The sequence below is a fragment of the Lacisediminihabitans sp. genome, assembly GCF_043726815.1.
Taxonomy (GTDB): Bacteria; Actinomycetota; Actinomycetes; order Actinomycetales; family Microbacteriaceae; genus Lacisediminihabitans.
In genome coordinates, this window is record NZ_JAYSJZ010000070.1 from 1 (window position 1) to 57,671 (window position 57,671).

At 68.5% G+C, this 57,671-nt stretch carries 46 protein-coding genes (1 of these 46 running past the window's edge); 35 read left to right on the forward strand and 11 right to left on the reverse strand.

The annotated features are described in order from the left end of the window. The 5 genes from atpD to ACHZD8_RS10000 form a co-directional block, all read left to right on the forward strand. A partial coding sequence (atpD, locus tag ACHZD8_RS09980; RefSeq protein ID WP_394770209.1) for a F0F1 ATP synthase subunit beta occupies positions 1 to 858 on the forward strand: 858 nt, incomplete at its 5' end. Between the two features lie 2 nt (positions 859 to 860). Then, positions 861 to 1,127, forward strand: coding sequence for a F0F1 ATP synthase subunit epsilon (locus ACHZD8_RS09985; protein WP_147784893.1), 267 nt, complete (start codon positions 861 to 863; stop codon positions 1,125 to 1,127). Positions 1,128 to 1,140: 13 nt separating this feature from the next. Further along, entirely contained in the window at positions 1,141 to 1,662 is a 522-nt protein-coding gene (locus ACHZD8_RS09990) for an AAA family ATPase (RefSeq protein ID WP_394770211.1), read from the forward strand. Continuing rightward, the gene (locus ACHZD8_RS09995) at positions 1,662 to 2,411 is read left to right on the forward strand and encodes a YaaA family protein (protein ID WP_394770213.1); all 750 of its coding nucleotides are present in this window, start codon (positions 1,662 to 1,664) and stop codon (positions 2,409 to 2,411) included. Before ACHZD8_RS09990 ends, ACHZD8_RS09995 begins: the two co-directional genes overlap by 1 nt. A 54-nt stretch (positions 2,412 to 2,465) precedes the next feature. Further along, positions 2,466 to 2,921 (forward strand): DUF5684 domain-containing protein, encoded by a 456-nt coding sequence (locus ACHZD8_RS10000; RefSeq protein ID WP_394770214.1) that lies wholly within the window; start codon positions 2,466 to 2,468, stop codon positions 2,919 to 2,921. 12 nt (positions 2,922 to 2,933) lie between these two features. Here ACHZD8_RS10000 and ACHZD8_RS10005 read toward each other — a convergent pair whose 3' ends face one another. Beyond that, complete coding sequence (locus ACHZD8_RS10005; protein ID WP_394770376.1) at positions 2,934 to 3,527, reverse strand: DNA-3-methyladenine glycosylase I; 594 nt, start codon at positions 3,525 to 3,527, stop codon at positions 2,934 to 2,936. A 47-nt stretch (positions 3,528 to 3,574) separates the two neighbouring features. Next, on the reverse strand, positions 3,575 to 4,090 hold the full coding sequence (locus ACHZD8_RS10010) for a methylated-DNA--[protein]-cysteine S-methyltransferase (RefSeq protein WP_394770215.1): 516 nt from the start codon (positions 4,088 to 4,090) through the stop codon (positions 3,575 to 3,577). Positions 4,091 to 4,224: 134 nt separating this feature from the next. Here ACHZD8_RS10010 and ACHZD8_RS10015 point away from each other — a divergent pair, with 134 nt between their 5' ends. Beyond that, positions 4,225 to 5,196: an aldo/keto reductase gene (locus ACHZD8_RS10015; RefSeq protein ID WP_394770217.1), complete on the forward strand. Its 972-nt coding sequence runs from the start codon at positions 4,225 to 4,227 to the stop codon at positions 5,194 to 5,196. 239 nt (positions 5,197 to 5,435) lie between these two features. Here ACHZD8_RS10015 and ACHZD8_RS10020 read toward each other — a convergent pair whose 3' ends face one another. After that, on the reverse strand, positions 5,436 to 6,350 hold the full coding sequence (locus ACHZD8_RS10020; protein ID WP_394770218.1) for an NADP-dependent oxidoreductase: 915 nt from the start codon (positions 6,348 to 6,350) through the stop codon (positions 5,436 to 5,438). Between the two features lie 81 nt (positions 6,351 to 6,431). Between ACHZD8_RS10020 and ACHZD8_RS10025 the strand changes: the two genes are divergently transcribed. The 3 genes from ACHZD8_RS10025 to ACHZD8_RS10035 are packed head-to-tail and all read left to right on the forward strand — an operon-like array spanning position 6,432 to position 10,752. Beyond that, entirely contained in the window at positions 6,432 to 7,022 is a 591-nt protein-coding gene (locus ACHZD8_RS10025; protein WP_394770220.1) for a TetR/AcrR family transcriptional regulator, read from the forward strand. A 2-nt stretch (positions 7,023 to 7,024) separates the two neighbouring features. After that, on the forward strand, positions 7,025 to 8,758 hold the full coding sequence (locus ACHZD8_RS10030; protein ID WP_394770377.1) for an ABC transporter ATP-binding protein: 1,734 nt from the start codon (positions 7,025 to 7,027) through the stop codon (positions 8,756 to 8,758). Continuing rightward, positions 8,755 to 10,752 carry an ABC transporter ATP-binding protein gene (locus ACHZD8_RS10035; RefSeq protein ID WP_394770222.1) on the forward strand — a complete coding sequence of 666 codons (1,998 nt, stop codon included), beginning with the start codon at positions 8,755 to 8,757 and terminating at the stop codon, positions 10,750 to 10,752. Before ACHZD8_RS10030 ends, ACHZD8_RS10035 begins: the two co-directional genes overlap by 4 nt. Before the next feature lie 2 nt (positions 10,753 to 10,754). On the opposite strand, the gene ACHZD8_RS10040 is transcribed toward ACHZD8_RS10035, so the two are convergent. The 4 genes from ACHZD8_RS10040 to ACHZD8_RS10055 all read right to left on the reverse strand — a co-directional run bounded on the left by ACHZD8_RS10040 (position 10,755) and on the right by ACHZD8_RS10055 (position 15,333). After that, entirely contained in the window at positions 10,755 to 11,786 is a 1,032-nt protein-coding gene (locus tag ACHZD8_RS10040) for a hypothetical protein (RefSeq protein ID WP_394770223.1), read from the reverse strand. An 80-nt stretch (positions 11,787 to 11,866) separates the two neighbouring features. Continuing rightward, on the reverse strand, positions 11,867 to 13,240 hold the full coding sequence (locus tag ACHZD8_RS10045) for an NAD(P)/FAD-dependent oxidoreductase (protein WP_394770225.1): 1,374 nt from the start codon (positions 13,238 to 13,240) through the stop codon (positions 11,867 to 11,869). A gap of 201 nt (positions 13,241 to 13,441) precedes the next feature. Then, entirely contained in the window at positions 13,442 to 14,857 is a 1,416-nt protein-coding gene (locus ACHZD8_RS10050; RefSeq protein WP_394770378.1) for an aspartate aminotransferase family protein, read from the reverse strand. A gap of 8 nt (positions 14,858 to 14,865) precedes the next feature. Next, positions 14,866 to 15,333 carry an Lrp/AsnC family transcriptional regulator gene (locus ACHZD8_RS10055; protein WP_394770227.1) on the reverse strand — a complete coding sequence of 156 codons (468 nt, stop codon included), beginning with the start codon at positions 15,331 to 15,333 and terminating at the stop codon, positions 14,866 to 14,868. Positions 15,334 to 15,458: 125 nt separating this feature from the next. Between ACHZD8_RS10055 and ACHZD8_RS10060 the strand changes: the two genes are divergently transcribed. The 10 genes from ACHZD8_RS10060 to ACHZD8_RS10105 all read left to right on the forward strand — a co-directional run bounded on the left by ACHZD8_RS10060 (position 15,459) and on the right by ACHZD8_RS10105 (position 34,509). Next, positions 15,459 to 16,892, forward strand: coding sequence for a gamma-aminobutyraldehyde dehydrogenase (locus ACHZD8_RS10060; protein WP_394770229.1), 1,434 nt, complete (start codon positions 15,459 to 15,461; stop codon positions 16,890 to 16,892). A 35-nt stretch (positions 16,893 to 16,927) separates the two neighbouring features. Next, a complete protein-coding gene (locus ACHZD8_RS10065) occupies positions 16,928 to 17,560 on the forward strand; it encodes an FHA domain-containing protein (RefSeq protein ID WP_394770231.1) in 633 nt (210 codons plus the stop codon). Between the two features lie 35 nt (positions 17,561 to 17,595). After that, the gene (locus ACHZD8_RS10070; RefSeq protein ID WP_394770233.1) at positions 17,596 to 18,426 is read left to right on the forward strand and encodes a PP2C family protein-serine/threonine phosphatase; all 831 of its coding nucleotides are present in this window, start codon (positions 17,596 to 17,598) and stop codon (positions 18,424 to 18,426) included. 164 nt (positions 18,427 to 18,590) lie between these two features. Then, the gene (locus ACHZD8_RS10075) at positions 18,591 to 20,009 is read left to right on the forward strand and encodes a protein kinase (protein WP_394770235.1); all 1,419 of its coding nucleotides are present in this window, start codon (positions 18,591 to 18,593) and stop codon (positions 20,007 to 20,009) included. A gap of 9 nt (positions 20,010 to 20,018) precedes the next feature. Further along, positions 20,019 to 25,910, forward strand: a complete 5,892-nt coding sequence (locus ACHZD8_RS10080) for an Ig-like domain-containing protein (protein WP_394770237.1) — start codon at positions 20,019 to 20,021, stop codon at positions 25,908 to 25,910. 40 nt (positions 25,911 to 25,950) lie between these two features. Continuing rightward, positions 25,951 to 26,922: a MoxR family ATPase gene (locus ACHZD8_RS10085; RefSeq protein ID WP_147784875.1), complete on the forward strand. Its 972-nt coding sequence runs from the start codon at positions 25,951 to 25,953 to the stop codon at positions 26,920 to 26,922. Next, positions 26,919 to 28,346: a DUF58 domain-containing protein gene (locus ACHZD8_RS10090; protein WP_394770239.1), complete on the forward strand. Its 1,428-nt coding sequence runs from the start codon at positions 26,919 to 26,921 to the stop codon at positions 28,344 to 28,346. Before ACHZD8_RS10085 ends, ACHZD8_RS10090 begins: the two co-directional genes overlap by 4 nt. Beyond that, positions 28,343 to 30,664 carry a transglutaminase-like domain-containing protein gene (locus tag ACHZD8_RS10095; protein WP_394770241.1) on the forward strand — a complete coding sequence of 774 codons (2,322 nt, stop codon included), beginning with the start codon at positions 28,343 to 28,345 and terminating at the stop codon, positions 30,662 to 30,664. Before ACHZD8_RS10090 ends, ACHZD8_RS10095 begins: the two co-directional genes overlap by 4 nt. A gap of 11 nt (positions 30,665 to 30,675) precedes the next feature. Continuing rightward, positions 30,676 to 31,587 carry a zinc ribbon domain-containing protein gene (locus ACHZD8_RS10100; RefSeq protein WP_394770243.1) on the forward strand — a complete coding sequence of 304 codons (912 nt, stop codon included), beginning with the start codon at positions 30,676 to 30,678 and terminating at the stop codon, positions 31,585 to 31,587. Between the two features lie 93 nt (positions 31,588 to 31,680). Continuing rightward, positions 31,681 to 34,509, forward strand: a complete 2,829-nt coding sequence (locus ACHZD8_RS10105) for an FtsK/SpoIIIE domain-containing protein (RefSeq protein WP_394770245.1) — start codon at positions 31,681 to 31,683, stop codon at positions 34,507 to 34,509. A 22-nt stretch (positions 34,510 to 34,531) separates the two neighbouring features. Here ACHZD8_RS10105 and ald read toward each other — a convergent pair whose 3' ends face one another. Next, on the reverse strand, positions 34,532 to 35,647 hold the full coding sequence (gene ald / locus ACHZD8_RS10110) for an alanine dehydrogenase (RefSeq protein ID WP_394770246.1): 1,116 nt from the start codon (positions 35,645 to 35,647) through the stop codon (positions 34,532 to 34,534). 248 nt (positions 35,648 to 35,895) lie between these two features. Between ald and ACHZD8_RS10115 the strand changes: the two genes are divergently transcribed. The 5 genes from ACHZD8_RS10115 to ACHZD8_RS10135 are packed head-to-tail and all read left to right on the forward strand — an operon-like array spanning position 35,896 to position 41,456. Then, the gene (locus ACHZD8_RS10115) at positions 35,896 to 37,104 is read left to right on the forward strand and encodes a PotD/PotF family extracellular solute-binding protein (RefSeq protein WP_394770248.1); all 1,209 of its coding nucleotides are present in this window, start codon (positions 35,896 to 35,898) and stop codon (positions 37,102 to 37,104) included. Continuing rightward, on the forward strand, positions 37,104 to 38,303 hold the full coding sequence (locus ACHZD8_RS10120; RefSeq protein WP_394770250.1) for an ABC transporter ATP-binding protein: 1,200 nt from the start codon (positions 37,104 to 37,106) through the stop codon (positions 38,301 to 38,303). Before ACHZD8_RS10115 ends, ACHZD8_RS10120 begins: the two co-directional genes overlap by 1 nt. 2 nt (positions 38,304 to 38,305) lie before the next feature. Continuing rightward, positions 38,306 to 39,238 carry an ABC transporter permease gene (locus tag ACHZD8_RS10125; protein WP_394770252.1) on the forward strand — a complete coding sequence of 311 codons (933 nt, stop codon included), beginning with the start codon at positions 38,306 to 38,308 and terminating at the stop codon, positions 39,236 to 39,238. Between the two features lie 32 nt (positions 39,239 to 39,270). After that, positions 39,271 to 40,101 carry an ABC transporter permease gene (locus tag ACHZD8_RS10130; RefSeq protein ID WP_394770379.1) on the forward strand — a complete coding sequence of 277 codons (831 nt, stop codon included), beginning with the start codon at positions 39,271 to 39,273 and terminating at the stop codon, positions 40,099 to 40,101. Between the two features lie 2 nt (positions 40,102 to 40,103). After that, positions 40,104 to 41,456, forward strand: a complete 1,353-nt coding sequence (locus ACHZD8_RS10135) for a transaminase (RefSeq protein ID WP_394770254.1) — start codon at positions 40,104 to 40,106, stop codon at positions 41,454 to 41,456. A 22-nt stretch (positions 41,457 to 41,478) separates the two neighbouring features. On the opposite strand, the gene ACHZD8_RS10140 is transcribed toward ACHZD8_RS10135, so the two are convergent. Continuing rightward, on the reverse strand, positions 41,479 to 42,462 hold the full coding sequence (locus ACHZD8_RS10140; protein WP_394770255.1) for an asparaginase: 984 nt from the start codon (positions 42,460 to 42,462) through the stop codon (positions 41,479 to 41,481). Further along, positions 42,459 to 43,820, reverse strand: coding sequence for a 4-aminobutyrate--2-oxoglutarate transaminase (gabT, locus tag ACHZD8_RS10145; protein WP_394770257.1), 1,362 nt, complete (start codon positions 43,818 to 43,820; stop codon positions 42,459 to 42,461). Before gabT ends, ACHZD8_RS10140 begins: the two co-directional genes overlap by 4 nt. 70 nt (positions 43,821 to 43,890) lie before the next feature. Here gabT and ACHZD8_RS10150 point away from each other — a divergent pair, with 70 nt between their 5' ends. The 11 genes from ACHZD8_RS10150 to rbfA all read left to right on the forward strand — a co-directional run bounded on the left by ACHZD8_RS10150 (position 43,891) and on the right by rbfA (position 57,369). Then, positions 43,891 to 44,358: an OsmC family protein gene (locus ACHZD8_RS10150; protein ID WP_394770259.1), complete on the forward strand. Its 468-nt coding sequence runs from the start codon at positions 43,891 to 43,893 to the stop codon at positions 44,356 to 44,358. Positions 44,359 to 44,486: 128 nt separating this feature from the next. After that, complete coding sequence (locus ACHZD8_RS10155; protein ID WP_394770261.1) at positions 44,487 to 45,452, forward strand: FKBP-type peptidyl-prolyl cis-trans isomerase; 966 nt, start codon at positions 44,487 to 44,489, stop codon at positions 45,450 to 45,452. Between the two features lie 119 nt (positions 45,453 to 45,571). Further along, complete coding sequence (gene dxr / locus ACHZD8_RS10160) at positions 45,572 to 46,660, forward strand: 1-deoxy-D-xylulose-5-phosphate reductoisomerase (protein ID WP_394770262.1); 1,089 nt, start codon at positions 45,572 to 45,574, stop codon at positions 46,658 to 46,660. Positions 46,661 to 46,724: 64 nt separating this feature from the next. Beyond that, positions 46,725 to 48,053 (forward strand): M50 family metallopeptidase, encoded by a 1,329-nt coding sequence (locus ACHZD8_RS10165; RefSeq protein WP_394770264.1) that lies wholly within the window; start codon positions 46,725 to 46,727, stop codon positions 48,051 to 48,053. A gap of 56 nt (positions 48,054 to 48,109) precedes the next feature. Further along, positions 48,110 to 49,258 carry a flavodoxin-dependent (E)-4-hydroxy-3-methylbut-2-enyl-diphosphate synthase gene (gene ispG, locus ACHZD8_RS10170; RefSeq protein ID WP_394770266.1) on the forward strand — a complete coding sequence of 383 codons (1,149 nt, stop codon included), beginning with the start codon at positions 48,110 to 48,112 and terminating at the stop codon, positions 49,256 to 49,258. A gap of 48 nt (positions 49,259 to 49,306) precedes the next feature. Further along, positions 49,307 to 51,079: a proline--tRNA ligase gene (locus ACHZD8_RS10175; protein WP_394770268.1), complete on the forward strand. Its 1,773-nt coding sequence runs from the start codon at positions 49,307 to 49,309 to the stop codon at positions 51,077 to 51,079. 215 nt (positions 51,080 to 51,294) lie between these two features. Next, entirely contained in the window at positions 51,295 to 52,224 is a 930-nt protein-coding gene (locus ACHZD8_RS10180) for a hypothetical protein (RefSeq protein ID WP_394770269.1), read from the forward strand. 185 nt (positions 52,225 to 52,409) lie between these two features. Next, a complete protein-coding gene (gene nusA, locus ACHZD8_RS10185) occupies positions 52,410 to 53,405 on the forward strand; it encodes a transcription termination factor NusA (protein ID WP_394770271.1) in 996 nt (331 codons plus the stop codon). A 263-nt stretch (positions 53,406 to 53,668) separates the two neighbouring features. Beyond that, complete coding sequence (locus ACHZD8_RS10190; RefSeq protein ID WP_394770272.1) at positions 53,669 to 53,950, forward strand: YlxR family protein; 282 nt, start codon at positions 53,669 to 53,671, stop codon at positions 53,948 to 53,950. A 119-nt stretch (positions 53,951 to 54,069) separates the two neighbouring features. After that, positions 54,070 to 56,793 carry a translation initiation factor IF-2 gene (gene infB / locus ACHZD8_RS10195; protein ID WP_394770273.1) on the forward strand — a complete coding sequence of 908 codons (2,724 nt, stop codon included), beginning with the start codon at positions 54,070 to 54,072 and terminating at the stop codon, positions 56,791 to 56,793. A gap of 132 nt (positions 56,794 to 56,925) precedes the next feature. Further along, positions 56,926 to 57,369: a 30S ribosome-binding factor RbfA gene (rbfA, locus tag ACHZD8_RS10200; protein ID WP_394770275.1), complete on the forward strand. Its 444-nt coding sequence runs from the start codon at positions 56,926 to 56,928 to the stop codon at positions 57,367 to 57,369. 4 nt (positions 57,370 to 57,373) lie between these two features. Here rbfA and ACHZD8_RS10205 read toward each other — a convergent pair whose 3' ends face one another. Further along, a protein-coding gene (locus ACHZD8_RS10205) for an SDR family NAD(P)-dependent oxidoreductase (RefSeq protein ID WP_394770276.1) crosses the window boundary here: on the reverse strand, positions 57,374 to 57,671 show its end. Its footprint extends 521 nt past the window's final position; the window shows 298 of its 819 coding nt (coding positions 522–819); its start codon lies off the right edge, out of view — the gene reads right to left on this strand; the stop codon is at positions 57,374 to 57,376.

Consider the following 57,671-nt stretch of genomic DNA (forward strand, 5'->3'; position numbering starts at 1 on the left):
GAGCGCACCCGTGAGGGCAACGACCTCATCTTCGAGATGGAAGAGGCGGGCGTCTTCGACAAGACCGCGCTGGTGTTCGGCCAGATGGACGAGCCGCCGGGGACGCGTCTTCGCGTCGCGCTGTCGGCCCTGACCATGGCGGAGTACTTCCGCGATGTGCAGAACCAGGATGTGCTGCTCTTCATCGACAACATCTTCCGGTTCACGCAGGCCGGCTCCGAGGTCTCGACCCTGCTCGGGCGCATGCCGTCCGCCGTGGGATACCAGCCGACCCTCGCCGACGAGATGGGCATCCTCCAGGAGCGCATCACATCCACCCGCGGCCACTCGATCACCTCGCTGCAGGCCATCTACGTGCCGGCAGACGACTACACCGACCCGGCGCCGGCCACGACCTTCGCGCACCTCGACGCCACCACGGAACTGAGCCGCGAGATCGCGTCGCAGGGCCTGTACCCGGCCGTCGACCCGCTCACCTCCACGAGCCGCATCCTCGACCCCCGCTACCTGGGTGCCGACCACTACCGCGTCGCCACGAACGTCAAGGCGATCCTGCAGAAGAACAAGGAACTGCAGGAGATCATCGCGATCCTCTGTGTGGACGAGCTCTCCGAGGAAGACAAGATCACCGTCTCCCGCGCCCGCCGCATCCAGCAGTTCCTGTCGCAGAACACCTACATGGCGAAGAAGTTCACCGGTGTCGAGGGATCGACGGTGCCGCTCAAGGACACCATCGAGTCCTTCGACGCGATCGTGCGCGGTGACTTCGACCACGTCGCGACGCAGGCCTTCTTCAACGTCGGCGGCATCAACGACGTCGAAGAGCAGTGGGCGAAGATCCAGAAGGAGAACGGCTAAGCATGGCCGAGCTCCAGGTGACAGTCGTGTCGGCCGACCAGTCCGTCTGGTCCGGCGCGGCGTCGATGGTCGTGGCTCGCACGACGGAGGGCGAGATCGGCATCCTTGCCGGGCACGAGCCGCTGCTCGCGATCCTGGCCGCCGGCGAGGTGCGGATCACCGATCCCCGTGGCACGGTGGTGCGGGCGAAGGCAGACGACGGATTCCTGTCGGTCGAGCACGACACCGTGACGATCGTCGCGCGGTACGCCGAGCTCGCCACGGCGTAGCCGGGGTCCGCACGTGCTGATCGCGATGGCCGGGCTTCCGGGCTCCGGCAAGAGCACGATCGCCGAGATCGTCGGCGGTCGTCTGCGAGCCTCGGTGATCTCGGTCGACCCGATCGAGTCCGCGATCCTGAGCGCGGGGATCGACAGCGACCAGCCCACGGGGCTCGCCGCGTACCTCGTGGCCGAGAAGCTCGCCGAGTTCGTGATCGACGCCGGCCACGATGTGATCGTGGACGCGGTCAACGCCGTGGATCCGGCGCGCGAGCAGTGGGTGAACCTGGCGCGTGATCGCGGCGAGGTGCTCAAGTTCATCGAGGTGATCTGTTCGGACGTCGAACTTCACCGCTCCCGACTGGAATCGCGTGAGCGTCGGCTGCCGCACCTCTCCGAGGTGAACTGGAACGCGGTGGAGCAGCGCGTGGACGAGTACGATCCGTGGAGCGGGCCGAGCGCGGCCGTCGCCCGCATCACCCTCGACTCCGTGAACCCGATCGGATTCAACGTCGACGCGGCGATGGCGTTCATCGCCTCCTGATGCTGATTCTGCTTCCCCCCTCCGAGACGAAACGAGACGGCGGGGCTGAGGGGTCGACCCTCGATCTGGCGCTGCTCGGGCATCCGGAGCTCTCGCGCGCCCGCAGGGCGGTGCTCGCGTCGACCCGCCGCCTGGCGCGCAATCGGGCCACCATGTCCGCGGCCCTGGGACTCGGTCCGCAGCAGTCGTTCGAGGTCGACCGCAACCGGCAGCTGGCGACCTCGCGCACGATGCCCGCGCTGCTGAGGTACACCGGGGTGCTCTATGACGCCCTCGATGCCGCGTCGCTCGACGGGCCGGCCCTCGCGTTCGCCGCCGAGCACGTGGCGGTGCATTCCGCGCTGTTCGGCCTCGTCGGGGCGGACGACCCCATTCCCGCGTACCGCCTCTCCCACAACTCCCGACTGCCAGATCTCGCGCTGCGTTCGACCTGGCGCGACGCCGTGTCGTCGGTGCTCGCCGGGCGCGACGGGCTCATCCTGGACCTGCGCTCTGAGGCCTACGTGCAGCTCGGTCCGATCCCGCCGGACCGGCACGCCTTCTTCGTGCGGGTGGCGGCAGAGGGACCGGACGGCCGGGTGCGCGCGCTCAACCACTTTAACAAGAAGGGCAAGGGCCTCTTCGTGCGGCGACTCATCGAGGCAGGAATCGACCACTCGTCCGTGGAATCGCTTCTCGACTGGGCGGCGGCGGAGGGAATCCGGGTCACGAAAAAGGGTGAGTCGGAGCTCGAACTCGTGGTTGACTGACGTCGGGCCATGTCGTGGGCCCGTCTCACCGGGAACGAACGAAGAGGGGTTCAGATGAACGACAACGGATACGGACCGGACGCCGCGGCGGCCGCGGCACTGGTGCTGGTCTTCATCGTCGTCTACCTGGTGCTGTTCCTCGGCGCATACGCCCTCGTCGCCTGGATGCTGTCCCGCATCTTCGCCAAGGCCGGCGTGCTCCCGTGGAAGGCCTGGGTGCCGGTGTTCAACTACTGGGTGTTCTTCGAGATGGGCGGACAGCTCGGCTGGCTCGCGCTGCTGAGCCTGATTCCCGGCGTGAACATCGTCGCGGCGGTGTTCGCCTGCATCGCCGCCTGGCACGTCGGCTCGGCCTTCCAGAAGCCGGGCGTGGGCTGGCTTCTGCTCTACATCTTCCTGCCGGTGATCTGGATCGGGATCATCGCCTTCGACGGCTCCCGGTGGGAGCCGGAGAAGATGGCCGTCCGGCCGCTCTACGGACCCAACGTTCCCGCGCCGACGGCCGCCTGACCCCGGTTCGGGTCAGGCCGCCCGCCAGCACCCCTCGACGTGGTCGTCGACCATGCCCGCCGACTGCATGAGCGCGTAGAGGGTCGTCGGACCGACGAAGCGCAGGCCCAGTGACCTCAGCGCCTTGCTCATGGCGGTCGACTCGGGAGTCACGGCGGGGATGTCGCCGAAGCCCCGCGGGCGGGCTCGCCCCGCGCTCGGCGCGAAGCTCCACATCAGCTCGTCGAGGGCACCGGGGGTCTGCCGCACGAGCTCCTGCACGATGCGCGCGTTGCCGATCGTCGCGCTGATCTTCGCCCGGTTGCGGATGATGCCCGGGTCCTGCATGAGGGCCTCGGCCTCGGAGTCGTCCATGGCGGCCACCCGGTCGATGTCGAAGTCGTGGAACACGAGTCGGAAGGTCGGCCTGCGCCGGAGGATCGTGATCCAGGACAGCCCGGCCTGGAACCCCTCGAGGCTGAGTTTCTCGAAGAGCGGCCGGTCTCCGTGCAGCTCGAACCCCCACTCCTCATCGTGGTAGCGCCGGTATTCCGGATCGCTCGAGCCCCAGGCGCAGCGCGGCACGCTGTCCTCGCCGACGGCGACGGCGGTTCTACCCTCGCCCACGGCCGGCGGCTGCTCGTCGCCCGGGTTCTGCGTGGTCTCCGGCTCCGTCACGAGGCGTGCACGATCCCCTCGTGGTCGAGGAGCCACACCTTGGTCGGGATGCCGTTGCCGCCGCTGTAGCCGGTGATGCGCTGGTTGGAGGCGAGCACCCGGTGGCAGGGGATGATGATCGGCACGGGGTTGGCGCCCACGGCCCCACCGACCGCCCGACCGGCGGACGGCCGGCCCGTGGCGCGACCCAACTCCCCATACGAGATCACCTCGCCGAACTCGAGCTCGGCGAGCTCCGCCCAGACCGCCCTCTGGAAGGCGGTGCCCGTCACGGCCACCGGAACGTCGAAGCTGGTGCGGGTGCCCGCAAAGTACTCGACGAGCTCGGCCGCCGCCCGGTCCAGCACGTCGTCGCTCGCCTCGGGGAATTCTTCGAGGGGGAGGTGGCCGGCTCGCTCGATGGTGAGTGAGGTGACGGCGGTGCCGTCTCCGGTCAATTCGATCCTGCCGATGGGGGACTCCAATCGACGAAGTTGCGCGGGCGGCATCGGCCCGATGATTTCTGAAGTCATGACTCGACTGTAGCCGCGGCCCCCGACGTGCTTCCGGCGGTTTTCGGACATCGGGTGCTGGGCCCGGCTGACGGCCGCCGGTGGAGGACTGGAGCACGTCGCGGGGGCCGACCACCGCGATCTAGGCTGGAGGAATGACTGACATCCAGTACCGCACCCTCGGCCGGTCCGGCCTCATCGTGTCAACGGTCGGGCTCGGCTGCAACAACTTCGGGCGCCCGAAGACGACGACGGAGAGCCAGGCCGGCACCGATGCCGTCATCTCGGCGGCGATCGATGCCGGGGTCACCCTCTTCGACACCGCAGACATCTACGGCGGCGAGCGCGGCCTGAGCGAGACGCTCATGGGCAAGTCGCTCAAGGGCCGCCGGGGCGACATCGTGCTCGCCTCCAAGTTCGGCATGGACATGGCCGGTGCGAACGGGCCCGACTGGGGCGCCCGAGGGTCGCGACGGTATGTGCGCCTCGCGGTAGAGGCGTCGCTGCGTCGCCTGCAGACGGACTGGATCGACCTCTACCAACTTCACGTGCCAGACCCGAACACCCCCATCGAGGAGACCCTCTCGGTGCTGGACGACCTGATCACCGAGGGCAAGGTGCGCTACATCGGGCACTCGAACCTCACCGGCTGGCAGATCGCCGACGCCGAGTACAAGGCGATCCTGGGCGGGCATCCGAAGTTCATCTCCGCCCAGAACGAGTACTCGCTGCTCGCTCGCGGCGTGGAGGCGGAGGTGCTTCCGGCTGTCAACCACTACGGCCTCGGATTCCTGCCGTTCTTCCCGCTCTACAACGGGCTGTTCACCGGCAAGTTCAGTCGGGAGGGAGGCCCGGCGGACAGCCGCATCATGGCCATCCGCCCGCACCTGATCGAGACGGCCCCCTGGGACACGATCGAGAAGTACGAGGCGTTCTGCGCCGACCGCGGCGTGAGCATGCTTGCCGCCACATTCTCCTGGCTGCTCGCCCAGCCCGGCCTCACAAGCGTGATCGCCGGCGTCACCAAGCCGGAGCAGATCGTGCAGAACATCGCCGCGGCCAACGAGTGGGCACCGACCGTCGCCGACATCGCCGAGATCTCGGAGCTCTTCGCCAACCCGAGCTGACCGGCGTCGGGCGCCGCGCCGCCAACTCATCCGTCAGTAAGTGTCGGCTGGGGGCGCCCAGCGAGCAGTTGGTGACGGTTGAGTGGGGAGGCGGGTCAGCGAGCGCGAGGCGACCGGCGGGCAACTCGGCCAAGAAGTGAACCCGCGCGCCCAACTCATCCGTCGGTAAGTGTCGGCTGGGGACCCCCAGCGAGCAGTTGGTGACGGATGAGTGGGGTGGGCACAGGGCGGGGCCGGTCTCAGTCGGTGAGAAGCACGATCTTGCCGAGGAGGTGGCGAGACTCGAGTTGCGTGTACGCCTCGCGAACCTCGCCGAGCGGGAAGGTCGCGGCGATCGGCAGCACGAGCTCTCCGTCGGCCACGAGTTCGGCGAGTTCGGCGAGTTCCGCCGAGGTCTTCTTGCCGCCGCCAACCGCCTGGATGCCGTACCTGTCCACGCCCTCGTAGTAGACGATCGTGTTGATGCGCTTCGGGTCGACGCCGAGCTCGAGGCCGAGCAGCACGGTCTCCTCTCCTGCGCTGTCGAGCACCGCCGTGATGCCCTCGGGGGCCGCGGCGCGCACCCGGTCGGCGAGGCCGGGTCCGTAGGCGACCGGGATCACGCCGAGGCTGCGCAGAAACTCGTGGTTCGCCTCGCTCGCCGTGCCGATCACGGTCGCGCCGGCGCGGATGGCGAGCTGGCACTCCAGGAGTCCGACACCACCGGCCGCCGCGCTGACGAGCACGGTGTCGCCGGGGCCGGGGGAGACGGCATCCGTCGCCCTCCTCGCGGTGTTGCCGACGAGGCCGATGCCGGCCGCCCTCGCCCAGTCGAGCGCCTCCGGCTTAGGCGCGAGCTGGCTGGGCGGCACGACAACGTAGTCGGCCTGCGCGGCGAAGGAGACCCAGCCGAGCACCTCATTACCGACCGCGACGCCCTCGATGTCGTCGCCGACCTCGTCGACGACGCCGGCGAATTCGTGGCCCTGGCCGCTCGGGAGCTTCTTCGAGGGGAGATAGGAGGCGTCCTGCCGCACCTTGAAGTCGAAGGCGTTCAGCCCGGCCGCCCGCACGCGGACCCGCACGGTGCCGGCACCGGCGTGCGGCTCGTCCACCTCGACCACGTCGAGGACTTCGGGCCCGCCGTTGCGGCTGAACTGGACTGCTCTCGACACGGTGTGCTCCCTAGAATCGGATTCCTTCCATTGTGCCTCCCCGCCCTTGTGAGTGAGTGCTCACTCATTTAGGATTGCGTCGTGGAGTTGACGAAGATCAGCCGGGCGCGGCCCCTCCCGCTCGATGACCGACGGGCGATGATCGTGGATGCCGTGATCCCGCTGATCCTCGAACACGGCCGCGATATCACGACCCGGCAGATCGCCGACGAGGCGGGAATCGCCGAGGGAACCATCTTCCGCGCCTTCGGCGACAAGGAGTCGATAATCCAGGCCGCGGTGGACAAGTTCCTCGATCCGCTGCCGTTGCGCACCGCACTCCGGTCGATCGACCCGGATCTCCCGCTCGAGCAGAAGGTGCACGACATCCTGTTCCACCTGAGGTCCCGGTTCACCGGGATCATCGGCATCATGTCGGCGATCGGCATGACCGGTCGCCCGCCGGGCCACGGGGGGCACAACGAGTTCGCCGAGATCGTGGCCGAGGTGCTCGAGCCGGAGGCGGCGAGGCTGAGGCTCGACCCCACGAAGGTCGCCTACCTCGTGCGGATCATCGCATTCGCCTCGTCCATCGGCCCGTTCAACGATTCGCACCCGCTCTCCACCGACGAACTCAGCGACATCATCCTGCACGGGATCGTCGCCCGACCCGACGAAGACAACGAGGAATGACCATGCTGCTCACCGTCTTGCGCACCTACCTCCGACCCCACGGGCGACTGCTGCTCGGGGTGGTGGTGTTCCAGTTCGCCCAGTCGATCGCGTCGCTGTACCTTCCGAGTCTGAACGCGGACATCATCGACAATGGAGTGGCCAAGGGGGACACGGCGTACATCCTGCGCCTCGGCGTGGTGATGCTCCTCATCACGCTCGGTCAGGTCGCCTGCGCCATCATCGCCGTCTACTTCGGGGCGAAGGCCGCGATGGCCCTGGGGCGCGACCTGCGCGGAGCGGTGTTCCACCAGGTGGGCGCCTTCTCCGAGCGGGAGGTGTCGAAGTTCGGCGCACCGTCGCTCATCACGCGAACGACCAATGACGTGCAGCAGGTGCAGATGCTCGTGCTCATGACCTGCACGCTGCTCGTCTCGGCCCCGATCCTCGCGATCGGCGGCGTCATCGCCGCCCTCCAGCAGGATGTCGGGCTGTCCTGGCTGCTCGTCGTGGCCGTTCCGGTGCTCCTGCTGTCCATCTCGCTCATCATCGTGCGGATGGTGCCCCAGTTCCGCCTGATGCAGAAGAAGATCGACACGGTCAACCAGGTTCTGCGCGAGCAGCTCACCGGCATCCGTGTCGTGCGAGCCTTCGTGCGCGAGACCGTCGAGACCGAGCGCTTCGAGCAGGCCAACATGGGCGTCACGCTCACTGGCCTGCGCTCCGGGCGGCTCTTCGCCCTCGTCTTCCCCGTGGTGATGCTCGTGGTCAACGTCACGAGCGTCGCCGTTCTGTGGTTCGGCTCGTTCCGCATCAACGACGGCTCGATGCAGATCGGTGCCCTCATCGCCTTCCTGAGCTATCTCATCCAGATCCTCATGGCCGTGATGATGGCCACCTTCATGTCGATAATGATTCCGCGCGCGGCCGTCTCGGCCGACCGCATCGCCGAGGTGCTCGACACCGAGTCGAGCGTGGTGCTCCACCACGCGCCGGTGACGTCGCTGCGCGGCAAGGGCACCGTGCAATTCCGCGACGTGAGCTTCTCCTACCCGGGCGCGGAGGCCCCGGTGCTCCACCATCTCGACTTCGATGCCGTGCCTGGACGCACGACCGCCATCATCGGCAGCACCGGCGCGGGCAAGACGACGCTCGTGAGCCTGATCCCGCGCCTCTTCGACGTGACGGAGGGTGCGGTCCTGGTCGACGGCGTGGATGTTCGCGAGCTCGAACCCGACCTGCTCTGGAGTCGCATCGGCCTCATCCCGCAGAAGCCGTACCTGTTCTCCGGCACCGTCGCATCCAATCTGCGCTACGGAAAGCCGGATGCGACGGACGAGGAGATCTGGGAGGCGCTGGACATAGCCCAGGCGAGGGACTTCGTGGCCGAGATGCCCGAGAAGCTCGAGGGCCCGATCGCCCAGGGCGGCACGAACCTCTCCGGTGGCCAGCGACAGCGTCTGGCGATTGCGCGAGCGCTCGTGAAGACCCCCGAGATCTACGTCTTCGACGACTCGTTCTCCGCCCTGGACACCGCGACCGACGCCCGACTCCGGCTCGCGCTCGCGCAGAGGGTCGCCAACGCGACCGTGATCGTCGTGGCCCAGCGGGTCTCGACGATCATCGGTGCCGACGAGATCCTGGTGCTCGAACACGGGGAGATTGTAGGCAGGGGAACGCACGACGAACTCGTCGAGTCGAATCCGACCTACGCCGAGATCGTCGGCAGCCAGCTGCGAGCGGAGGAAGTGGCATGAGCCAGACATCGACACGGGGCTCATCGGCCGAGAGTTCATCGGCCCAGGGTCGTCCGCCGATTCGCCGGGGGCCGGGAGGTGGCGGCCCGTGGGCCGGCATGAGCATGCCCGTCGAGAAGTCGATGAACTTCCGGGCGTCGTCGAAGCGTCTCCTCGGGCAGTTGCGCCCGGAGCGTCTCAAGGTGATCGGCGTGGTGCTTCTCGGGGTGGTCAGCGTCGCACTCTCGGTCGCCGGCCCCAAGCTCCTGGGCAATGCGACGAACCTCATCGTGGACGGGTACTTTTCCTCGAAGCTCCCGGCCGGAACGACAAAGGCGCAGGTGATCGCCGGGCTCAAGGCGAACGGGCAGGACGCGCAGGCGAGACTCCTCGGCGGCGTGAACCTGAATCCGGGGCACGGCATCGACTTCACGGCGCTCGGCAACCTGCTCCTGATGATCCTCGGGCTCTACGTGTTTGCCTCGGTGTTCCAGTGGCTGCAGGGATTCGTGCTCAACGGGGTCACCCAGCGCACCGTCTACCGCATGCGCCGCGACGTCGAGTCGAAGATCAACCGGTTGCCGCTCGGCTATTTCGACAAGACCCCGAGAGGCGAGCTGCTCAGCCGGGTGACCAACGACATCGACAACATCTCGACCACCCTGCAGCAGACGCTGAGCCAGCTCATCACCTCGGTGCTCACGGTGCTCGGAGTGCTGGTGCTGATGTTCACCATCTCGTGGGAGCTTGCGCTCATCGCCCTCGTCACCGTGCCGCTCACGCTCTTCATCACGGCGACGATCGCCAAGCGCTCGCAGAAGAAGTTCGTCGCTCAGTGGGCGCACACCGGAGCCCTCAACGGCCAGATCGAGGAGGCCTTCACCGGGCATGCCCTCGTGAAGGTGTTCGGGCGCCAGCGCGAGGTCACCGCGAGGTTCGCCGAGAAGAACGAGGAGCTGTTCCAGGCGAGCTTCAGCGCCCAGTTCATCAGCGGCATCATCATGCCGTCGATGATGTTCGTCGGCAATCTCGTCTACGTCGCGATCGCGGTGGTGGGCGGTCTGAAGGTCGCCTCGGGATCCCTCGGGATCGGCGACGTGCAGGCGTTCATCCAGTACTCGCGCAACTTCACTCAGCCCCTCAGCCAGCTGGGCTCGATGGCCAACCTTCTACAGTCCGGTGTGGCGAGCGCCGAGCGCGTCTTCGAGCTGCTCGACGCCGAGGAACAGTCGCCGGATGCCCGCGACGCGACCGCTCCGGCGGCCGGACCCGGTCGCCTGGCCTTCGAACACGTGAGCTTCCGGTACGACCAGGAGACCCCGCTCATCGACGACCTGTCACTCGTGGCGAATCCCGGTCAGACCATCGCGATCGTCGGCCCGACCGGTGCGGGCAAGACCACCCTCGTGAATCTGATGATGCGTTTCTACGAGCTCGATTCCGGGCGCATCACCCTCGACGGCGTCGATATCACTACCATGACCAGGGACAGCCTCCGGTCGAAGCTCGGGATGGTGCTGCAAGACACCTGGCTCTTCGGGGGCACTATCCGGGACAACATCGCCTACGGGCGCACCGGAGCCACCGAGGAGGAGATACTGGAGGCGGCCACCGCCTGTTATGTCGACCGCTTCGTGCACGCGCTGCCCGACGGCTACGACACGGTGCTCGACGACGAGGCGTCCAATGTGAGCGCGGGTGAGAAGCAGCTCATCACGATCGCGCGGGCGTTCCTCGCGAAACCGAGCGTGCTCATCCTCGACGAGGCGACGAGCTCGGTCGACACGCGAACCGAGCTGCTGGTGCAGAAGGCCATGCAGGCCCTGCGCACCGACCGCACGAGCTTCGTGATCGCGCACCGGTTGTCCACGATTCGGGATGCCGACCTGATCCTGGTCATGGAGTCCGGCGCCATCGTCGAGCAGGGCACGCACACCGAGTTGCTCGCCGCGGAGGGGGCGTACTTCCGGCTGTACAACGCGCAGTTCGCGGCTCCCGCCAACGCCGAACTCTAGGCCTACTTGCTCGGCAGGGCCGGCTGCAGGTTGAGCCCCTTGTAGAGCTCGTTGGTCTGGTCGGTGAGCGCGGTGAGGGCCGCGTGGTCCGCGTTGTACTCGTTGTGTTTCGCGACGACGTCGGCGTACTGGGCGTCGAGCGCCGCCCTCCGGGCCTCCAGGGCGCGCCTGGCGCGACCGACCTCCGCGTTCGAGGTCCAGTCGGTGCGGGCGTTGAACGCGAGCACGTCGGCGTTGAGCCCCTCATAGCCGGAGGAGTACGCGGCGTACTCGGTGTCGATCTCCGCCTTGAGCGCGGCCATGGCGGTGGAGAGCGCTGCCGAGCGGGCCTGCAGGTCGGTGAAGACCGCATCCGACTTCTCGTGCAGGGTGACGACCGCCGCGCGGTCCGTGAAGTACTGGGCGTAGTGCGCCTCGAGGGCCGGGCCGATCGATGCGACCTCCGTGCCGATGATCGAGTGCAGCTCGTTGTCGCGCTCGCCAGGTTCCGCCTTCGCGTAGTACGCCATCCGGCTGGTGAAGTCGGCGTTTCCGGCGAGCCGGCTCGCGGCCGCCTCGAGCTCGGGGATGAGCTGCTGGCGGTCGAGCGTGTTCATCCGGTCCCAGGCCGCGTGCAGCATCTCGTGCGCGCCGACGACGTCTTCGAGGCCGGCGAGGCGGTCGTCCGTGACGTCGAAGAGGTGGATGGTGCGGCCGGTCGGCAGGTAGCAGCCCAGGATCCCGCTGCCCTCCTGCTCGCTCGCGCAGCTCGAGTCGAAGAGGGCGGCCGGCTCCACCGCCGGCTTGCTCGCGAAGAACAGGAAGCGCCCCTCCGCGGTCATCCGCGATCCGTCGGCGATCGATTCCGCCGCGGCCGACGGGGTGAAGGTCCAGACCGTGTACTGGTCGACCAGGCGCTGGAAGCTCACCAGGCCCCACGCGCCGGCGGCCACCAGCAGGAGGGCGATCACCGTGGGGATGACGCGCGACAGCAGTCCCCGGCGGCGTCGCGTCGGCGCCGGGTACGCTTCGTCGACCCCCTCGAACAGTGTCATGGTCTCCTCGATCGCGGCCGCCGCCGACCCCAGCGGCTTCGAAATGCTAGCAGGACCGCCTCGGCCTTCCCCGGTCGGCGTCAGTGTCCGACGAGGGGCCCCATGAGTTTCGCCAGCACCGACGCGCGTCCCGTGATCTTCTCCTCCACGTCGGCGGCACCCATCGCGGCAAGACCGAGATTGGAGCCGATGAAGCGCAGCGGTTCCGGCTCCCAGTCTGGCGAGACATGGTTGGCCCAGGGCAGCCGGGTGAGCTCGCTGTCGCGGTCGAGAATCAGGTCGGCGAGCGTTCGGCCGGCGAGGTTGGTGGTGCTCAGGCCGTCGCCGACGTAGCCGCCCGCGAAGGCGATCCCGCTCGCACGGTCGAAGCTGGCCGCGGCGTGCCAGTCGCGTGGCACGCCGAGCGGGCCTCCCCAGCGATGGGTGACCGCCGCCCCCTCCGCCGCCGGGAACAGATCCTGGAGGGTCTTCCGTAGATGCTCGAAGACGTGCGGAACCCGGTCGTAGTCCGGGCGGATGCTGCTGCCCCAGTGGTAGCGGGCGCCTCGGCCCCCGAAGGCGAAACGATTGTCGGCGGTGCGCTGGCCGTAGATGAGCAGGTGGCGATAGTCGGTGAAGGTCTGCCCGTGCTCGATCCCGATCTCGGCCCAGACATCGTCACCGAGCGGCTCGGTGGCGATCATGAGCGAGTAGAGCGGCAGGATTCGGCGCCGGGTCCTGGGCATTGTCGCGCCGTAGCCCTCGGTCGCGACCACCACGACGGGCGCGTTGACAGTGCCCCGAGCCGTCGTGACTCGGTGGTCGGCCCAGTCCAGAACCTCGGTCTGCTCGAAGATCGTGACTCCGAGACCCTCGACGACGTCGGCGAGTCCGCGCACGAGTTTGGCGGGCTGCACCCGCGCGCAGGCCGGGTCGTAGGCCGCCCCGATGGCGCCGGCAGCGCCCTTCGGGACGGCGCCCGCGCGGCGAAGCTCCAGGTTGTCCACGCCGAAGCGCCGGGCATCCTCCACCTCCGCCGCCGCCTCGCGCAGTTGCAGCGGGCTGCGCGCGAACGCCAGCGTGCCGCCCCGCACGTAGTCGCAGTCGATCCCCTCCGCCGCGGCGACGCGACCGACCTCGTCCACGGTATCGACCATCGCCCGTCGCATGGCGACCGCGGCATCCCGCCCATGGCGGCGTTCGAGCGCGCCGGCGCTCGCGGGGAAGAGGGCGGAGCACCAGCCGCCGTTGCGTCCCGATGCCCCGAATCCGGCGATCGCCTTCTCCAGCACGACGATGTGCAGGGCCGGGTCTGCCCTCGCGAGGTAGTACGCGGTCCAGAGTCCGGTGAGGCCGCCGCCGATGATCGCGACGTCGGCATCCCGGTCGCCGGGCAGGGCGGCCCGCGGCTCGAGGGAGTCGGCGCCGGACTCCGCCAGGGAATCGAACCAGAAGCTCAGGTCCCGGTAGGTCACGAACGCGCCCCGATCATCGTCGACATCCCATCTGCCCTGTCCTTGCGCGTCCCCTTGACCCCTTCGTCCCCTTCCGAAATCCATGCATTTCTCGGCGACACGCCGTCATTCGTGTCGCCTGAGCCGTGTCGCCGGAAGAATGCATGGATTTCGGAAGGCCGGTTCGCGCTACCGCTCGGGTGGCGCGAACCAGCTTCGAGGCTAGAGGCGGGTCCAGGCCTCGGTGAGCACTCCGCGCAGGATGCCCTCGATCTCGTCAAACTCCTTCTGGCCGATCGTGAGCGGCGGGGCGAGCTGCACGACGGGGTCCCCGCGGTCGTCAGCCCGGCAGTACAGCCCGGCCTCGAAGAGCGCCTTGGACATGAATCCGCGAAGCAGTCGCTCGGACTCGGCGTCGTCGAAGGTCTCCCGTGTCGCCTTGTCCTTCACCAGCTCGATTCCGAAGAAGTAGCCGTCACCGCGCACGTCGCCGACGATCGGCAGGTCGAGGAGCTTCTCGAGCGTCGCCCGGAAGGCCGGCGAGTTCTCGCGCACGTTCTCGTTCAGGCGCTCCTCCTCGAAGATGTCGAGGTTGGCGAGGGCCACCGCGGCCGACACGGGATGCCCGCCGAACGTGTAGCCGTGATAGAACGACGCGTTGCCGTGCTTGAACGGCTCGTAGATCTTCTCGCTCACGATGGTCGCGCCGATGGGGGAGTATCCGCTGGTCATCCCCTTCGCGCAGGTGATCATGTCCGGCACGTAGTCGTAGGCGTCACAGGCGAAGAACTCGCCGATGCGTCCGAAGGCGCAGATGACCTCGTCGCTCACGAGCAGCACGTCGTACTGGTCGCAGATCTCGCGAACCCGCTTGAAGTATCCGGGCGGCGGCGGGAAGCATCCTCCGCTGTTCTGCACCGGCTCCAGGAAGACCGCGGCGACCGTCTCCGGTCCCTCGAACAGGATCATCTCCTCGATGCGGTTCGCGGCCCACAGCCCGAAGGCCTCCAGGTCTTCGCTCGGCGCGCCCATCTCGGCCGCGCGGTAGAAGTTGGTGTTCGGCACGCGGAAGCCGCCGGGGGTCACCGGCTCGAACATGGCCTTCATCGCCGGGATGCCGGTGATGGCCAGGGCGCCCTGCGGGGTGCCGTGATAGGCCACGTTGCGCGAGATCACCTTGTGCTTGGTCGGCTGGCCCTTGAGCTTCCAGTAGTACTTGGCCAGCTTGAAGGCCGTCTCGACGGCCTCACCGCCGCCCGTGGAGAAAAACACCCGGTTGAGGTCGCCGGGCGCGTAGTGCGCGAGGCGGTCGGCGAGCTCGATGGCGGACGGATGCGCGTAAGACCAGAGCGGGAAGAACGCGAGTTCCTCGGCCTGCTTGGCGGCGACCTCGGCGAGGCGCATGCGGCCGTGGCCGGCGTTCACCACGAAGAGCCCGCTCAGGCCGTCGAAGTACTTCTTGCCCTTGCTGTCCCAGATGTGGTGGCCCTTGCCCTTGACGATGATGGGCACGCCATGGCCGTCCTCCATCACGGACTGGCGCGCGAAGTGCATCCAGAGGTGGTCCTTCGCCTTGCGCTGAAGGTCGGCTTCGTCGTGGTCGAGCGGGCGGGTGGACGGCTCGACGGGGGTTGGCATGGTCATGGTTATCTAGTTCCCCAGTTGTAGAACTGCTTCTGCAGTTTGAGATAGACGAATGTTTCTGTGGACTGGACTCCCGGGATGCCCCGGATTTCCTTGTTGAGCAGGTCGATGAGGTCTTCATCGTTCTCACACACGACCTCGACGAGGATGTCGAAGCTCCCGGCCGTGAGCACCACGTAGTCGACGGCCGAGATCTTGGCGAGCTTCTCGGCCACCACGGTGGTGTCGCCGCTCACCCTCACCCCGACCATCGCCTGGCGGTAGAAACCAAGCTGCATCGGGTCGGTCACGGCCACGACCTGCATCACGCCGGAATCCGTGAGTTTCTGCACGCGCTGCCGCACAGCGGCCTCGCTGAGCCCGACCGCCTTGCCGATCTCGGCGTAACTCCGCCGTCCGTCGGCCTGCAACTGTTCGATGATCGCCTTCGAGACATCGTCGAGTTGGAGTGGTTTGGGATTCACGCTCATAACGTGATTCTGTCAGCGGATCGGGGCACTGACAAGTGAATCCGTAAGTCGCGCGGGCGTTTCGCGACGGAATCGGTGGAAAACGGGGAATGGCGCGCGCGAATCGACCTGACTATGTTGTGAGGATGAGCGCCCAACTTCGCAACTTCATCAACGGTGAATACGTCGCCGCCCGCGCGGAATCGTCCTTCGAACTGATCGACCCCGCCACCGAGCAGACGTACGGAACGTCGCCGGTGTCCAGCCGCGAGGACGTCGACACGGCGTACGCGGCCGCGGCCGCCGCCTTCGAGGGCTGGGGCGAGACCACCCCGGCCGAGCGCCAGTTGGCACTCTTCCGCATCGCCGACGCCATGGAGGCACGGGCCGAGGAATTCGCCGACCTCGAGTCCCGGGACACCGGCAAGCCGCGGGCGACCCTCGTGGCGGACGAGATCCTGCTGTCGGTCGACCAGATCCGTTTCTTCGCGGGCGAGGCCCGCCACCTCGGCGGGATGTCGGCCGGGGAGTACCTGAAGGACCATACCTCATTCGTGCGCCGCGAGCCGATCGGCGTGATCGGGCAGGTGACGCCTTGGAATTACCCGCTGAACATGGCGGTCTGGAAGTTCGCCCCGGCACTCGCGGCCGGCAACACGACGGTGCTCAAGCCCTCGGACACGACGCCCTCGTCCACCCTGCTCCTCGCCGAGGTCGCCGCCGAGTTCCTGCCGCCCGGCGTGCTCAACGTGATCACCGGGGACCGCACGACCGGCGCCGCGATGATCGAACACAAGACTCCGCAGATGGTGTCCATCACCGGCTCGGTGCGCGCCGGCATGGAGGTGGCGAAGTCTGCGGCGAATGACCTCAAGCGGGTGCACCTCGAGCTCGGCGGCAAGGCCCCGGTCGTCGTGTTCGACGACGCGGACATCCCTTCGGCGGTTCGGGGGATCGTCTCGGCCGGCTACTTCAACGCCGGGCAGGACTGCACTGCCGCCACCCGGGTGCTCGTGCAGGCCGGGATCCACGACGAATTCGTGGCGGCGCTCGCCGCGCACGCGAGGGAGAACGCGAAGACCGGGGCGCCGACGGCCGCCGACGTGTTCTTCGGCCCCGTCAACAACGCCCGCCAGCTCGCCCAGGTCGAGGGGATCATCGAGCGCCTGCCCGACAACGCCGTTCTCGAGCTCGGCGGTCACCGACAGGGCTCGACCGGCTACTTCCACGAGGCCACGATCGTGTCCGGACTCGAGCAGACGGATGAGGCGATCCAGAACGAGATCTTCGGCCCGGTGATCACCGTGCAGAGGTTCAGCACCGAGGCGCAGGCCCTGGAGTGGGCGAACGGCGTGCAGTACGGGCTCGCCTCCAGCGTCTGGACGAAGAACCACGGTCGCGCCATGCGCTTCGCCAAGCACCTCGACTTCGGTTGCGTGTGGATCAACACCCACATCCCCATCGTGGCCGAGATGCCGCACGGCGGTTTCAAGCACTCCGGCTACGGCAAAGACCTCTCGTCGTACGGCTTCGAGGACTACACGCGCGTCAAGCACGTGATGAGTTTCATCGGCGAGTGACCGCCCGAGCCCGCTTTGGCCGCAGAATAGAGCGCATGGACGCCGAGGACGACAACACGGTCATCAGACCGCGAGCGATTCCGGATGCCGACGCGGCGATCCCCGACGACGACACCATCATCCGCGAGCGGGTGCCGTTCGCGGACCTGGCCCCGATCTTCGAGGAAGTGGCGAGACGGGCGGGCGTGAACTCCGCACCGTTCGCCCTCGTCGAGCCGAGGCCGTCCTCACCGATCGCGGCGCCACTTCCAGCGGTCGAGCCCGCGCGAGCCCAGACGCCGCCGGTGGATGACTCGTCGCGAACGGCGCCGGTCTACCGGTTCCGGGTGAACAACCACGAACCGATCGCGCTCGATGCGCCGGCGATCCTCGGTCGCAAGCCGAGTGCGCCCCGGGTCACGAGGGGGCCGCTCGCCCGGCTCGTGCGAGTGCCATCCCCGCTGCGCGAGGTCTCCAGCACGCACCTCGAGCTGCGCCAACAGGGAGCATCGGTGATCGTCACCGACCTCAGATCCACCAACGGCACCATCATCACCGTGCCCGGGTTTTCGGCCCAAAAGCTGCTGCAGGGCGAGTCGGTGGTCGTCTCGGCGGGCACCGTGGTGGATATTGGTGACGGCAACCTCGTCGAGATCCTGCCGGTCGAGCGCGTGTGGGCGACCGGATGATGCACAGGCATCGCAACCTGCGAAAGGCGTGACTTGTGACAGAGCTCGGACGAAGTGAAGGACGACGCGCCGTGGAGGTGCCGGGGCGCCCAGACGCATCCCTCGTGATCGCCTGGGGTGCCGCGACCGACACCGGCCGCAAGCGGCACCACAACGAGGACAGCTACCTCGCCGAGTTGCCGTTGTTCGTCGTCGCGGACGGCATGGGAGGCCATTCCGCCGGCGACGTGGCGAGCGCGGCCGTCGTGTCGAGGCTCGAGAAGGAGATCTCCTCGGACTTCGCCGAAATCGGCGCGGTCGAACGCGGACTGCACGCGGCGACCGACGACATCGCGCTCGCCGCGGACGAGAAGGAGCTCGGCGTGGGCACCACGGCGACCGGCGCCGCGCTCACGCTGGAGAACGGCGAGCCGTGCTGGATGGTCTTCAACGTGGGCGACTCACGGGTCTACATGTTCGAGAACAACCTCCTCAGCCAGGTGTCTATCGACCACTCGGTGGTGCAGGAGCTCGTCGACGCCGGGCTCATCCGCGCCGAGGACGCCGAGTTCCATCCCGACAGCAACGTGATCACGAGGGCGGTCGGGTTCAACGCCGCACCGTTGCCCGACTACTGGATCGTGCCGATCCGTTCCGGCCTTCGGCTGCTGCTCTGCTCGGACGGCCTCACGAAGGAACTCGATTCGGAGCGGATCCGCCTGCACCTCGCTGCGGCGCTCGCTCCTGCGGAGACCGCCCAGGCCCTCGTGGATGCGGCGGTCGCGGCCGGTGGACGGGACAACGTCACCACGATCGTCGTGGACATCGTGGAGAGTTCCGGGATCTACGACCTCGAGCACACCGTGCCGAGGCCAACGAGGGTGTGACGACGGCGACCAAATCACCCCCGAAGGGGGGACAAAAACAGGGCCGTCACCAGCGGATTTGTCGGCCGGTGCACAATCGGCAGGTGCCTACAATGGGACACCGGGTCGTGCGACCAGGATTATCGCCGCGACAGCATTCCGGCGAGCGCTGCAAAGGGGGGCTCATGGCACGACGATTGCCGTCACAGCCTCCCGTGCTGCCCGGTTTCTCGCACATCCACATCCTCGGCTCCGGCGGGTTCGCCGACGTGTTCCTCTACGAGCAGAACATGCCGAGGCGCCAGGTCGCCGTGAAGGTCATGCTGAGCGAGGTCGTGAACGACCAGGTGCGGCAGATGTTCCAGGCCGAGGCGAACCTCATGGCGCAGTTGAGCTCGCACCCGTCGATCCTCACGGTCTATCAGGCGAGCGTCTCCTCCGACGGACGGCCGTACCTCGTGATGGAGTTGTGCTCCTCCTCGCTCAGCGAGCGCTATCGCCGCGAGCGGCTGCCGGTGCCCGAGGTGCTGCGAATCGCGGTGAAGATCGGCAGCGCCATCGAGACCGCCCATCGCGCCGGGGTGCTGCACCGGGACATCAAGCCCTCGAACATCCTGCTCACCGCCTACGGGCATCCGGTGCTCTCGGACTTCGGAATCGCCTCGACCCTCAGTGAGGCCGAGACCCAGGAGTCGGTTGGCCTCTCCATCCCCTGGTCGGCGCCCGAGGTGCTGATGGATGAGACGCCGGGCTCGATCGAGTCGGAGGTGTGGTCGTTCGCCGCCACGGTGTACTCCCTGCTGGCCGGCCGTTCGCCGTTCGAGGTGCCGGGCGAGTCGAACAAGTCGGCCGACCTCATCTCGCGGATCAACCGAGCAAAGGTGCAACCCATCGGCCGGTCCGACGTGCCGCCGAGCCTCGAGCGGGTGCTGCAGAAGGCGATGTCGCGCAAGCCGGAGTCGCGTCCGCTCACCGTGCTGGAGCTCGTGCGCGAGCTTCAGGCGATCGAGACCGAACTCGGCGTGCCTCAGACTCCGATCGAGGTCGCGATGGACGACTGGGCTCTCGCCACGGTCTCCGACCTCGAGGACCGCACGCGCATCCGTGCCCTGCCTGGCGCCACGACCCCGCCCAAACGTCGTCGGCGGCGACGCGTGCAGCCGGGCGTCTATTCCCCGGTCGGCACGGTGTTGCGCCAGAGCGCGGGGTCTCCGCACAACAGCGGCACCCAGCCCCTGACCCAGAGCAGGGGGATGCAGGCACTCGCATGGGGCCTGGTAGCGAGCGCGGTGCTCGTGATCGCGCTCGGTGCGACCGCCACCCTCGTGCTCATCAAGGCGAACACGAGTGACATCCCGCGCGTGACCGACATCTCGGCCAAGTCCGCCGCCTCGTCCATCGAGTTCAGCTGGACCGATCCGGGCATCAAGGCGGGCGACTCGTACCAGATCACCACGAGCGATGGCAGGTCGAGCATCCAGCGGCTGGCGGCCTTCGCTGTCGAGGCGAAGCCCGGGGACCACGTCTGCATCACCGTCACCGTCAACCGCGAGGGCAAGACCGGCCCGGAGAGCGGCGAGAAGTGCGTGGACTTCGGCAAGTGATCGGTTCCCGTGTTTAGGCAGTGGCTCGGATCCCACAAGTCACTCGTCGCCACCGCGACGAGTGGCACGGTGATCGCCGCCCTGCTCGCCACGGTCGCGATCGTCTCCACCGGATACACGGCCCAGCGACTGGATCTCGGCGACGGCTCGGTCTGGGTGGCCAACGGCACCAAAGAGGTGATCGGCCGGGCGAACACGCAGGTGCTCGCGCTGAACACCGTGGTCGCGAGCACGGGCGCGAACATCGACGTGGTGCAGAACGGCACGACCGTGCTGCTGTTCGACCACAGCAACGCCAAGGTCGACGTGGTGGACCCCGCCACCTCGAAGGTCCTCGACAGCGTGCCGCTCCCACCCCAGAATCCCCAACTCTTCCTCGCCGGCGATAACGTCGTCGTCGGGTCGGGGGGCACCGGCGAGTTCTGGATCCTGCCGGTCGCCCAGCTGCCCACCTTCAGCGCCCAGACCCAGCCCACCCTGAGCCTCGGCGCGGACACGGTGGCGAGCATCACCCCGGAGGGCGTGCTGTACGCGTTCTCCCGCGCCGCGCATCAGGTCTACCGGGTGGATGCCGCCCACGGCGACACCGTCGACCAGACGAACGCCGCGACCTTCGGCGATGCCCAGAGCACCTTCTCGATCAGTTCGGCCGGCGGGCGCTGGGCCGTGCTCGACTCCGCGAGCCGAATCCTGCACACCGCCGCGGGCAGCGTCGACCTCGCCACCGAGATCGCCATCACCGACAATCCAGTGCTTCAGCAGCCGACGGCATCCGGCGATGCGATGCTCGTCGGCTACTCCGGCGGCCTGCTGCGCGTGCCATTCGACGGCGGAGACCCGGTGCGCGTCGAGACCGGGAAGACGGGATTCGCCGCGGCGCCCATGATCCTCGGGGGCTGCACCTTTGCCGCCTGGTCGGGCGGAGGTGCCTGGCGCAAGTGCGGAACCGACGCGGCGGAGACGCTGCGGCTGCCGTCGGTGGCCTCGTCATCCAGTCGGCTCGCCTTCGAGGCGAACGGCGGCAACGTTGTTCTCAACGACCCGCGCGGCGGTGCGACCTGGGCGGTGCAGCAGGGTGGCGAACTGATCAACAACTGGTCAGAGCTCATCACCGTGAAGCAGGACCAGCAGCAGGTCGACACCAACCAGGAGGACACGCCGCCCAATTACGAGAAGGCGCAGGTGCCGCCCGTCGCGGTGAACGACGCGTTCGGGGCGAGGCCGGCGCGCACCAGCATGCTGCCCGTGCTGCTGAACGACTACGACGCGAACGGCGACGTGCTCGTGATAACCGCGGTGACGGCCGTGGACGAGAACGTCGGACGCGTGGACATCATCAACAACGGGCAGCAGCTGCAGGTGACGCTGAGTCCGGCCGCCACCGGCACACTCACCTTCGGCTACACGATCAGCGACGGGCGCGGAGGCTCGGCGGGCGCGAGCGTCACGGTGACCACGCGTTCCCCGAACGAGAATTCGCCGCCGGAGCAGGTGCGGCAGACGAAGGCGATCGTGGCGCAGGGCGGTCGCGTGACGGTCAAGACGGTACTCGGCGACTGGGTCGACCCGGACGGCGACGCGTTCTACCTGTCCAACGCAACGACCGAGGCGCCGGACCGGGTGAGCTACAAGCCGGAGGGCAGCGTGGTCTTCACCGAGGGTGGGGCGTCCGGCGCGCTGCGTTCGGTGTCCCTCGTCGTCTCGGACGGCCGGGCGACCGGGGCGGGCAGTCTCACCGTCACGGTCAAACCGGCCGGCCAGGTGTCGATCATCACCGACCCCTTCGTGGTTCCCGCCTACGCGGGCCAGGAGGTCACGGTGAGTCCGCTCGAGCACGTCCGCGGCGGTAGTGGCACCCTCCGCCTCGCCAGCGTGCCGGCCAAGACCGGCGCCACCATCGTGGCGAGCCTCGAGGCGGGCACCTTCCGCTTCTCGAGCACGGAGGTCGGAACCCACTACCTCGAATACGTCGTGAACGACGGTGACCAGACCGCCACGGGGGAGATCCGGGTCGAGGTCGCCGCGCCGCCCGACGCGAACAGCAAGCCGATCACCATTCCCAAGACCATCTTCGTGAAGACCCTCAGCAGCCAGACCATCGACGTCGCGTCCACCGACATCGATCCGGGCGGCGCTGTGCTGCTGGTGACCGGTGTCTACAACATCGCGGCGAACGCTGGAATCCGGGCCGAGGTGATCGAGCAGCGGGCCATCCGGGTGACGCTCGTCGCCCCGCTCGAGTCCGGCCCGGTGAGCTTCAACTATCGAGTGAGCAACGGGCTCGCCGAGTCCGAGGGAATCGTCACCGTCGTCGAGATTCCCGTTCCCTCCCAACTGCAGCCCCCCATCGCCAACGACGACGCCGTCACCGTGCGCGTCGGCGACGCGATCGACATCCCCGTGCTCAACAACGACGTGCAGCCGGACGGGGAGAAGCTCACCCTCAACCCGGTGCTGACGACGAGCCTGGGCAACAGCTCCGGGCTGCTCTTCGCCTCCGGCGACGTGCTGCGTTACCTCGCCCCGCAGAAGACGGGAGACTTCACCGCGATCTACGAGGTCTCCGGACCGGATGGCCAGGTCGCGCAGGCCCAGGTGAAGATCGCGGTTCGGGAGGCCGTCGAGGCGACGAACAACCCGCCCGTGCCCGTCACGATCGTCTCCCGGGTGCTGGCGGGGGAGACCGTGCGTATCACGGTCCCGCTCACGGGGATCGATCCGGATGGCGACTCCGTGCAGTTGCTCGGGCAGGCCACGAGCCCGCTGAAGGGCTCCGTCATCGACGTGGGCACCGACTACATCGACTACGAGGCCGGCAGCTATTCGGCCGGCACCGACTCCTTCACCTACACGGTCATCGACGCGCTCGGCGCCCGCGCCGTCGGTACCGTGCGAGTGGGGATCAGCCCGAAACTGGATGGCGCCCGCAACCCGGTGGCGATCGAGGACGAGGTGACCACGCGGCCGGGCACCACGGTGTCCATCCAGGTGCTCGCCAACGACTCGGATCCGGACGGCGGATCGCTCAAGATCATCAAGGTCGAACCGAACAGCAAGAACATCGTGGCCTCGATCGTCGGGGACATCGTGAAGGTCACTCCACCGAGCGCCCCCGGCACCTACGGGCTGGTCTACACGATTCAGAATGCCTTCGGGGGCACCAGCTCGAACTTCATCACGGTGAAGGTGGACCCGAATGCTCCCCGTGCCCATCCGGTGGTGAGCGACACGGTGCTGACCCTGGCGGACATCCTCGGCCGCGAGACCGTCGACGTGAACGTGCTCGCCAAGACCTTCTTCGCCGACGGCAACGCCAACACCCTCAAGGTCTCGCTTCTGCCGGGCTACGACACCACCGCCACGGTGACGTCGAACAAGCGCATCCGGGTGTCCGTGCAGAACAAGAGCCAGATCATCCCGTTCGCCGTGGTGAATCCCGACGATTCGAAGGTGGCATCGTACGCGTTCGTCTGGGTGCCGGGGCTCGACGACGCGCTGCCTCAGCTCAATCGCAAGGCGCCGCCGCTCACCGTGGCCAGCGAGTCGACGCTCACCATCGACCTCGCCGACTACGTGCTGGCGATCGGCGGAAAGAAGGTCCACCTCACCGACTCCACGAGCGTGCAGGCCACCCACGCGAACGGCGACCCGCTCGTGGTCAACGACCACACCCTCAGGTTCACCTCCGCGGACAAATACTTCGGGCCGGCCTCGATCTCGTTCACGGTGACCGACGGCGATTCGACCAACGACCCAGCCGGTCACGTTGCGACCCTCGTGCTCCCGATCAAGGTGACCGCCAGGGCCAACCAGCCGCCGTCCTTCGTGGGCGGGGTTATCGACTTCGAGCCCGGCGAATCCAAGGTCCTCGACCTGGTGAAACTCACGAACTATCCGTACCCGAAGGACGTGGCCGAGCTCGCATACACGGTGCTCAGCCCCCTTCCCGACGGCTTCAGCTACACCCTCGCCGACCAGACGCTCACCATCCGCGCCAACGAGGGCGTTCCCAAGAACTCGAGCACCTCCATCCTGCTCGGTGTGCGGGACGCCCTCGCGGCCGGCCAGTCGGGGCGCATCGAGCTCAATGTGGTGGCCTCGACCCGCCCGCTCGCCAAGCCCGCGCCGGACTCGGTGCTCGCGCAACGCGGCCAGACGACCACCGTGGATGTGCTCGCCAACGACGAGGCCACCAACCCCTTCCCGGGCAAGCCGCTCACGGTGGTCGCCATCCGCGGCCTCGATGGCGGGCAACTGCCCGCCGGCATGTCGATCTCGCCTAGCCCAGACAAAAGGCGGCTCACCATCACCGTGGCCTCCTCCGCCTCGCCCGGCGACACCGGCCTTCAATACCAGGTCGCCGATGCGACCGGCGACCCTGACCGGTACGTCTGGGGTTCAGTGAGGGTATCCGTTCAGGACCGGCCGGATCCCGTCGTCGCGGTGCAGGCAACTGCGTTTGGCGACAGGAAGATCACGCTCCGGTGGAGCGCCGGGGCCGCGAACAACTCGCCGATCACGGGCTTCGACGTTCTCGAGTACAGCCCATCCCTCGTGCTGCTCTCCACCACGCCGTGCGCCGCCGCGATCTGCGACATCGCGACGCCGGGCAACGGCCCGGACAACGCGGTGCGCCTTCGCGTCGTGGCGAAGAACGCGATCGGAGCCTCCGACCCGGCCGGTCTCGACGCGACGGTGTGGTCGGATATCGTTCCCGGCGCGCCGGCCACGGTCGGTGCGGACCCGCTCGACGGCGGGTTGTCCATATCGTGGACCAAGGTCACGACGGGGGCCGGAGGAAGCCCGGTCAACAGCTACCACGTGACGGCCGGCTCGCGCGCGGTCGACGTCGACCTGTCGGCCTGCTCCGGCTCGACGTGCACGGTGGACGTGAACGGCCTCACCAACGGTCAGACGGTGCCGGTGAGCGTGAGCGCCCGCAACTCCGCGTACGCCCCGCTCACGACCTGGAACTCGTCGGGAACGAGTGCGAGTCCGGCGGGCGTGCCGCTCGTCGTTTCGGCGCCGACCGCGGCCGCGGTCGACACCTCGATCTCGCTCGACTGGGACGGTGTCTTCACCGACAACGGGCGCCCGATAACCGGCTACACCGCCGTGGCCTACACGGGGGCGGCGCCGACCTGCGCAAAACCCAATCCCCCCGGCTCGACCTCGAGGTCGGTGGGCACGGCGACCTCGACCACCTTCACCGGGCTCTCGAGCGAGGCGAACTACTCCCTCGTCGTGTTCGCGACCAACAAGATCGGATGTGCCGTGAGCGCGGCGGTCACCGCCCACACGAGCCCCGGGGTGATCACCGCGGTGTCGACAACCGGCCCGTCCCAGACCGGCAACGTCTTCAATTTCATCCTGGCCGGGGCCTCGAGTGGTTCGACCGACTTCACCAGCGACTACTCGTTCTTCTATCGGCTGGTCACCGGCGGCACGCCATCCACCTCCGGTGCTGTCGGCATCGGCGGCCCACTCACCGCCACCTCGCTCTACGGCAAGGATGTATCGGTGCAGCTTCGCGCGTGCCGCAGCTACGGCGGCACCGCAGCGATCTGCCAGTCGCAGTGGTCGGCGTCCTTCCACCTCGGCACGCCGGTCGACCCGCGGGTCTCGAGCCTGGCCTTCGCCCTCACCGGCGACGGAGTGATCGACCAGAGTGGCACGTTCACCTGGGCCAACTGGCCGGTGGGCGACTACGAGGCGATCCAATACCGCTGTGGCGACACTCCCGGCGGGACCTGGCAGACCGCGACCGCCGCCGACCTGAGCGAGGCGGGGCAGTGCCAGGCGGACGGCACCCTCGGTGCGCCGACCCTCGACATCCGCGTGGTGGCCAACGGCAACAAGACCTATGACATAACGTACGACACGAGCGGGAAAGCGCAGTAGCGCCCCGGTCCACCGCCCCAACGAGAAGGTAACAGACAGTATGACGATGACAGCCGAGCAGGCCACCTGGTTTTCGGAGCGCTTCAATCGGCTCGTTTCGAATGTCGACCAGGTTCTGCTCGGGAAGACCTTCGTGATCAAGCTGTCCTTCACGGCGCTGCTGAGCGAGGGCCACCTCCTGCTCGAGGACTTCCCCGGCACCGGCAAGACCTCGCTTGCCCGTGCCATGGCGCAGAGCGTCGACGGCTCGACCAACCGCATCCAGTTCACGCCCGACCTGCTGCCGGGGGACATCACCGGGGTCAGCATCTACGACCAGGGCGCCAACGACTTCGAGTTCCACCGCGGACCGGTGTTCGCCAACATCGTGCTGGCGGACGAGATCAACCGGGCGAGCCCCAAGACCCAGGCCGCGCTCCTCGAAGTGATGGAGGAGGGCCAGGTGACCGTCGACGGGGTGACCCACGACGTGGGGGCGCCCTTCATGGTCATCGCCACCCAGAACCCGATCGAACAGGCGGGCACCTACCGGTTGCCCGAGGCCCAGCTCGACCGCTTCATCATGAAGGCCTCGATCGGCTACCCGGACCACGCCTCCACCGTGCGCATCCTCGAGGGCGCCGGCGTCAAGGCCCACGAGACGATCCTGCCGCCCATCGCCTCGGCCCAGGTCATCGTGGAGATGGGCGCGCTCGCTCGCACGGTTCACGTCGACCCCTCAATCAACGACTACGTGTCGAGGCTCGTCGAGGCCACGCGATCCACCGCCGAGATCCGTCTGGGGGCGAGCGTTCGCGGCGCTCTCGCCCTGATCCGCACGGCGAAGACCCTCGCGGCCGCAAACGGTCGCCACTACGTGATTCCGGATGACGTGAAGGCGCTCGCCGAGCCGGTGCTCGCCCACCGGCTGCTGCTCGACCCCGAGGCGGAGTTCGATGGGGTGACCGCGTCGAGCGTGATCGCCCAGATTCTGATCGAGACCCCACCGCCGAGTGACAGGCAAGCGGTGTGACCGACAGAAGCGACCTCCTGCGGGTGCCGGAGCGCTCGGCCCGCTCGACCACCTCGACCAGCTCGACATCGTCCGCGCGATTCGACACCGCGCACTTCACGACCATCGAGGGCCTGACCAACGCGCGAACGCGCATCGTCGGCACGCGGACCGGACTCCTGGCGGACGCGATCGTCGTGGGGGTGCGGCTCGCGCGGGCCCTGGGCGGAGTCGTCGACAGGGTGTCGCGACGGGTGTCGTCGGTGATCACGCCGCTGGGCTGGGTGATGCTCCTCGCCGTGCCGATCGCCTTCGTGCTCGGCTATCAGCTCGGCTGGATCGAACTGGTGGCCGTCGGGTTTGCGGGAAGCGTGCTGATCGTCGTCGCGGCGATCTACCTCATCGGCCGCAATGCCGTGAGGATCGAGCTGACGGTGCCGCACAGCCGGGTCGTCGTGGGGGAGAAGGCCACCGGCGTCGTGACCGTGACCAACCCCGTGCGTCGCCGGATCGCCGGGGTGAAGGTGGAGGTGCCCATCGGCGCGGGACTCGCCGAGCTCGCCATGCCAAGCCTCGACCGTGGGGCGAGTTCCGAGCACGAGTTCGTGGTGCCCACCGCCCGACGGGGAATCCTCTCGATCGGGCCGGTTCGCACGGTGCGGGCGGATCCGGTGGGCCTCGTTCGCCGTGAACTGGTGTGGACGGGGGCCGTGCAGCTGTTCGTGCATCCCCGCACGATCGGCATCCCCAGCACCAGCACCGGTTTCATCCGAGACCTCGAGGGCAACCCCACCCGCGACATCTCCAACAGCGACGTCTCCTTCCACGCCCTTCGTGAGTACGTTCCCGGGGACGATCGCCGCTACATCCACTGGAAGAGCACGGCCAAGACCGGCACGTACATGGTGCGCCAGTTCGAGGAGACCCGCCGAAGCCACCTCGTGATCGCCTTGAGCCTGGCGACCGCGAACTACGCGACGGACGAGGAATTCGAGATGGCGGTGAGCGTGGCGGGGTCGCTCGGCGCCCGCGCCATCCGGGATGCCCGCAACGTCTCGGTCGTCGTGAGCGAGAAGACGCCGGAGTTCGCCAAGCGCAAGGTGCTCGCCGTGCGGCACCTCAACACGCTCACGAGGACGAGGCTTCTCGACGACCTCTCGGTCGTGGAGCACGCCGAATCGGCCCTCGGTATCCTCGACGTCGCACGGGTCGCGGCCGACGAGGTGATCGGCATCTCGGTGGCCTTCCTGGTCTGCGGGTCGCTCGCAACGCCGACCGAGCTGCGGGCCGCGTCGACCAAGTTTCCCCCCGGAGTCGAGGTCGTCGCCATCGTGTGCGACCCGGAGACCGTACCCGGACTCCGCAGGGTCGCGGGCCTCAGCGTTCTCACCATCGGATTCCTCGAGGATCTCCAGAAGTCCCTCGCCCGGTCGGCGGCCGCATGACCTCCAGCCGGGCACTGCCCCAGTCCTTCGTCATCGCCAACACCGCAATGCTCTGGCTGGCGACCGCCATCGCGAGCGTGGAGCTCTGGCCGATCTACCAGAGCCCCCAGTTCATCGTGCTCGTGGCCGTTGCCGTGGGCGTCGGTACCCTCATCGCGATCGGCGGGGCGCGCTACCGCTGGTCGAGCCTCGTGGTGCTGCTCGTCACCGTCGCGGCCTACTTCGCGATCGGTGTCCCGCTCGCCGTACCGAGCCGTGCCCTCTTCGGTGTGCTGCCGACCCTCGACGGGCTGGCCGAGCTCGCCACCGGCACCGCGCTGAGCTGGAAACAGCTCGTCACCATCACTCCGCCCGTCGGCAGCTACCAGGCGCTGCTCGTGCCCGCCCTGGTGCTCGTGCTGGTGACGACCGTCGTCGGGCTGTCGACCGCCCTCCGAGGCCGGTGGGGGGAGCTCGGCGTGCTCGGGCCCATCACTCTCTTCGTGGCCGGGATCCTGTTCGGTCCGGCCATCGCGGTGCTGCCGCTTCAACTCTCGCTCGGCCTGCTCGGCGTCGTGCTGCTCTGGATCGCCTGGCAGCGCTGGTATCGCCGCCGCGAACAGGTGCGAGTGCTTGCCGCGCAGGGCACGGTGCCGGGTGGTGCCCCGGTCGAGGCGACCACCGACCGCGGGCTGATCGCAGCCCGATCGCTGATCGGTGCCGTGCTCATCATCGCCCTCGCCGCGGGATCGTCGGTGGTGGCGGCCCTCGCCCTGCCCCCGACCACCGACCGCCAGGTGATCCGCACGGCGATCGAGCAGCCATTCGACCCCCGCTCCTATCCGAGCCCGCTGAGCGGTTTCCGCCGCTACGAGGAGCCGGGAACCGCGGACAGCACCATGCTCACCGTGGCGGGCCTGCCGTCCGACGGCCGCATCCGCATCGCCACCCTCGACAGCTACGACGGGATCGTCTACGCCGTGGGCAGCGACGCGGTCGCGAGCGAGTCCGGTTCCTTCACCCGGGTGCCGTACACCTTCGACCAGTCGGCGGTCACGGGTCGCCGGGTGACTCTCACGGTGACGGTGGGGGCGTATGCCGGTGTCTGGGTGCCCACGGTCGGCAAGTTCGAGAGCATCGCCTTCGCGGGGAACGACGCCGCCGCCCTGCGAGACTCGTTCTACTACAACAACGCGAGCGGCACCGCCGCCGTGGTGAAACAACTGGGCGCCGGCGATTCCTACACTCTCAGCGCGGTGCTTCCCCGCCAGCCAGACAGCAGCCAGCTTGCCAGCGTCGGCCCGGGGGCGGCAGTGGTTCCGCGGATCGGCGTGCTTCCCGAGAACCTTCTCGCGACGCTCGACGGCTGGGTGAAGGGGGTCGACGGCGGAGGAGCGCGCCTCGTGGCCATGATCGAGGCCCTCAAGAAGGCCGGCTATCTGAGTCATGGCGTCTCGGCGGACGAACCGGCCAGCCGATCCGGGCACGCTGCCGACCGGATCACCCAGCTGCTGACCGACCAGCGGATGATCGGCGACCAGGAGCAGTACGCCGTGACGGCGGCCCTCATGGCCAGGCAGCTCGGTTTTCCGGCGCGGGTCGTCTTCGGCTTCGCGCCGAAGGACGCGAACGCCACAGGGGTCACCAGGGTGCTCGGCAAGGATGTGTCGGCGTGGATCGAGGTCGACACCGCCCAGTACGGCTGGGTGGCTATCGATCCGACGCCGCCGGTGCGGGAGATTCCGGCCGAGCAGCCCAAGGAACCGACCACCATCGCGCGGCCGCAATCGCCCGTGCAGCCCCCGGTCGAGGACCAGAAGGCCGACAACAGCCCGGTGCCCCCGGACAGCTCGCAGGACGAACCAGTCAACCTCAGCCCGATCCTCGTCGTGCTGCTCGCCGTTCTGCGGATTCTCGGCTGGGTGGCGGTGGCCGCGGCCATCCTTCTTGCCCCGTTCGCCGCGATCGTGGCGGCGAAGGTGAGAAGACGGGTGCTGCGCAAGAGGGCGCCGACTCCGCTGCAGCGCATCAGCGGCGGCTGGCAGGAGTTTGAGAATTCCGTCATCGATCGCGGGTACACCCCGCCGCCGTACCCCACCAGGACCGAGGTCGCGGCCACCGTCGGTGGAATGAAGCCGCTCGTGCTCGCGACCGTCGCAGACCGAGCGATCTTCTCCCCGAACGAACCGCGCGCGGAGGAGGCCGACCAGGTCTGGCGGTCCGTGGAGGCGATGATCATCACCATCGATCGGGGGCGCACGCGACGGGAGCGCATCCGGGCAGCGATCTCGCTGCGATCCCTTGGTGGTTATAGTGTCAAGAAGCTGTTCAAGCGTTAGAGGGTTGCACGGTGAGATGCACGTATTGCGGGACTGAGTTGCCGGTGGGGGCCCTGTTCTGCGGCGAATGTGGACGTGCGGTGGCGCAATCGCAGCTACCGACCGGTCGGTTGCCGCGGGTTCAGACTCCCGCGGTGCGTACTGGCGCGCTCGGCGAGGCCAGTCGGCCGGTGGCGCAGCCGCTCGTCGCGCCCGGCAGCGTGCTGCTGTGCGAGCAGTGCGGCAGCTTGATGGCTGCCGACGACATCTTCTGCGGCGAATGCGGCAACGTGTCTCGGGCCGTGAGTGACACGTTCAGTCGCCCGCGCGACACCGTGGTCATCGATCGCATCGATCGCATCGAGCGTGTCGAGGCGAGCGAGATGCCCGCCGCACGCGAGCCGGAACCCGCGCCTCCCGCGGTGGACATACTGCCGGTGGCCGAGGCCCCCGCCGAACCAGAACGATCGTCGCCGGAGCGGTCGACATCGGGACGCTTGTCGGCAGGCCCTCCCGTGCACCCGACCGACCCCGCGGCGGGCGTCGCGACGCCCACCCCGTCGACCCAGGCCGACGCGGGCGACGTGGAGGCGACCCGGATCGTGCGGCGGGAGAACGGGGCGCGCTTCGTGCTCCAATTCAGCACGGGGGAGAGCTTCACGGTCTACGGCACCGGGCTCGTCGGCCGCAACCCCAAGGTGGAGCCCGGGGAATACGTCGACCAGCTCGTGCGAGTGCTCGACCCGAGCCGCTCGGTCTCCAAGACCCACCTCGAGTTCGGGCAGGACGACGGCAGCTTCTGGATTGCCGACCGGTTCTCCGGAAACGGGACGATCGTGCGCGAGCCGGATTCGGCCCCCGTGCGGTGCGAGCCGAACAAGCGGCACCGGATCATGCGGGGCACGCGAGTGGAAATCGGCGAGCAGTTCTTCATCGTGAGCTGACCACTCCTCCACTATCACGCGCCGTCTCCTGGGCGATCCGCGCCGTCTCGCCGGTCTCCCGGGCGCATCCTCGGGCGTGATTTCCTGTCTCGCGTGTCCAGCAGTCCCCCCGAACCCCGCGGAATAGCGTTGCCGCTCGCGCCGGAGAGTCCACCGCACCACGCGCTGCCCCTCGTCGCCACGGTCGCCCCGGTGGCGGTCTCCGTGGGGATGTGGGCGATCACCGGGTCGCCGTACGCGCTGGCCTTCGCCGTGCTCGGCCCCGTCATCGCCGTCGCGAGCCTGGTCGACGGTCGGCTGCACGGCCGTCGGCACGCCAAGCGTGAATGGAGACGGTTCGACGGGCAGGTGGCGAGCACCAGACGCCTCATCGACGAACTCCACGCCGAGGAGCGCGCGAGGCTCGTCGCCGAAGTCGAGCGGATTCGCGGCACGCCGCGCGACGTTCCTGGCGACCCGGAGCGGTGGCGTCTCGACGACCACGATGGCGTCCGGGTCAGCCTGGGGTTGCGCGTCGGTGGCAGCTCGCTCCGGATCGCGGAGGCCCCGGCCTCGCAGGCGCCCTCGGCCGCCGAGGAGCGCCTGGCCGATCTGCGTTCCCATGCCGCCCACCTGGCGGACGTTCCGTTGCTCGTCGACCCGTTCCTCGGCATCGGGGTGTGCGGCCCGTCCGCGCTCGCGAACGCGGCCGCGCGCGAAATTCTGCTGCAGCTCGCCGGGTCGCTCCCGCCCCGGGACTCCTCACTCGCCGTGCCGCCCGGCGCGGCCTGGCAGTGGCTGCGATCCCTGCCGCACCCTGTGCTCGACGCGCCCGCCGGCGCGGATCGGGTCGAGTGGGTCTGGCAGGGCCGCTCCGTGCTGGTGGCGGTCGCGGAGGCGGTCACGGGTCTCCCGGCCGAGTGTCGCGTCGTGCTCGGGGTGCGCTCGGGCGCGTCCGCGCGGGTAGTGAGATGCCCGGGCGAGGAGAGCCGGCCCATCGTCGCGGTCTTCGCCTCCCGCGAGGCCGCTCTCGAGCGCGCGCTGTTTCTCGCCGCCGCCGCGGAGGCTCGCGGCGTCGGCCGGGCGGCACGGGCCGAGGCGCCGGACCCCGTCTTCTCGGCGCTCCCGGTGGGCTCGGCGGCCGGATTCTCCCTCGAGTGCGTCTTCGGCACCAGCGAGGGCGAACCGTTCGCGGTGGATCTCGTGGCCCACGGTCCGCATGCCGTGGTCGGTGGCACGACGGGCAGCGGCAAGAGCGAACTTCTGCAGAGTTGGATCCTGGCGATGGCCGCCGCGCACGGCCCGGACGAGGTCACCTTCCTGCTCGTCGACTTCAAGGGCGGCGCCTCGTTCGCGGCGATCGCCGGGCTCCCGCACGTGGTCGGCATCGTCACCGATCTCGACGCGCGGGTGGCGGAGCGGGCGATCCTGAGTCTGGGGGCGGAGATCCGATTTCGCGAGGCGTACCTCGCCCGGCTGGGCGCCCGGGACATCGGGGGGATGCCGCCGGGGGAGGCCCTCGCGCGCCTCGTGATCGTCGTCGACGAGTTCGCCGCCATGGTCGCCGACCTGCCGGAGCTGCACGCCCTCTTCGCCGACCTGGCGGCCCGCGGTCGCTCGCTCGGCATTCATCTCATCCTCTGCACGCAACGACCGGCGGGGGTGGTGCGGGATGCGGTGCTCGCGAACGCGAGGCTGCGGATCTCGCTGAGGGTGAACAACGCGGCAGACAGCGTGGCCGTGGTCGGTTCGGCCGTCGCCGCCGCGCTGCCGGCTGGCCGGCCGGGAGCCGCCGTGGTGAGCCTCGACGGCGAGGGCGCGCGACCGATCAGGGTCGCGCTCGTGACGCCAGACGACGTGCGCCGGGTCGCGGCCGCGCGCCCTCCGAGCGATGTCGCCCCGCGTCGGCCATGGTGCGACGACCTTCCGGCCGTCGTCCCCTTGTCCGGGCTGGGCGCCGACGCGAAGGGGGTGCCGATCGGGCTGCTCGACATCCCCTCCGAACAGCGCCGGGCCATCGCCGCCTATGACGCGGCCGGCCACGGCAACCTGCTCGTGGTCGGTGGGCATCGCTCGGGCAAGTCGAACCTGGTGCGGGTGCTCGCGTCGGCCGCGGTCGTGAGGGTGATGCCCGCGTCGGTCGACGAGGCGTGGGAGTTCCTCGAGCGCGAGCTCGCCGGGAGGCCGCCGGCGCTCGTCGTGGTGGACGACCTCGACGCGATCGTCGCCCGACTGCCCGAAGAGCACCAGCAGCCGTTCGTGGACATGATGCTCGCGGTGCTGAGAGGCGGCTCGTCCGCCGGCCGGGGCGTCGCACTCACGGTGCGCCGGATCACGGCGGCCCTGCACGGCGTGGCCGAGCTGTGCGATTCGAGACTCATCCTGCGCCTGCCGGGACGGCAGGACCACCTGATGGCCGGGGGAGAGGCGGCCTGGTTCGACCCGGCGGCTCCTCCCGGTCGGGGCGAGTGGTTCGGCAACCGCGTGCAGCTCGCGCTCGCTCCGGCAGACCCGCTCGAGCCCGACTCGGTCGAGGTGGAGCGGGTCGACTGGTCGGACGGCTCGCGTCGCGCGGTGGTGTCGACCACGCCCGAGGCGTTCGAGCTGGCCATGAGGCGGGCCGGGCGCTCCGAGCCGATTGTGCAGTTGCGTTCACGGGACTCGAGCGCCACCGGACCCGCCGTCGATGTGACCGGTGCCGGCGCGCGGGCCGTGATCGTGGGCGACCCGGACGCCTGGCAGGCCGCGTGGGGTCTCGCCTCGAGCGTCCGCGGCTCGACCTCATTGCTGTTTCACGCCTGCACCCCGGCCGAGTTCCGGGCGGTCAGCGGCCAGCGCCGCCTGCCGCCGCCGATAGTTCGGCGGTCGACGGACGGCTGGCTGCTCGAGCCGGACGGGTCATTGCGCCGGGTGCGCGCGCTGCCAGACCAGGAGCCCGGCTGATCCGCTCAGTGCGGTCGACCGGTCAGGCCAGAACACTCTCGACGGACTGGAACTCGAGGCCGTTCGCCGTGGCGACCGGCCCGTTGACGAGGTGCCCCGCGTGGGTGTTCAGCCCGAGGGCGAGGGCGGGATCCCCGCGCAGGGCATCCCTCCAGCCAAGACTCGCGATGGAGCGCACGTAGGGCAGCGTCGCGTTGGTCAGCGCGTAGGTGGAGGTGTTCGGCACGGCGCCCGGCATGTTCGCCACGCAGTAGAAGAGCGAACGGTGCACGGTGAACGTGGGGTCCGCGTGCGTCGTGGGGTGGCTGTCTTCGAAGCAGCCGCCCTGGTCGACGGCGATGTCGACGAGCACGCTTCCCGGCTTCATCCGCGACACCAGGTCGTTGCTCACCAGCTTCGGGGCCTTCGCGCCCGGCACCAGCACCGAGCCGATCACGAGGTCGGCCGAGATGCAGGCCCTCTCGATTTCGAAGCTGTTCGACGCGATGGTCTGCACGCGACCCGCGTACAGGGCGTCCAGTTCGCGCAGCCGCTGGATGTTCGTGTCCAGCACGACGACCTCGGCGCCGAGGCCCACCGCAACCGAGACGGCGTTGGTGCCGGCGACGCCGCCGCCGAGCACGACCACGCGGGCGGGGCGGGTGCCGGGCACGCCGGGAACGAGCAGCCCGGGACCACCGTTGGGCTTGAGCATCGCGTTCGCCCCGACGATGGGCGCGAGCCTGCCGGCGACCTCGCTCATCGGGGCGAGGAGGGGAAGGGCCCTCGACGGGAGTTGCACCGTCTCGTAGGCGATGGCGGTGACCCTGGCTGCGAGAAGTTCGTCGGTGAGTCGGCGCTCGGCGGCGAGGTGAAGGTACGTGAAGAGCAGCAGGCCGTCGCGGAAGTGGCCGTATTCGCTCTCCACCGGCTCCTTGACCTTGAGCAGGAGGTCGGCGGCGGCCCAGGTGGTCGCGGCGTCGGCGGTGATCGTCGCCCCGGCCGCCACGTATTCCTCGTCGGGGATCGAAGAGCCGAGCCCGGCCCCCGCCTGGATCAGCACCTCGTGTCCATTGGACGTGAGGTCGTGCACCCCGGCCGGGGTGATGGCCACCCGGAACTCGTTGTTCTTGACCTCTGTTGGCACGGCGATCTTCATTGCACTCCTGACTCGACACGACCCTCGGCAGCCAACGACGTTGTTGACGCAACTCCAAGCGTAGTCTCGGCAGACACACGAATCCGCACCGAAAATGGGCGCTCTGGTGCTGATTTCGTAAAGATTGTGTTTCGTGATGGGGGATTTGCCCCATTTTGGGTGCGGTTCGCCCCGCCACTGTGCAAGTATCGACGCATGCGGGACGCCGGTGTCCGCGTCATGTTCCCGTCGCTCAAGGAGTACCCTCGATGACCAGATCAATGCCCCAAGACCCGATGATCCAGCGGTTGATCCAGCAAGCAAGGCAGGCGCCGATCACGAGGCGCAACATCCTGCAGGGGGCAGGGATCGGGGCCGCGGCTCTGACCCTGGCGGCCTGCTCCAGCGGCGGAGCGACGAAGCCCACCCCGGCGAAGGACAAGTCCGACTCGGTGAAGGCGCTCAACTGGGCGAACTGGGCCGCCTACCTGGACGAGGACGACAAGGGCAACTACCCCACCCTGGTCGAATTCGAGAAGCAGACCGGCATCAAGGTCAAGTACGACGTGGCTGTCGACGACAACAACACCTACTACGGCAAGGTGAAGGGCCAGCTCGCGCTGGGCCAGGACATCGGTGCCGACGTGGTGTGCCTCACCGACTGGATGGTCGGTCGCCTCATCCGGCTCGGCTACACGCAGGAATTCGACAAGTCGAAGATCCCCAACGCCAAGAACCTCACCCCGACGCTGCAGAACCCCGACTTCGACCCGGGACGCAAGCATTCCCTGCCCTGGCAGGGCGGCTTCGCCGGCATCTGCTGGAACAAGGAGAAGCTGCCGAACGGCCTCAAGTCGGTCGACGACCTCTGGGACAAGTCGCTCAAGGGCCGCGTCGGCGTGCTCTCCGAGATGCGCGACACCATGGGCCTCATCATGATGCAGAACGGCGTCGACATCTCGAGCAAGTGGGGCGACAAGGAATTCGACAGCGCCATCGAGGTCTTCAAGAAGCAGGTCTCGGACGGCCAGATCCGCAACATCAAGGGCAACGCCTACCTCGAAGACCTCAAGAGCGAGGACACCCTCGCCGCGATCTGCTGGTCAGGCGACATCACCGTGATCAACGCGGAGGCCGGAGACAAGTGGGAGTTCGCGATCCCGACCGCGGGTGGCACGCTCTGGAACGACAACTTCCTCATCCCGGTCGGGTCGAGCGAGAAGGCGAACGCCGAGAAGCTCATCGACTACTACTACGAGCCGGAGGTGGCCGCGCAGGTCGCCGCGTGGGTCAACTACATCACCCCCGTCGTCGGCGCGAAGGAGGCCATGCAGAAGATCGATCCGGCGCTCGCCGACAACCAGCTCATCTTCCCTAACGAGGACACGCTCGCCAAGACCAAGATCTTCCGCACCCTCACGGGCGCCGAAGAGAGCAAGTACGGGGCGGCCTTCCAGGCCGTGCTGCTGGGCTCGTAATGGCGGGCGGAGTCTTCGCCGAGTCCGGCGCCGACCTGGAGCTCGTGGGAATCCAGAAGCGATTCCCCGGGTTCACCGCGATCGAGGGCATGGATCTCACGATCCCGGCCGGCTCGTTCTTCGCCCTGCTCGGGCCTTCGGGCTGCGGCAAGACGACGACGCTGCGTCTCGTCGCCGGCCTCGAGGAGGCGACCGCCGGTCGCATCCTCATCGGCGGCAAGGATGTCACGGACACGAAGCCGTACCAGCGGCCGGTCAACACCGTGTTCCAGAGCTATGCGCTCTTCCCGCACATGACGATCATCGAGAACGTGGCGTTCGGCCTGCGTCGCCGCAAGATCGCGGATGCGACGGGCAAGGCCCACGAGGCGCTGCGCCTGGTCGAGCTCGATCACCTGGCCGCCCGCCGCCCGCAGCAGTTGTCCGGCGGACAGCAGCAGCGCGTGGCCCTCGCGCGGGCGATCGTGAACCGCCCGGCGCTGCTGCTGCTCGACGAGCCGCTCGGCGCCCTCGACCTCAAGCTCCGCCGGCAGATGCAGCTGGAGCTCAAGTCAATCCAGGAGGAGGTGGGGCTCACCTTCCTGCACGTGACCCACGACCAGGAGGAGGCCATGACCATGGCCGACACGGTCGCGGTGATGAACAAGGGCAAGATCGAGCAGCTCGGCGCGCCCGAGGTGCTCTACGAGCTTCCGCGCACTGCCTTCGTCGCCAACTTCCTCGGCCAGTCGAACCTCTTCACCGGCCCCGTCGAGGGCACGACCGCCGACAGTATCTCGGTCAACGTCGAGGGCAACAAGATCGTCGTTCCCAAGTCCCGCGCCCAGCGTCACTCCGGCGAGGTCACCGTCGGTGCCCGGCCCGAGAAGCTGACGCTGCACGTGACCGAGCCGAAGCCCGAGGCCGGCACGAACCTGCTCGGACCGGGCCGGGTCATCGACGTGTCGTTCAGCGGAGTGAGCACCCAGTACATCGTCGCCATCCCGGGCCTCGGCTCGATCGTGGTCTTCGCGCAGAACATGGGCGTGGGTCCGCTGGTCGGCGAGGGAACGGAGACCTGGGTGAGCTGGAAGGTCGAGCACGGATTCGGGCTGGAGGATGAGGCGCCCAGGCAGCCGCGCTTCAGCTCGGACACCGACACGGCATCCATCGCGCTCGAGAAGAAGCGCGCCCTCATGTCGGAGCTCGAGGAGGCATAACCGTGGCCTTCTCAGCATTCGCCAGCGCGGCGCCAGCCCAGGAGCAGGCGCCAAAACGCCGAAGCAAGATCGCCCTCCTGCTTCTCGCCCCCGGCGTGCTCTACCTCGTGATCTTCTTCCTGGTTCCGCTCTTCACCCTCGTGACGACCTCGCTGCAGGCGCCGTCGCCGTCCGGTGACATCGGGCAGTTCGTGCCCGGCTTCGAGATCGGCAACTATGCCACGGTGATCGCGCAGTACACCCCGCAGATCCTGAGATCGTTCGGCTACTCGCTGGTCGCGACGGTGTTCGCGCTGCTGTTCAGCTACCCGCTGGCCTACTTCATCGCGGTGAAGGTGCGGCACCGGCCGCTCCTGCAGAACCTCCTGCTGGTGCTGGTGATCGCGCCGTTCTTCATCAGCTTCCTGCTGCGCACGATGGCGTGGAAGTCGATGCTGTCGGACGAGTCGTTCCTCGTCTCGGCGCTCAAGGGACTCTCCCTCATGGCGCCGGACGCGCACATCACCGGAACCCCGTTCTCGGTGATCTTCGGACTCACCTACAACTTCATCCCGTTCATGACCCTCCCGCTCTACGCGGTGCTCGAGCGGCTCGACACCCGATACCTGGAGGCCGGCAGCGACCTCTACGCACGGCCGTTCACCACCTTCCGCACGATCACCCTTCCGCTCTCGGCGCCCGGCATCATCTCGGGGGTGCTCCTCACGTTCATCCCGGCCGCGGGCGACTACGTCAATGCGAGTCGGCAGTTTCTCGGTGGCACGGGCACGACCATGATCGGCAACGTGATCGACAGCAACTTCTTCGAGTTGCAGAATTACCCCGCCGCCGCCGCCCTGTCGATAATCCTGATGTCGGCGATCCTCGTGCTCGTGATCGTCTACATCCTGCTGTCGGTCTATGTCTGGAAGACCGGAACGGAGGGGCTGCTGTGACGCTCCAGGAGGCGCGCGCCCTCGGCGCGGTGATGGAGACCCCGGCACCACGACCGTCCAGGGCCCGGTTCAGCCTCGGTCGCTGGCTGCTCCCCGTGTACGCAGGGCTCGCGCTGATCTTCCTGCTCGTGCCGATCGTGTACACCTTCGTGTTCTCGTTCAACGACTCGCTCAAGTCGAACATCTCCTGGCGAGGCTTCACCCTCGACAAGTGGACGAATGTCTGCGCGGCGCAGGGGGTCTGCGAGGCTTTCGGCAACAGCATCCTGATCGGTGTCATCGCCACCCTCGCCGCCACCACCCTCGGCACGGCGATAGCGATCGCCCTCGTGCGCTACCGCTTCCGCTTCCGCACCGGGGTGAACCTTCTGCTGTTCCTGCCGATGGCGACCCCCGAGGTCGTGCTCGGCGCCGGACTGGCCGCCGAGTTCCTCGGTCTGGGGGCGGACATGGGGCTCGGCACGATCATCCTCGCCCACACCATGTTCTGCATCAGCTTCGTGGTCGTGACGGTGAAGGCGAGGGTCACGAGCCTCGACCCGGCGCTCGAGGAGGCCGGACGCGACCTCTACGCCTCACCCGGCCAGGTCTTCTGGCGCATCACCTTCCCGCTCCTGCTGCCGGGCATCGTCGCGGCGGCCCTGCTCTCGTTCGCGCTGAGCTTCGACGACTTCATCATCACCAACTTCAACTCCGGAACCACGGACACCTTCCCCAAGTTCATCTACGTGTCCGCCGCGCGGGGGGTGCCGGCCGAGGCGAACGTCATCGCGTCCGCGGTCTTCATCCTCGCGATCGTGCTCGTGCTCGCCCAGCAGATCTCTGCGGCGGCCAGGCGCAAGCGACTCGCGAAGGTGCAGTAGCCGTGTACCAGGATCGAGAGCGGCTGGCCGAGCTCTGGCAGATCGAGATGCAGACCTTCGCCGCGGCGAGGCCGCGCTCGGAGGCGCTCTTCGCCGAGGCGCTCCCGCACCTTCCGGACGGCGTCCCCATGCTCTGGATGGCGAAGTGGCCTGGGCCCTGGCCGGTCTACGTCGAGAGCGCGAGCGGCGCGCACTTCGTGGACGCGGACGGCATGGACCACGTCGACCTGTGCCTCGGCGACACCGGCGCCATGTGCGGCCACGCCCCGCCTGCCGCGGTCGCGGCGATCACCGCGCAGCTGGGTCGCGGTTCCACGTTCATGCTCCCCACGGCCGATGCCGCCGCGGCGGCCACGCTGCTCGCCGACCGGTTCGGGGTGCCGAGCTGGCAGTTCAGCCTCTCGGCCACGGACGCCAACCGCAGCCTCATCCGTTACGCGCGCCAGGTGACCGGCCGCCGCAAGATAGTCGTGCACGACTACTGCTACCACGGCACCGTCGACGAGGCGTATGCCACCCTCGATCACCGGGGCGCGGTGGTGGAGCGCCGAGGCACGATCGGTGCTCCCGTGCCGCCGTCGCTCACGACCGCCGTCGTTCCGTTCAACGACGTCGCCGCCCTCGAGCGCGTTCTCGCCACCGGTGAGATCGCCGCGATGCTCATGGAGCCGGCGCTGACCAACATCGGAATCGTGCTGCCGGCTCCCGGCTACCACGCGGCCGTCCGCGAGCTGTGCACCAGGTACGGCGTGATCCTCATCATCGACGAGACGCACACGCTCTGCGCCGGCCCGGGCGGCATGATCGCCCGGGACGGACTCGACCCGGATGCCGTGGTGGTCGGCAAGAGCATCGGCGGTGGAATTCCGGCCGGCGCGTACGGAATGACGGCGTCGTTCGCGGCCCTCGTTCGCGCGAGCCTCGACCTCGAGGACATCGACGTGGGGGGAGTGGGCGGCACGCTCGCCGGAAATGCGCTCTCCCTGGCCGGCATCCGAGCGACTCTCTCCGAGGTGCTCACCGCCTCCGCGTTCGTGGGCATGATCGATCGGGCCACCGAGTGGACGGTGGGGGTGCAGGCGGCCCTCGACGAGTTCGACGTGCCGTGGCAGGTGACCCAGCTCGGGGCCAGGTCCGAGTACAGCTTTCGCAGCACCCCGCCCGTCGACGGGGCGGAGGCCGCCGCGGCAGACGACTTCGAGCTTCAGCAGTACCTGCACCTGCACGCCCTCAACCGCGGCATCCTCATCACGCCGTTCCACAACATGGCGCTCATGAGCCCGGCCACCACGGCCGCCGACGTCGAACGTCACACTGCAGCGTTCCGCGAGGCGGTCGCGGCGCTCTTCGCGTAGCGCCGCGTCGCCCGTGCCGGCGTCAGAGCCCGAGCACGAGCTCCGACGCCCGCAGGCGCCCCACCGGCACGCCGCCGCCGAGAACCTCGTCGGTGGTGAGGGCGATCACCCGGTCGGCGTCCGGCCGGGTTACCGCGCCCACCGAGGCGAGCAGCTCGATGGCGACCAGGGTCGCCGCCCGCGCGCCGCCGTCCAGGATCTTGAGAGCCACGGCGGTGCCGTCGGCCAGGCCCATCACCATCACGCCCTCCGCGCCGCCCTTCGCGACGATGCCGAGCTCCTCGATCACCACGGTGTTGGGTCGGCCGACGCCATCGATGGCCCAGGGGTTCTCGCGGATGGCCGCCGACAGCCTCGCCGCATCCGGGTCGCCGCCGTCGGTGGTCGCCGATGCGACGCGGCCCGCGCCGGTGGCGAGACCCCGGAGGGTGGTCGCGAAGACGGGGGCGCCGCATCCGTCCACCCCGACGCGTTCGATCGCCTCGCCGGTGAACTCCTCGATCGTGGAGCGGATGAGCAGCTGGAGCGGATGGTTCTGTTCGAGGTAGGTCTCCGTCGGCCAGCCGTTCGTCACGCAGGCCAGCAGGAACGCCGCGTGTTTGCCCGAGCAGTTCATCTGCAGCCGGCTGGGGGTGGCCGACGCGTGCCGCGCCGTGCCGTCGAGCGGCCAGTCGATCGGGCACTGCAGCGCCTCGGCGCCGACGCCCGCCCTCGCGAGCAACTGCTCGACGATGCGCAGGTGCTCGACCGTGCCGCCGTGGCTCGCCGACGCGAGCACGAGCTGGGCGCCCTCGAGTTCGACGCCGGCCCGGAGCACGGCGATCGCCTGGAAGAGTTTGAGCGAGGATCGCCCGAAGATCAGCGCGTCCCCGTTGCCCAGTTGCCGCGCGACGGAGCCGTCCGCGGAGACGACGACGGCCGCGCCGCTGTGCCGCGACTCGTCGAAACCGGATCGCGAGACGATCGCGAGTTCGACGGCCTCGGCCGCCAGGAGCGGGTGGCTCACAGGGCGGCGAACGCGTCGTCGAGCACGCCGATCGCGTCGCGCAGCAGCTCGTCGGTGATGGCGAGGCTCGGCAGGAAGCGGATGATGTTGCCGAACGTGCCAGCGCTGAGCAGCAGCACGCCGTGCTGAGCGGCGAACGCGGTGATGGCCGACACGGCGGCGGGATTCGGCTCCTTGGTGGTCGATCCCGTGCCCGGGAGCACCAGCTCGATGGCGAGCATGGCACCGATTCCGCGCACGTCGCCGATCACGTCGTACTTCCCCTGCAGGGCGAGGAGCGCCGGCAGCAGCACCCCCTCGATGCGCTTGCCGTCCGCGAGCAGGTTGCGGCTCTCGATGGCGTCGAACACCGCCACCGCGGCGGCGGCCGCCACCGGGTTTCCGGCGAAGGTGCCGCCGAGCCCGCCGGGATGCGACGAGTCCATGATCTCCGCGCGGCCGGTGACACCCGCGATCGGCAGGCCGCCGGCGATGCCCTTCGCCGTGAGCACCATGTCGGGCACCACGCCGAAGTGCTCGCTCGCGAAGTACGCCCCGGTGCGGGCCATGCCGCTCTGGATCTCGTCGGCGATGAAGACGATCCCGTTCGCGCTGCACCACTCCTGCAGCGCGGGGAGGTAGCCCTCCGCCGGCACGACGAAGCCGCCCTCGCCCTGGATCGGCTCGACGACGAGGCAGGCCAGGTCGGATGCGCCAACGGTCTTCTCGAGATAGCCGATCGTGCGCTTCGCTGCCTCGGCGCCGCTCAGTCCGTCCCGGAACGGGTAGGAGTTGGGCGCGTGGTGGATGGAGGCCGCAAAGGGACCGAAGCCGGCCTTGTACGGCATGGCCTTGAAGGTCATCGCCATCGTGAGGTTGGTGCGACCGTGGTAGGCGTGCTCGAGCACGGCCACGCCGGGGCGTCCGGTGAACTTGCGGGCGATCTTGACGGCGTTCTCGACGGCCTCCGCGCCGGAGTTGAGCAGCACCGTCTTCTTGGCGAAGTCGCCCGGGGTGTGCTCGGCGAGCAGCTCGGCCACGCGCACGTACGACTCGTACGGGGTGATGGTGAACATCGCGTGGGTGACGAGGGCGAGCTGCGCGCTGGCGGCAGCGACGACGGCCTCGTCGGTGTGGCCGATCGTCATGACGCCGATGCCGGAGCCGAGGTCGATGTACTGGTTGCCGTCCGCATCCACGACGATCGCCCCGTGGGCCCGCGCGATATAGATCGGCAGGGCCGAGGAGACGCCGCCCGGGATCACCGCGAGGCGTCGCGCGTGGATCGCCTGGGAGAGGGGCCCGGGGATGGCGGTGACGACTCGCCGTTCCTGGACGATCGGGTCGGTGGTCTGCAGGGGAGCGAGCGTGTCAGTCATGGTGCATCGAGCCTATCGCCGCGGCCTCGGAAACTCGAAGGGCGGCGGCGGAGGGGGTAGCGTGGAATGAGTGATCCTCCAACACAATTACGCGGTCGAAATCGAGTGGCTCGGCAACCGTGGCACGGGAACGAGCGACTACAAGTCGTACGGCCGCGATCATGTGGTGCGCGCGGACGGCAAGCACGACATCAGCGGGTCGAGCGACCGCACGTTTCACGGCGACGCCGACCGGTGGAACCCCGAGGAGCTGCTCCTCGCCGCGCTCAGCCAGTGCCACATGCTCAGCTACCTGCACGTCGCGGCGGCCAACGGCGTCGTCGTGACGGCGTACACGGATGCCGCGGAGGGCACCATGGTGCAGACCGCGGACGGCGGCGGCCACTTCACCAGCGCCACCCTCCGCCCGATCGTCACCATCTCGTCCGGTGACCCTGACCTGGCCCTCGAACTCCACCACGAGGCGGGTGCGAAGTGCTTCATCGCGAACTCCGTCAACTTCGCGGTGCTGCACGAGCCGCGAATCTTCGCGGAATAGCGGCATCGGGGGCCGAGTCGCCGCGGCCGATTCGGCTCCGGTACGCTTGATTCAGGCCCTGATCAGGTTCCGCAAAGGTCGGTCGGGAATACTTGCCGAAACCCTCCCGAACTTCAGAAAGCAGATTTGTGTCGAAATTCCTCAGCTCGATCGCTCTCGCGGGTGTGCTTGCACTCTCGCTCGCCGCGTGCTCGGCCACCACTAACGCTGACAGCTCCTGCGTCGCGACAAAGGCCGGTGCGAGTTCGGACAAGGTGTCGGTGAAGGGCAAGTTCGGCGCGGAACCGACGGTGAAGTTCACGACGCCGCTCACGGCGAAGGCCACCGAGCGCACGGTGGACATCACGGGCAAGGGCGCCGTCGCCCAGTCGGGCAGCGCCGTCACCATCAACTACACGGTATTCAACGCCACCACCGGCAAGAAGATCGACTCGACCGGATTCGGCAAGACCAAGGCCCAGCCGCTCACCCTCGACAAGAAGAGCCTCATTCCGGGGCTCTACAAGGCCGTCGCGTGCTCGCCGCAGGGATCGCGCGTCTCGGCGATCATCCCGCCGGCCGACGCCTTCGGCAAGACCGGGTCGCCGAGCCTCGGCATCGGCGCGAAGGACTCGATAGTCTTCGTGATCGATGTCGTGACCGCGAAGAAGCCGGTCACGGCCCTCAAGAAGGCGAACGGCGCCGCGCAGCCCGCCCCGGCCGGTCTGCCGACGGTCAAGCTCGCCGCGAGCGGTGCCCCCACGATCACCGTGCCCAAGGCCGACGCGCCGACGACCCTGCAGATCGCCGATCTCAAGAAGGGCAGCGGCGCCACCGTCAAGGACGGCGCATCCGTCACCGTGCACTACACGGGAGTCATCTGGGGCACCGGCAAGGTCTTCGACTCCAGCTGGACCAAGGGCACGCCGGCGACCTTCCAGACCTCGGGAGTGGTGCCCGGATTCGGTAAGGCCCTCGTCGGCCAGAAGGTCGGCTCGCAGGTGCTCGCCGTGATCCCGCCCGCCGACGGCTACGGAGCCGCCGGCCAGGCCCAGGCCGGGATCAGCGGCACGGACACCCTGGTGTTCGTGATCGACATCCTCGCCACCCAGTAGTCGCACCACCGAGACGAGAGCGTCGTCGCCGCCCCACCGGGTGGCGGCGACGCTCTCGTCGTTGCGGCAGTCTCGTTTGCCGCGATGTCGTTTGCTGCGGGGGATGAAAGGATGGCGTCATGCGCCGAGTAATCATCCTGGGGTCGACCGGTTCGATCGGCGTGCAGGCGCTGGATGTGATCGCGGCCCATCCCGACCTGTTCGAGGTCGTGGGGCTGGCGGCCGGCACCAACCGCGCCGCGATGGACGAGCAGGCGCGCGTCTTCGGCGTCGAACACACGGCGCTCGGCGAGCTCGAGGCCGAGCAGCTCGTGCGGACGGTGGCCGCTGATGTCGTGCTCAACGGCATCACCGGCTCGGTCGGACTCGGCTGCACGCTTGCCACCCTCGAGACGGGAACCACCCTCGCGCTCGCGAACAAGGAGAGCCTCATCGTGGGCGGCGACCTCGTGACCGCCCTCGCGAGCCCCGGGCAGATCGTGCCGGTGGACTCCGAGCACTCCGCGATCGCCCAGGCCCTGCGCTCGGGAACCGCCGAGGAGGTGCGTCGACTCGTGCTCACCGCCTCGGGCGGACCGTTCAGGGGCCGCAGCCGCGAGTCGCTGCGCGGCGTGACTCCCGCCGAGGCGCTCGCGCATCCGACCTGGGACATGGGGCTCGTCGTCACCACCAACTCGTCGACCCTGGTGAACAAGGGGCTCGAGGTGATCGAGGCACACTACCTCTTCGACGTGCCGTACGACCGGATCGACGTGACGGTGCATCCGCAGTCCATCGTGCACTCGATGGTCGAGTTCGTCGACGGGTCGACGATCGCCCAGTGTTCGCCGCCCGACATGCGGCTGCCCATCTCGCTCGGCCTCGACTGGCCGAACCGCGTACCCGGCGTGGGCGCGCCCCTCGACTGGACGACCGCGAGCAGCTGGACCTTCGAGCCGCTCGACACCGAAGCCTTCCCGGCGGTGGAGCTCGCCAAGAGCGTCGGGAGGGTGGGCGGCACATTCCCGGCGGTGTTCAACGCGGCGAACGAGCAGGCGGTGCACGCGTTCCACGCCGGTCGGATTGGCTATCTCGACATCCTCGACACCGTCGCGGCGATCGTGGATGCCCACGACCCGCGGGAGGGTGCGCTCACCGTCGACGCCGTTCTCGACGCCGAGCGCTGGGCCCGGGAGGCCGCCGAGACGGCGCTCTCCGCCCGCGGCTAGCCCCTCGAAAGCGGGGGCCGCGCACACAGCCAGTTGCTAGTGTCACGCGCTTATCCTTGGATCCGTGGAAACCGTCCTGCTGTACATCCTTGGCATCCTTGTCGTGCTCGTCGGCATCGCCGTGTCCATCGGGCTCCACGAGGTCGGCCACCTCGTGCCGGCGAAGCTCTTCGGGGTGCGCGTCGGCCAGTACATGATCGGCTTCGGTCCCACTCTCTTCTCGCGCAAGCGGGGCGAGACGGAGTACGGCGTGAAGGCGATCCCGCTCGGTGGCTACATCTCCATGGCCGGCATGTATCCGCCGGCCCGCGAGAGCGGAAAGGCGAGGAGCGCGAGCACCGGCTTCTTCCAGAGCCTCGTGCAGGACGCGAGGACCGCGAGCGCCGACACGATCAAGCAGGGCGACGAGAACCGGGTCTTCTACAAGCTTCCGGTCTACAAGCGCGTGATCATCATGCTCGGCGGCCCGTTCATGAACCTCGTGATCGCCGTCGTGCTGTTTGCCATCGTGCTCTGCGGCTTCGGCACCCAGCAGCTGAGCACCACCGTCGGCAGCGTCTCGGCCTGCGTCGTCCCGGCGTCGAGTGCGAGCCAGAAGTGCACTCCGGATGCCGCGGCCGCTCCTGGCGCGGCCGCCGGGATCAAGCCGGGCGACAAGATCCTGACCATCGACGGCACCGCCATCGACAGCTGGACCCAGGCGACGTCGATCATCCGCACGTCGGCGGGGGACCCGCTCGCGATTACGGTGCTTCGCGACGGCAAGAAGGTTGACCTCAGCGCCACGCCGCTGCTCACCGAGCGCTACGTCTACGACGCCGCCGGAAAGGTCGTCGAGGACGCGAGCAAGAAGCCGGTCACCGAGAAGGTCGGCTTCCTGGGCATCGGCGCCGCGTACGAGCTCAAGCAGCAGCCGGTGTCCGCCGTGCTGCCGGCCGTCGGCACGACCATCGGCCAGGACGTGCACCTCATCCTCAACCTCCCGGCCAGGCTCGTGGATGTCGCCAACGCCGCGTTCGGCCCCGGCGCCCGCGACCCCAACGGACCGGTCAGCGTGGTCGGCGTCGGCCGCCTCGCCGGCGAGATCACGAGCATCAACACGATCCCGTTCGTCGAGCGCTTCTCCTACCTGCTCGGCATCATCGCGTCGCTCAACGTCGCGCTGCTCGTGTTCAACCTCGTGCCGCTGATGCCCCTCGACGGCGGCCACGTCGCCGGCGCGCTGTGGGAGGCCATCCGGCGCTTCTTCGCCAAGCTCTTCAAGCGCCGCGACCCGGGGCCGGTCGACACGGCCAGGCTCGTGCCGCTCACCTTCGCCGTGGTGATCATCCTCGGCGCGATGAGCGTGCTGCTGATCTATGCGGACATCGTCAAGCCCATCCCCATCGGATAGCGCCAATCGCGCGCCCGCCCAGCGTGCGTTCACCGGGGACGCTTAGAATCGGAGGCGTGCCAGCAATCAACTTGGGTATGCCCTCGACTCCTCCCGTATTGGCCCCGCGTCGCAAGACCCGCCAGATCTCCGTCGGCAAGGTGAAGGTGGGCGGCGACGCCCAGGTCAGCGTGCAGTCGATGACCACCACGCAGACCACCAACATCAATGCGACGCTTCAGCAGATCGCCGAACTCACGGCCACCGGCTGCGACATCGTGCGGGTGGCCGTTCCCCACCAGGACGACGCGGACGTGCTGCACATCATCGCGGCGAAGAGCCAGATCCCGGTGATCGCCGACATCCACTTCCAGCCCCGCTACGTGTTCACCGCCATCGACGCCGGGGTCGGCGCCGTTCGCGTCAACCCGGGCAACATCCGCAAGTTCGACGACCAGGTCGGCAAGATCGCCGCGGCGGCCAAGGCGGCGGGCGTGAGCATCCGGATCGGCGTCAACGCCGGCTCGCTCGAGCCCTCCCTGCTGCAGAAGTACGGCAAGGCCACCCCCGAGGCGCTCGTCGAGAGCGCGGTCTGGGAGGCGAGCCTGTTCGAGGAGCTCGACTTTCACGACTTCAAGATCTCGGTGAAGCACAACGACCCCGTCATCATGGTGAAGGCCTACCGGCTGCTCGCCGAGCGCGGCGACTGGCCGTTGCACCTCGGCGTGACCGAGGCCGGGCCGGAGTTCCAGGGCACCATCAAGTCCGCGACGGCCTTCGGCATCCTGCTCTCCGAGGGGATCGGAGACACCATTCGCGTGTCCCTCTCCGCCCCGCCCGTGCAGGAGGTGAAGGTGGGGCTGCAGATTCTGCAGTCGCTCAACCTGCGCGAGCGCAAGCTCGAGATCGTGTCCTGCCCGAGTTGCGGTCGCGCCCAGGTGGATGTCTACCAGCTTGCCAACGACGTGACCGCCGGCCTGGAGAAGATGACGGTTCCGCTCCGCGTCGCCGTGATGGGCTGCGTCGTGAACGGACCGGGGGAGGCCCGCGAGGCGGACCTCGGCGTGGCGAGCGGCAACGGGCGCGGGCAGATCTTCGTCAAGGGTGAGGTCATCAAGACCGTTCCGGAGTCGGAGATCGTCGCGACCCTCATCGAGGAGGCCAACCGGCTCGCCGCGGAGATGCCGGCCGGAGCCGTGGGGTCGCCCGAGGTCGTCACCGCCTGACTCGACCCGTCCGCCGATCGCCCACCCGCGCCCGGTAAAGTAGCGAGGGTGCCAACACGCCTCTCCCAACTCTTTGTCCGCACCCTCCGCGAAGACCCGGCAGACGCCGAGGTGGCGAGCCATCGCCTTCTCGTGCGCGCCGGCTACATCAGGAGGCAGGCCCCCGGGGTGTTCGCCTGGCTGCCGCTCGGACTCAAGGTGCGCCGCAAGATCGAGGCGATCATCCGCGAGGAGATGGCGAACGCCGGCGCCCAGGAGGTGCACTTCCCCGCCCTGCTGCCCCGTGAGCCCTACGAGGTCACCAACCGCTGGACCGACTACGGCGACGGCATCTTCCGCCTCAAGGACCGCAAGGGGGCCGACTACCTGCTCGCCCCCACGCACGAGGAGGTCTTCACCCTTCTGGTGAAGGATCTCTACTCCAGCTACAAGGACCTTCCTCTGTCGATCTACCAGATCCAAGACAAGTACCGGGACGAGGCGCGTCCCCGCGCGGGCCTGCTTCGCGGCCGCGAATTCACCATGAAGGACGCGTACTCCTTCGACTACACCGATGCCGGCCTGGACGAGTCGTACCAGAAGCAGCGGGACGCCTACGAGCGCATCTTCGCTCGGCTCGGACTCGACTACGTGATCGTGGAGGCGGATGCCGGGGCGATGGGCGGATCCCGCAGCGAGGAGTTCCTGCACCCCACCCCGGTGGGCGAGGACACCTTCGTGCGATCGAACGGCGGCTACGCGGCGAATGTTGAGGCGTTCCGCACGATCGCGCCCGAGGCCCGCTCGTACGAGAAGCTGACTCCGGCCGAGGTGCTCGACACCCACAACACGCCCACGATCCAGACCCTGGTGGATGTCGCCAACGAGAAGCACCCGCGACCGGACGGCCGCGCGTGGACCGCCGCCGACACGCTCAAGAACATCGTGCTGGCCCTCACCGCCCTCGACGGCACGCGGGAACTCGTGGTCGTCGGCCTGCCCGGCGACCGGGACGTCGACCTCAAGCGCGCGGAGGTGGCGTTCGCGCCCGCCGAGGTCGAGGCGGCCACCGAGGCCGACTTCCAGAGGCACCCGGGGCTCGTCAAGGGCTACATCGGTCCCTGGACGGCGGCCGGGCCGGTGCTCGGGGTGCGCTCGGAGACCGGCATCCGGTTCCTCCTCGACCCTCGCGTCTCCGACGGCTCCGGCTGGATCACGGGCGCGAACGAGCACGGCAAGCACGTCTTCGGACTGGTGGCCGGCCGCGACTTCGAGGCGGATGGCGTGGTCGAGGTTGCCGAGGTGCTCGCCGGCGACCCCGCGCCGGACGGATCCGGCCCGGTGGAGCTGGCCCGCGGCATGGAGATCGGTCACGTGTTCCAGCTGGGCCGCAAGTACGCGGAGGCTCTCGGCCTCAAGGTGCTCGACGAGAACGGCAAGCTCGTCACGGTGACCATGGGGTCATACGGCATCGGGGTCACCCGCATCCTCGCCGTGATCGCGGAGGCCAACAACGACGCGCGGGGCCTTATCTGGCCGCGAAACGTCTCGCCGTTCGACGTGCACGTGGTGGCGGCCACGAAGGAGCTCGAGGTTCACGCGGCAGCGGAGAAGCTCGTCGCCGAGTTCGAGGACGCCCGGTTCGACGTGCTCTTCGACGATCGCCCCAAGGTCTCGCCCGGCGTGAAGTTCGGGGATGCCGAGCTCATCGGCGTGCCGGTGATCGTGATCGTGGGCAAGGGCGTCGCCGAGGGCAAAGTGGAGTTGTGGGATCGCCGCACCGGAGTGAAGACCCCGGTGGGCATCGACGAGGTCGTGCAGGCCGTCGCCGCGCTCGCCTGAGCCACGCCTGGGGCAGCGCGTGCCGTTGCGTGCGCCGTCTTCGCCCCGGCAGTCCCGCCGAGTGGGCAATAGTGGCGCCATAGCCTCACGGGTGGCGCCACTATTGCCCACTCACCCCGCCGGGCGAGGTTCCGCGAGGTGCCGCCAGGCGCCTGTGGAGAACTGGGTCTGTGGACAACGGGCGCACCGCGAGGCGGATCCGTCGACCATGAGGCATGCCGAGAATCGTCCCGATCCCGCGCCGGCTCGTCGGCACCGCCTTCCTCACGAGTAATGCGGCCGGCCACTCGCTCACCCGGGGGCGACTGCGCGGTGCGGATGTCGCGCATCCGTTCCACGGGGTGAGTTGCGTCGATCTCGACCTCGCCTCGATCCTCGGGCTGTGCCGCGCCTACGAGCCGAGACTCGGGCCGGGGGAGGTCTTCAGCCACACGACCGCGGCCGCGGTTCTCGGCGTTCCCCTGCCCGAGTCGATCGCTGTCGCGCCGCTCCACGTCTCCTCGAGGGGCTCGGCGTCTCGACCGCGGTCCCGAGCGGTGGTCGGGCATCGGCTCACCCTGGGGGACGTCGCGATCTGCGGCGACCTGCCGGTGACGGATCCGGCGACGACCTGGTGTCACCTGGCGGTATTCCTCTCTCGCGAGGACCTCGTCGCGGCCGGTGACTTCCTCGTGTCCGGGAGGCGTTTGCCCGGTGGCTCTCGCACGGAACCGCTCGCCTCGATCGCAATGCTTGAGGCCGCCGTGCGACGGTTCCGCGGCGGTCGAGGGGTGACGAAGCTCGCGTGGGCGGTGACGCGCATTCGGTTCGGCGTTGACTCGCGCCCCGAGTCGCACACCCGGCTGCTGCTCGTCGCCGCCGGCATCCCGGAGCCGCGGGTGAATTTTGCGACGCCCGTCGACGGAGGTCGCCGCATCCTGCACGCCGACCTCACGCTCGAGGAGTGGAGGGTGCTTTTCGACTACGAGGGCGACGGGCATCGCACCGATGCGCGAACCTTCCGCAACGACATCGAGCGCCGTGAGCTCTTCGAGGCCGCGGGCTGGCGGCACATCCGGGTCACCGCCGACAACGTCTTCGTGCGGCCCGGGCAGTTCACCGACAGGGTGAAAGGCATCCTTCGAGAGCGCGGATGGCGCGGCTGAGGCCGACTGCGATCCGCCGAGTGGGCAGAATTGGCGCTTCCCGCGCACCGGTGGCGCCACTTCTGCCCAGTCGGCGGACGGAAGGCCGAGGCGGGTAAGCAGCGGCAACGGGCTGCTAACTTAGAGGGATACGTCGTGTGCGCGGTTCGTGCACGACGGACTAGTTGAATAGTGGAGGCCCTCGGGTGGAGATTGATCTGAGCGTTTTACGCCTCATGGAGCGCGAACGCGAAATTCCCTTCGATGAACTCGTGGTGATCATCGAGCAGGCGATTCTCACGGCCTACCTGAAGCACACCGGAGCCGTCGAAACCAAGGACGGCAACCCGCAGGCGCGGGTGTTGCTCGACCGCAAGTCCGGACACGTGAGCATCTTCGTTCCGGAGCTCAACGATGAGGGCGAAGTCATCGGCGAGGCGGAGGATGTGCCGAGCGACTTCGGTCGGATCGGGGCGTTCGCCGCGAAGCAGGTGATCAACCAGCGCCTGCGCGACATCGGCGACGACAAGGTGCTCGGCGAGTTCAAGGGACGCGAGGGCGACATCGTCGCCGGGATGATCCAGCAGGGTCCGAACCCCCGGATGATCCATGTCGACCTGGGCACCGTCGAGGCGATCCTGCCACCCGAGGAGCAGGTGCCGGGCGAGGTCTACGCGCACGGCTCCCGCATCCGCGTCTACGTGACGAGCGTGAGCAAGGGCGTCAAGGGACCTCAGATCACCGTCTCGCGCACGCATCCGTCCCTCGTTCGCAAGCTCTTCGCCCTCGAGGTGCCGGAGATCGCGAGCGGAGTGGTGGAGATCGTGTCCCTGGCCCGCGAGGCCGGACATCGCACGAAGATCGCGGTGAAGGCGAACGAGCCGGGGGTCAACGCAAAGGGCGCCTGCATCGGCGAGATGGGGCAGCGGGTTCGTGCCGTCACCGCCGAGCTGAACAACGAGAAGATCGACATCGTCGACTACAACGAGGACCTGGCGACGTTCGTCGCGAACGCCCTGTCGCCGGCCAAGGTGACGTCGTCGTACGTGATCGACGCCTCGACGAAGGCGGTTCGCGCGCTCGTTCCGGACTACCAGCTCTCGCTCGCCATCGGCAAGGAGGGCCAGAACGCCCGCCTCGCCGCCAAGCTGACGGGCGCACGGATCGACATCCAGCCCGACTCGATTCTCGAAGACAGCTAGTACCGCTGGATGTCGATCCGTGCGCGGCCGCGGAGACGCGTCAGCGTCGACGTGCGCCGGGACCGTCCGTGACCAGCCACAGGGTTTAGCGGGGCCGTTGCGGACAGTCCGGGCCGGCGCGCTGGCCCGGACCGTCCGCAGTGGCCCGGTGACGCACCGCAGCGGCCGGACTGCGAGCGTCGGCCCGGAACGACGCGGCCCCGCCCCCGGGCGGCCCGCGACGGAATAGGCGGGCACAGCATCCGGTTGACGAAGGGGATAGTATGAAACCTGTAAGAACGTGTCTTGGCTGTCGTCAGCGTGCCGAACGATCCTCTCTTCTGCGGGTCGTTGCGCGTGACGGTGAGGCTGTCGTGGATTTCTCAGCGACACTCCCCGGTCGAGGCGCTTGGGTGCATCCCACCGTTGGCTGCGTCGGAACCTCAATCACTCGCAAGGCTTTTGGCCGAGCGCTGAGGGTCGACGGTGTGCTCGCGATGCAGCAACTGAGCGAAGCGGTACAGACCAGCACCACCCACCAGTCGGAACCACACGGTTCCAAATAAGAACAGGCTGAACGGCAAAGTGACCAACTAATGAGCAACAGCTAATGAGCGACTCGAAATGAGTCCCGTCCGTAACTAAGGTCTTCTCCTCATCGGGAGTTGGCCCGACAAGGAGAACAGTGGCTAAACCACGCGTGCACGAGATCGCAGCAGAACTCGGCATTGACAGCAAGAAGGCCCTTGAGAAGCTCAAGGAAATGGGCGAATTCGTCAAGGGACCTTCCTCAAGCATCGAACCACCGGTAGCCCGCAAGCTTCGTGCTGCGCTCGCCGCCGACGGTATCCAGGCTCCGGAGAAGGTGGCAGCCCCGGCTCCCGCCCCGGCTCCGCGTCCGGCCCCCGTGGCCGAAGCGCCGGCCGCACCCGCCGCCCCGGCAGCCGCCGCGCAGGCCGCGCAGGCTGCGCCAGCCGCATCCGCCGCACCGGCCGCGCCGGCCACCCCCGCGGCGACGCCAGACGCGGCCGCTCCGGCCACCCCGGCGGCACCCGCCGCCGGCGGGTCGAACATCCCGCGCCCCGGTAGCGCGCGACCGGGCAACAACCCGTTCGCCAGCACCCAGGGCATGCAGCGTCCAGGCGCACCGCGTCCGGGCAACAACCCGTATGCGAGCACCCAGGGCATGAACACGCGCCCCGCGGCCAGCCCCAGCGGCATCCCGCGCCCGGCCGCACCGCGCCCAGGCGCACCGCGACCCGGCGGACCCGGCCAGGGCCAGCGCCCGGGCGGATTCGGCCAGCGGCCGGCCGCGGCCGGTGGCGGATTCCAGCGTCCAGGTGGCGCGGGAGCCCGACCAGGCGGAGCCGGGGGCGGCTTCCGTCCGGGTGGAGCACCCGCCGGAGCACCGGGATCCAACTTCGGCCCCAACCGTCCGGCCGGCGGTGGTGGTCGCGGGCGCGGCCCCGGCGGCGGCACGGCAGGCGCGTTCGGCCGCGGAGGCGGCAAGAGCAAGGCCCGCAAGTCGAAGCGTACGAAGAGAGCAGAATTCGAACTGCGCGAAGCCCCGTCGCTGGGTGGCGTCAGCGTCCCCCGCGGCGACGGCAAGACCGTCGTTCGCCTGCGTCGTGGCGCGTCCATCACGGACTTCGCCGACAAGATCGACACCAGCCCCGGAAACCTCGTCACCGTGCTCTTCCACCTCGGGCAGATGGCCACGGCGACGGAGTCCCTCGACGAGGCGACTTTCGACATCCTGGGCGACGAGCTCGGCTTCAAGATCGAAATGGTCTCGCCCGAGGATGAGGACCGCGAGCTTCTCGCAGGCTTCGACCTCGACCTCGACCAGGAGCTCGAAGACGAAACCGATGAGGACCTCGTCGCGAGGCCGCCCGTCGTCACCGTCATGGGTCACGTCGACCACGGAAAGACGCGTCTGCTCGACGCGATCCGCAACGCCAACGTCGTCGCCGGCGAGGCCGGTGGCATCACCCAGCACATCGGTGCGTACCAGGTCGTCGCCGAGCACGAGGGCGTCGAACGGGCCATCACCTTCATCGACACACCGGGCCACGAGGCGTTCACCGCCATGCGTGCCCGTGGTGCGCAGGTCACCGACATCGCGATCCTCGTGGTCGCCGCCGATGACGGCATCATGCCGCAGACGATCGAGGCTCTCAACCACGCCCAGGCGGCAAACGTGCCAATCGTGGTCGCGGTGAACAAGATCGACAAGGTCGGGGCTAACCCGGCCAAGGTTCGCCAGCAGCTCACCGAGTTCGGTCTGGTCGCCGAGGAGTACGGCGGGGACACCATGTTCATCGACGTCTCGGCGCTCAACAAGATCGGCATCCCCGAGCTTCTCGATGCGGTGCTCCTGACGGCGGATGCCGGACTGGACATGCGCGCGAACCCGAACAAGGACGCGCGTGGCGTGGCCATCGAGGCCAAGCTCGACAAGGGACGCGGCGCCGTGGCGACCGTGCTCATCCAGTCGGGAACCCTCGAGGTCGGCGACGCGATCGTGGCGGGTACCGCCTACGGCCGCGTTCGGGCGATGTTCGACGAGAACGGCACGGCGGTGCAGTTCGCCACGCCGGCGCGCCCCGTCTCCGTGCTCGGACTGACGTCGGTGCCCCGCGCCGGCGACACGTTCCTCGTCACTGACGATGACCGCACCGCCCGCCAGATCGCCGAGAAGCGCGAGGCAGCGGAGCGCAACGCCCTGCTCGCCCGCAGCCGCAAGCGGATCAGCCTCGAGGACTTCACCAAGGCCCTCGAAGACGGCAAGGTCGAGTCGCTCAACCTCATCATCAAGGGTGACGTTTCGGGTGCCGTCGAGGCGCTCGAGGAGTCGTTGCTCAAGATCGAGGTGGACGACAGCGTGCAGCTGCGTATCATCCACCGCGGTGTGGGTGCCATCACCGAGAGCGACGTCAACCTCGCGACCATCGACAACGCGATCATCATCGGGTTCAACGTGCGACCGGACACCAAGGCTCGGGAGCGTTCGGCTCGCGAGGGTGTGGACGTGCGTTTCTACTCCGTGATCTACGCGGCGCTCGAAGACGTGGAGAACGCGCTCAAGGGAATGCTCAAGCCCGAGTTCGAAGAGGTGCAGTCCGGCGTTGCCGAGATCCGCGAAATCTTCCGCTCGTCCAAGTTCGGAAACGTGGCGGGCGTCATCGTGCGCTCCGGCACGATCACCCGAAACGCGAAGGCACGAGTCATCCGCGACGGCGTCGTGGTCGGCGACAACCTGGCCATCGAGTCGCTGCGTCGATTCAAGGATGACGTCACCGAGGTTCGCACGGACTTCGAGGCCGGCATCGGTCTCGGCAAGTTCAACGACATCCAGATCGGCGACGAGATCGAGACGATCGAACTCAAAGAGAAGGTGCGGGTCTAACACCCGTCCGCAGCCGGCTACGGCCGGTGCCCGGGACACAGGCGGAGCTCCGCGAGCTCCGCAAGCCTGTTTACCCGGGCACCGGCCTCCGCCGTCTGCTACCAGTTGTTTGAGAAGGAAAAGGGAAAGATTATGGCTGATCCGGCTCGCGCCGCCAAGATGGCGGACCGCATCAAGGTGATTGTGGCCAAGACGCTCGAGCGGGGCCTCAAGGACCCGCGGCTGGGCTTCGTCACGATCACCGACGTCAAGGTGACCGGCGACCTCCAGCACGCGTCCGTGTTCTACACGGTGTACGGCACGGACGAGGAGCGGGCGGATTCCGCGGCCGCGCTGAAGTCTGCGACCGGCATGCTCCGCAGCGAGGTCGGCAAGAACATCACGGCGCGCCTCACCCCGTCGCTCGAGTTCATCGCGGACGCCATCCCCGAGAACGCCAAGCACATCGAGGCGCTGCTGGCCGAGGCCCACAGTCGCGACGCCGAGCTCGGCAGCCTCAAGAGCACGGCGCAGTACGCCGGCGACGAGGACCCGTACGTGAAGCCGCGCGAGTACGCGGAAGACGACGAGGAGTAGTCCTCTACGGCGTGACGGCCGCCTCGCTGCGCTCCCAGAGCTCGCGGGCGAGTTCGCCGTCGTATGCCTGCTTGTTCGCCTTCTGAATGGCCCGCTTCTCGTAGTACTCGCCGGAGACCCAGTCGGTTCCGGGCGCCGTCGTGGCAAGCCAGACGAGGGTGTCCGCGCCCTTCTCCGGCGAGAGCATGAAGCGGGAGAAGAAGCCGGTGTAGCCGAGGCGCATGAAGCTGGTGGAGGCGGCGGCGAAGCTCGTGGCGACGACCCCGGGGTGGAAGGCGGCGGTCGAGATCCCGGCCTCGTGG

Excerpts from the sequence above, each read along its gene's own strand:
- rbfA (WP_394770275.1), top strand. The coding sequence starts at position 56,926 with ATGGCTGATCCGGCTCGCGCCGCCAAGATGGCGGACCGCATCAAGGTG.
- ACHZD8_RS10015 (WP_394770217.1), top strand. The coding sequence starts at position 4,225 with ATGACTGACATCCAGTACCGCACCCTCGGCCGGTCCGGCCTCATCGTG.
- ACHZD8_RS09995 (WP_394770213.1), top strand. The coding sequence starts at position 1,662 with ATGCTGATTCTGCTTCCCCCCTCCGAGACGAAACGAGACGGCGGGGCT.
- ACHZD8_RS10085 (WP_147784875.1), top strand. The coding sequence starts at position 25,951 with ATGACGATGACAGCCGAGCAGGCCACCTGGTTTTCGGAGCGCTTCAAT.
- ACHZD8_RS10040 (WP_394770223.1), bottom strand. The coding sequence starts at position 11,786 with ATGACACTGTTCGAGGGGGTCGACGAAGCGTACCCGGCGCCGACGCGA.
- ACHZD8_RS10055 (WP_394770227.1), bottom strand. The coding sequence starts at position 15,333 with ATGAGCGTGAATCCCAAACCACTCCAACTCGACGATGTCTCGAAGGCG.
- ald (WP_394770246.1), bottom strand. The coding sequence starts at position 35,647 with ATGAAGATCGCCGTGCCAACAGAGGTCAAGAACAACGAGTTCCGGGTG.
- ACHZD8_RS10130 (WP_394770379.1), top strand. The coding sequence starts at position 39,271 with ATGGAGACCCCGGCACCACGACCGTCCAGGGCCCGGTTCAGCCTCGGT.
- ACHZD8_RS10050 (WP_394770378.1), bottom strand. The coding sequence starts at position 14,857 with ATGCCAACCCCCGTCGAGCCGTCCACCCGCCCGCTCGACCACGACGAA.
- gabT (WP_394770257.1), bottom strand. The coding sequence starts at position 43,820 with ATGACTGACACGCTCGCTCCCCTGCAGACCACCGACCCGATCGTCCAG.
- ACHZD8_RS10120 (WP_394770250.1), top strand. The coding sequence starts at position 37,104 with ATGGCGGGCGGAGTCTTCGCCGAGTCCGGCGCCGACCTGGAGCTCGTG.
- ACHZD8_RS10030 (WP_394770377.1), top strand. The coding sequence starts at position 7,025 with ATGCTGCTCACCGTCTTGCGCACCTACCTCCGACCCCACGGGCGACTG.
- dxr (WP_394770262.1), top strand. The coding sequence starts at position 45,572 with ATGCGCCGAGTAATCATCCTGGGGTCGACCGGTTCGATCGGCGTGCAG.
- ACHZD8_RS10075 (WP_394770235.1), top strand. The coding sequence starts at position 18,591 with ATGGCACGACGATTGCCGTCACAGCCTCCCGTGCTGCCCGGTTTCTCG.
- ACHZD8_RS10095 (WP_394770241.1), top strand. The coding sequence starts at position 28,343 with ATGACCTCCAGCCGGGCACTGCCCCAGTCCTTCGTCATCGCCAACACC.
- ACHZD8_RS10060 (WP_394770229.1), top strand. The coding sequence starts at position 15,459 with ATGAGCGCCCAACTTCGCAACTTCATCAACGGTGAATACGTCGCCGCC.
- ACHZD8_RS10000 (WP_394770214.1), top strand. The coding sequence starts at position 2,466 with ATGAACGACAACGGATACGGACCGGACGCCGCGGCGGCCGCGGCACTG.
- ACHZD8_RS10010 (WP_394770215.1), bottom strand. The coding sequence starts at position 4,090 with ATGACTTCAGAAATCATCGGGCCGATGCCGCCCGCGCAACTTCGTCGA.
- ACHZD8_RS10180 (WP_394770269.1), top strand. The coding sequence starts at position 51,295 with ATGCCGAGAATCGTCCCGATCCCGCGCCGGCTCGTCGGCACCGCCTTC.
- ACHZD8_RS10035 (WP_394770222.1), top strand. The coding sequence starts at position 8,755 with ATGAGCCAGACATCGACACGGGGCTCATCGGCCGAGAGTTCATCGGCC.
- ACHZD8_RS09985 (WP_147784893.1), top strand. The coding sequence starts at position 861 with ATGGCCGAGCTCCAGGTGACAGTCGTGTCGGCCGACCAGTCCGTCTGG.
- ACHZD8_RS10065 (WP_394770231.1), top strand. The coding sequence starts at position 16,928 with ATGGACGCCGAGGACGACAACACGGTCATCAGACCGCGAGCGATTCCG.
- ACHZD8_RS10190 (WP_394770272.1), top strand. The coding sequence starts at position 53,669 with ATGAAACCTGTAAGAACGTGTCTTGGCTGTCGTCAGCGTGCCGAACGA.
- ACHZD8_RS10115 (WP_394770248.1), top strand. The coding sequence starts at position 35,896 with ATGACCAGATCAATGCCCCAAGACCCGATGATCCAGCGGTTGATCCAG.